This window comes from Streptomyces tirandamycinicus (genome assembly GCF_003097515.1).
Classification (GTDB): Bacteria; Actinomycetota; Actinomycetes; order Streptomycetales; family Streptomycetaceae; genus Streptomyces; species Streptomyces tirandamycinicus.
In genome coordinates this window covers 5,806,898-5,864,274 of the sequence record NZ_CP029188.1, presented here as the reverse complement: position 1 = coordinate 5,864,274, position 57,377 = coordinate 5,806,898, and the positions used below count along the sequence as shown (strand labels likewise).

Below are 57,377 nucleotides of genomic sequence, written 5' to 3'. Positions count from 1 at the left end.
CAGACGGTCTTCGAGGACTCGCCGAGCCTCTGCGAGCTGTGACTCGGCACGTTCCAGAGCAGCGATCGGGAGTGTTCAATGATCGGCGGATCCGATGCTCAAGGAGACGCCAGATGAGCGACACCACCATCGGCCGGCTCACCCCGGCTGCCAACTGACCCACTACAGAAACTGGATCAGCCGTCTACTGGGACACCCCCCGGTTGCGTCCTGGGAAGTGGTGTACGGGTTCGACCTGATCCGGGGGTTTGCTCCGGCATCGGGATGGTGCCCGCATAGACGAACGGCCACCGGCTGATCTTCGAAGTGTCGAAGCCTCGAAGGAGATCAGCACGATGACCGCACCAGACAGTCTGCCCCTGCACACCCTTGCCGAGAACAACCTCGCCGCGGCGAGTCCCGATCTGCTGCGCGCGATGGTCAAGACGTTCGCCGACGCGCTGATGTCCGCGGAGGCCGACGCCCTCTGCAACGTCTCTGCGGGAGAAGTGACGCGAGGGATCTCTCCTACCGGCCTCCGGCAAGCGGAGGCCGAGGGACCGGTTGGGCATTCTTCCCGGTCCGGATACCGACCCCGCCGGTCGGTATCCGGACCGTCGGGGCGGCTCAGCCCTTGGGCAGGGGGTAGGTCTTCGCCTCGGGCACCTCGTGGGCCGGTTCGACGTTCGCCAGGCCGCCGGGGGCCGCCTTCGCCGGCTTGTGGATGAAGGACTGGTACGTCGCCGGCTTGGCGCGGTCGGAGAAGTTCAGCGACACGCCGAGCACCGTGAGCTTGGACTGCTTGCGGTGAGCCGCCGCTATGCCCTCTCGGGTCAGGTCCTTCGCCCGGCAGGCCGCCTTCAGGTCCTCGCCGAGGACACTGATCGCGTTCCAGCCGCTGACGACACCGGTGTCGAGCAGGTCCTTCGGGTACTTCGCCCGGTAGTCGTCGGCGAGCTTCTTCATCGCCGGGTTGTCGGCGCCGAACGCCGGGCCGGGGCTCACCACCTGGAGCATCTTCTCCAGGGCGGGGCCGACCGGGGTCGCCAGCAGCTGCGGGGCGAAGCCCGGCGAGCTGGTGAGGACCGGGACGGCGAAGCCCGCGGCGGCCGCGGTACCGACCAGGGCGGCCGTCTGGCGCGGGCCGACGCTGATCAGGATGGCCTTGACACCGGCCTGCTTGAGGGCGGTGACCTGGGCGGTCAGGTCCTGGTCGGTGGGCTTGATCTTCTGCCCGACGATGGTCAGCTTCCGGTTCTTGGCCGCGTAGGTGGCGCCGGCGAGTGCGTTCTCGCCGTACTCGCCCTCGAAGTAGACGTGGCCGATCTTGTCGCCCGCCTTCAGCTTGGCCGTGCGGACCACGAAGTCGACGCCGTTGATCATGTCGATGTCGTACGTGGAGCCGACCACCTGTACGTACTCGCGGCCCAGCAGGGTGGAGGCCCACGCCATCGGGAACGTGAGCAGGTGCTTCGACTCCAGCTCCTGTTGGAGCGAGGACACCACGGGAGAGCCGACCATCTGGGAGACGGCGGCCACGTTCGGCTCGGTCTCGGTGAACGCGGACACGGCCTTCTGCACGTCGTATCCGTGGTCCTTGACCGTGATCTTGACGGTCCGGCCGCAGATGCCGCCGGAGGCGTTGAGCTGGTCGACGTACAGCTGCTGGGCGTTGACGATGCTCTTGCCGAGCGAGGCGTACGGGCCGGTGAGGTCGGTCAGCGCGCCCAGGGTGATGGTCTTCTCCGTCACTCCGGGGCCGGTCTTGACGCCGTCGCCGCCGGCGCTGTTCGCGTCGGTTCCGCTCTTGGTGCTGCAGGCCGTGGCGCTCAGGGCGAGGGCGGCGACGACGGCCGCGGCCGGGGCAAGTCGGGTGTGTCTCACGGAGTGTGCTCCTTCGGGGTGGTGCGGTTGCGGAGAGGGAAACGCCGGGTGCGGGGGGAGTCGTCGCCCTTGCCGCGCGGCCGTCTGCGGGCCAGTCCGGCCAGGCCGCCGGGGGCGAAGATCAGGACGAGGACGATCGCGGTGCCGTAGAGGTAGCGGGCCGCGTCGCCCGGGGACACACCCGATCCGGTGGTGCCGGGGGCGGTGAGCAGGGGCAGGTCGTCGGCGTACTTGGTGAGCAGGTGCGGGATCAGGGCGACGAAGACCGCGCCGCAGGCCGCGCCGCCGACCGAGCCGAGGCCGCCGATGACGATCATCGCGAGGTAGTCGATGGACAGCAGGAGCCCGAAGTGGTCGGGGACGACGCGCTTGAACACCAGGGCCAGCAGGGCACCCGCGGCGCCCGCGTACATCGAGGAGATGATGAACGCCGAGGCGCGGTAGCGGGTGAGATGTACTCCCATGACGGCCGCGGCGACCTCGCTGTCGCGTACGGCGCCGAGTGCGCGGCCGGGGCGTCCGCGCAGGAGGTTGTGCGCGGCGAGCCAGGCCACGGCGACCAGGGCCAGGCCGACGTACCACAGGCGCTCCAGCCCGCCGAAGGGGACGCCGATGACGGTGAGACCGTCGGGTGAGGTGTCGGTGAAGGAGAAGCCGAGGATGTCCAGCGGCGGTACGGAGCGGCCGTTGAACCCGCCGGTGACCTGCGGGGCGTTGAGCATCATGTGGTGGCCCAGGAAGACCAGGGCGAGGGTCGCGATACCCAGGTACATGCCGCGCAGCCGGCCGGAGATGGGGCTGAAGAGGCCGCCAGCCGCACCAGCGAGGACGATGGCCAGCACGAAGGCGAGCACGGGCGGGAGCCCGAGGCCGTACCGGCTGCCGTAGCCGGTGCCGGACGGCTCGGACGCCAGCCACACATAGCCGTACGCGCCGACGGCGAGGAAGAAGGCGTGGCCGAGGGAGAGTTGTCCGGTCGTCCCGGAGAGCAGGTTCAGCCCGATGGCGCCGATGACGGCGGCCATGGCGAACAGGCCCGTCTGGAGCCAGAAGGAACTGACGTAGAAGGGCAGGGCCAGGAGGACCAGCACGCCTGCGGCGAGGGTCGCCGCACGCCGCCCGCGCGGGGAGACCTTGCCGGACCGCCGGCCGGGGGCGGACGGGGAGTGAGGGGCGGCGGTGGGAGCCGTCACGGTGCCCGCGGGTTCGGCGGGTTCGGTGATCCCGGTGGTCTCAGTGGGTTCGGTGGTCTCAGCGGGTTCAGTGGGTTCGGCAGTGGCGCGGGTGTCAGACACGGGTCAGCTCCTTCGATCCGAAGAGACCGGTGGGCCTGACCAGGAGCACGAGCACCATCACGAGGTAGGGGGCCACATCGGGGAATCCGGCGCCCAGGACGCTCAGTTCGTTCTGATAGCCGGCGGCCATCGCCGCCGTGAGGCCGATCACCAGGCTTCCGACGAGCGCGCCGACGGCCGAGTCCATGCCGCCGAGGATCGCCGCGGGGAAGGCACTCAGGGCGATCTGACCGGTCGTACGGTCGAGTCCCGGTGCGGGAAAGGCGGCGAGGAACACGGCGGCGACGGCGGCCAGCGCCCCGGCGACGCACCAGGCGATGAGGCGTACGCGGTCCAGCCGTATCCCCATCAGCGCCGCGGCTTCCGGGTCGGCGGCCGCGGACCGCATGGACAGGCCCCAGCGGGACCAGCGGAAGGCGGCGAAGAAGGCGCCGATGACGACGACCGCGACGACGATGCTCGCCACCCGCGCATCGGCGACGGTGATGCTGCCGAGCCGGGTCACATCGGCGCCCCAGGGGTCGCCCATGGTGAGGTAGTCGGCGCCGATCTGCCGGTTGAGTTCGGTGCTGAGCAGGACGTCAACGCCGATGGTGAGGATGGTCAGCGTGTGGATCTCCGCGCCGCGCAGACCGCGGGTGGCCAGGAGCTGTACGAGGCCGGCCAGTGCTGCGGCGAGCGCGGCGCCGACCAGGACGGCGGGGATGAAGCCGATGGCGTCGTGGAGGCGGGCCGTGACATAGCCGCCGAAGAGGAGCAGGGAGCCGTGCGCGAAGTTCATGACGCCGGACGCCTTGAAGATCACGACGAAGCCCAGGGCTATCAGCGCGTAGACGGAGCCGAGCGCGAATCCGTTGAGGACGGTTTCGGCGAACTTGATCATGATTGCTCCTTCGAGTCGCGCCCGGTGTCCTTGGCGGGGTCCGAGGCGGCGGCCGTGGCGCGTTCCGGGTCCGGCCCGCTGTCCGGTTCTGTCCCGTCCACCGCTTCGAGTGCCGGGGCGGACTCCGGCTCGGGTACCGGGCCGGACTCCGGCTCGCGTGCCGTCCCGGACTCCGGACCCGGTTCTGCTTCCTGGACCGGGGTGCCGAGGTACGCGCTGATGACCACCGGGTCGTTCTGGATGCGCTCGGGCGGTCCGTCCGCGATGAGCCGGCCGAAGTCGAGCACCGTCACCGACTCGGCGATCCGCATGATCAGGCCCATGTCGTGCTCGACGATGAGGATCGAGATCTTCAGGGAGTCGCGGACCCGGGCGATCGTCTCGGCCATCGCCGAGCGCTCGGTGGGATGCATGCCGGCGACCGGCTCGTCGAGCAGCAGCAACTGCGGCTCCATGCACAGCGCGCGCGCCATTTCCACCCGCTTGCGGTCACCGTAGGCGAGCCCGGCGACCGGCTTGTCGAACGCGGGGCCGAGACCCAGGAAGTCGGCGATCTCGGCCGCCCGCTCCCGGTGGCGGCGCTGCTCGCGCACCGTGTGCGGCAGTCGCAGCGCGCTCGCCGTGAAGCCCGCCCGGGTCAGCCGGTGGCGGCCGAGCATGAGGTTGTCGGCGACGGTCCCGTGGGTGAGCACGATGTTCTGGAAGGTGCGGGCGACGCCGAGCCGCGCGATGCGGTGGGGTGCGAGGCGGGTGAGGTCCTCGTCCCCGTACCGGACGGTTCCGGCGGTGGCCCGGTAGACGCCGGAGATGACGTTGAAGCAGGTGGACTTGCCCGCGCCGTTGGGGCCGATGAGGGCGTGGATCGTACCGGGCGGGACCGTGAAGGACAGGTCGTCGAGGGCGACCAGGCCGGAGAAGCGTACGGTCAGGTTCTCGACCGTGAGGGCCGGGACCGGGTCGGGCCCCGCGTCCGGTCCGGGGGCCGTGGCGGCCTCGGGGGTGGTGGCCGTCGCATCGACGCTCATCCGTTCCACCTGCCAAGCTCGGTCAGTCCAGGTCCGGTCACGGCCGGCGTGCTCGCGGACGTCGCGTACTGCGTGTCGGCGTCGGGCGCGCCGCGGCCGGTCTCGTGGCTCTCGCCCAGATACAGCCGCCGCACCTCGTCCGCCGCGGCGAGATCGGCCGAGGCCCCCTCCAGCCGCACCTGGCCCACGTCCAGCACCGAAGCGCGGTCGGACAGTTCCAGCGCCATGGCGGCGTTCTGCTCGACGAGCAGGATCGAGGTCCCCTGGGCGTTGATCTCGCGGATGATCTCCGCGATGCGCCGGACCATCAGCGGTGCGAGGCCCAGCGAGGGCTCGTCGAGGAGGAGCAGGCGCGGCCCGGCCATCAGCGCGCGGCCCATCGCGAGCATCTGCTGCTCTCCGCCGGACATCAGCCCGGCGGCCTGCCGTCGGCGTTCGGCCAGTACCGGGAACTGCGTGAAGACTCGGTCGCGGCCGGCGCGCAGCTCGGCGCGCGAGCGGCGGGCCGACCCGAGGAACCCGGCCTTGAGGTTGTCCTCCACGGACAGGGCGCCGAAGATCCGCCGGCCCTCGGGCACCTGCACCACCCCCGCGGCGACGGACCGCGCGGCGTCGCCGCGCAGCCGTACGCCGTCGAAGTGCACGGTGCCGCCGTCGACCGTGCCGCGATGCAGGGCGAGGGTCCCGGAGACTGCCCGGAGCAGTGTGGACTTGCCCGCGCCGTTGGAGCCGAGCACGGCGACGATCCGGCCCTGCGGGACGGTCAGCGACACCCCGTGGAGCGCCTGCACGGATCGTCCGTAGCTGACGTGCAGATCGCTGACCCGGAGGGTCCCGGCCTCGGTCTCTGGTGGGCTCATCAGGGCGGTCTCCTTGCTTCTCGGCGAGCGGGCGCCGGACTGGAGCGCCACGGGATCACGGCGGGGGCAGGGCGTCCATGGACCGGGAACGAGCCGCTGTCAGCTCCCAGCAGGGGCGCGCCGCGCTTGTGAGGGGGCACAATCCGTACCTCCTGCTGTGCGTGGGTCATCACGATTTGGCGGAGGTCTCGCCCCAATGCGTGACCGACTGCTTAGCATGTGGATTCCTTGAAGGTGCGCCGCCGCCACACGCCGATCGCCGACCGGTGGAGCACCCGCATCTGCGACCCACGCAGCACAAGACATGGCGACCCGCCGTGGTGTCCCAGCACGCCCCGTCCGTCAGGAGGGTCCATGCACACCGGTTACGTCCGTGGCTCGGTCCGCCCCCGCGTCTCCACCGTCGGCCCGCCGCCCCAAGCCGCCGCCCGGCCCTTGCCGCTCCAACTGCTCGACCACGCCTGCCGGCGCCTTCTCACGCGGGGCGCCTCCTTCACCGACTCCGTGGTGGACCAGATCCGCACCGAGGTGCCGTACTACGCCGACCCGGTGCTCTCGCCGCCCGACCTCAGGCAGTCCACGGACACCGGCATCCGCTTCGCGCTGGAGGCCGCCCTCGACCCCGGGCGCATCGTGGACATCGAGCGCTACACCCGTGAGCTCGGCATACGCCGTGCCGAGGAGGGCCGCCCCCTCGACGAGGTGATCCACGCCTTCCGGGTGGCCGGCTCGGAGGTCTGGAGCGGGATCGTCGGCGTCGTGGAGCGGGACGGGCTCGGCGAGCAGCGTCATCTCGTGCACGTGGCGGAGCTGGTGTGGAAGATGAACGACCGGGACGCCGTCCTGGTCGCCGACGCCTACCGGCAGGTCGCCAAGGGCGTGGCCAGCCGGCACGACGAGCGGGTGCGCCTGATCCTCGCCGCCGTCCTGGAGAACCGCAACGACCCGGCGTTCATCCAGGACGCCGCGTCGATCCTCGATCTGCCGCCCGACGGACGCTTCGCGGTGGCGGAGCTGCGGGCCACGCCGCCCTTCGGCCGGACACCCGACGCCGTTCCGGAGATCCGTGGCATGCGCGTCCTGCGCCACGTCGGCGCACAGCGCGATGTGCTCGTCGCCCACCTCGGCGACCGCCCACTCGACGCGCTCGCCTCCGCCGTCGACGCCGGACCCGGCATGCGCATCGGCATCAGCCCCGTCGTCCACGGCCTGAAGAACCTGCCCCGGGCGCGGGACATGGCCGGACTCGCCCTGCGCACCTGCCGCGCGGACGGGGAGGTAGCCCGACTCGACGCCCGCCTACCCGACGGTCTGCTGGTCTCACGGCCCGACCTGTCCGCCGAGCTGGCCCTGCGAGTGCTCCGGCCGCTGTACGAACTGGAGCCCGCCGACCGCGAAACGCTGATCGACACGCTCGGAGTGTGGATCGAGAAGGGCGGCTCCGCTGTCCAGGCGGCCCGGCACATGCTGTGCCACCGCAACACGGTTTTGAACCGGCTGCGCCGCTTCGAGCAGATCACGGGTCTCGAACTGTCCCGCCCCCGCGACCTCGTACGGCTCACGCTCGCCTTCGACACGCTCCAACTGCTCGGGCCGGCCGCCGTCCTCGGCTGCGGGGACGCCTGGGACGGCGACCCGGAGAGCTGAAGCCGCACGGCGGTTACGCCCGCCCGGCACGAGTGGTGCGCACGGGGGTGCGGCCTCGGCCGCCCGGCACGCGTACGGCTCCACCACGGTGGTCAACTCCCTGAACGCGTACGGCCGGTCCGCGGTGGTCGACTCCCGGCACGCGTACGGCTCCACCACGGTGGTCAACTTGCTGGACGCGTACGGCTGCACCGCGGTACGCCCCTCGGCACGCGTGCGGCCGCACCGCGGCACGCCCCTCCCGGCACGTACGACCGCATGACGGTGGGCTCTTCCGGCCCGCGCATCGCCATGGCCGGATTGCTTGCCGCGGATGGCCGAATGGGCATCAGCACAGTCGCACGTACGAGGAGTTGGGAGCGGACAACGGGGTGCCGGAACCGCATGGACTGACCGTTCGGTACGTGCTCTGGTGAGCCCTCGTCAAGGGGCGATGCCCGGCCAGGCATCGCCCGAGCGAAGCGATGCGCGCGCATCCCCGCCCGCCAGGAGAGCTCCATGGCCCATCAGCACGCCCCTCCGCACACCCCCCGGTTCCATCAGAGAACCCGGCCCCACCGGCCGAGCAGATCCTTCGCGCTCGTCAACGGACTGACCTTCGTGGTCCATCTCCTGCTGGCCTGCGCCGCAGAGGACCTGCTGGCCACCCGGGTCGCCGGACAGATCAACCTCGGCGTCGTCGCCGTCCTCGCGCAGGGCTCGCTCCTGTTGTGGACGGCGGCGCGTTACGACCGCGCCGCCCACGAGGAGGCCGCGTACGAGTCGGCGGAGGAGCGCTGATGCATCCTCGGATCCTGCTCGCCGCGGGAGGTCCCGGCACCCTCGACCTGGACACGGACACCCGCGCCTGGGTTCTCGTCGGCTTCCTCACCTTCATCGTCCCGATCCTGCTCATCTGCGTGCTCAACGGGCCCGAGCGGGACCGGGTCGACGACTTCTACACGGCGGGCCGCGGGCTGCGCCCCGTCCAGGGCGCCCTCGTCCTCACCGGCGTCTACCTCTCCGCCGCGACCGTGCTCGGCACGACCGGAACCGTCGCGGTCTTCGGCTTCGACGGCCTGTTCATCGCCCTGTGCACCGTGCTGTCGCTCGGCGTCCTGCTCCTGCTGTCCGGCCCGCTCCGGGAACGCGGCAGCTACACCCTCGGCGACACGTTCGCTCTGCGCGCCCCGGGGCCCTCGGCCAGGATCGCGGTCGCCGTCGTCACACTGAGCGCGTGCGTCCCGTACCTGATCGTCCAGCTCTCCGGCGCGGGCAAGACCACCGCCATGCTGCTCGGCCTGTCCGGTCCCGGCGCCGAGCAGACCGCCATCGTCATGATCGGCGCCCTCGTCGTCTGCGCCACGGCCTTCGGCGGGATGCGCGGCATGATCGCGATTCAGGTGATCAAGACGGTGATCCTGCTCGCCATGGCCGTGGCCGTGGCGGCGGTGCTGCTCCACCGCTTCCACTGGAGCCCCGACTCCCTCATCGAGGCCGCCGGGCGGGGCAGCGGCCGTCCCGAGGGCTATATGCGTCCGGGCCTGCGGTTCACTGCCGGCGGCCCGGTCGCGGGGACCCTCGACTTCATCGGTCTGATGGTCACCATCGTGCTGGGAGTCGCATGCATGCCCCATGTCGCCACCCAGCTCAACACCGCGCCCGACACCGCCGCGGCACGCCGTACGGTCCGCCACACCACCGCCCTCGTCGGTGCCGTCTGCCTGCTCACCACCGTGCTGGGTTTCGGGGCCTCGGCGCTGATCGGCGCCCGTAAGATCCTCGCCGCCGACCCCGGGGCCACCAGCAGCCTGCTGATGCTCACCGGCGATCTGGCGGGCGGCTCGTCGGCGCAGACGGGCGGGGCATGGCTCGTCGTGCTGGTCTCCTGCGCGGTGTTCCTCACCACGCTGGCGGTCGTCGCGAGCGTGACGCTGGCGGCCGCGGCCTCGGTCGCCCACGACCTCCTCACCAACGTCGTCCGCCGCGGGCGCACGACCGAGGGCCGGGAAGTGGCCGCGGCCCGTATCGCGTCCGCCGTGGTCGGAGGCTTGAGCATCTGCCTCGCGGTGTGGGTGCAGGGCTGGAACACGGGCTTCCTCTCCACGATCTCCCTGGCGGTGGCGTGCTCCTGCCTGCTCCCGGCGCTGGTGTACTCGCTGTTCTGGCGCGGCTTCACGCACGGGGGGCTGCTGTGGACGCTGTACGGAGGCCTCGGCTGCGCGCTCGGACTCCAGGTCGTGAGCCCCGTCTTCTCCGGCAGCCCGACGGCACTGTTCCCCGAATGGGACATCGCCTGGTTCCCGCTGCAGACGGTCGCCCTGGTGTCGCTGCCCGTCGCGTTCCTGCTCGGCTGGCTGGGGAGCGTCACGGGACGGCGGCGTGCGGCCGCGTTGCCGGAGCAGCCCGTCAGGGCGTGACACACGAATGCGGCGGCCGGTGGAGCATCCCCACGCGCTCCACCGGCCGCCGCACCGTGCCGCGTTCAGCCTGCGGCGACATCGCCGCTACGTCGGCGCAGGCGCCGCAACCCGCGCAGCCGCCGGTCGGTGTCGTTGTCGTCGTCGTTGTCCCGGGCTTGCTCCCGGAACTGGTCGTGACCGGGGGCCCTCATGCGTGATGTCGCTTCCCGGAGCGGTGCGCCTGACGTCGTCCTCCGTCCTCAGCTGACGTCGTCCTCCGTCCTCAGGCTGCGGGACCGGTCGCAGCCGATCGGACGAGAGCCCGGGGCCCGGTCCCTCCGGCCACGGCGGGACCGGGCCGCCTCAGGGGCCGATCTCGAACGCCGGGGGCTCGAGGTCCTTGAGGCAGCCGGTGTCCGGTGCCGTGGGGGTGTCGAAGAAGGAGAGCGTGATCGCCTGGGCGCACTTCGACGTGGCGAACACCACGTGGGGTTCGTAGGGGACCGTGACGACGGTGGCCCGGGGCAGGGTGCGGGCCACGTACGGTCCGTTGCCGGCGCCGGTCTGGGAGTCGAAGCCGCCCGAGAGGGCGAGGGTGGGGATGTCGCTGCGGGTGACGTCCCGGACCGACGGCGGGGCCGCGGGGATGTCCCAGACGGCGCAGTCCGGGCGGAGGAAGGGGAGTTGGGGGGCCTGGGCCAGCACCGAGCGGGGGTACGTCGGGAATGCCTCCCGGCCGCCCCGGACGGCTTCGGCCTCGGTCTCGTACGGCACCCACGCGCTGCAGAAGACGCCGTAGGCGAGGCCGTGGGCCACCCGCCCGACGGCCTTGGGGCTGAGCTTCCCGCCCGCCCACTGCTCGGCGATCCGCTGCGGTTTTCCGTGGGCCAGTTCGTCGAGGGAGCGGGGCACGCCGGGGGCCACGTGGGTGGCGGAGGTCAGCCAGTTCACCAGGGCCCCGCCGTCCAGGACGACCTTGACCGGCTTCCGGCTGCCGGGGACCGTGACGGTGGTGGTGACGGGCTTGGCCTCGAGCTGCCGGACCAGGCGGTCGAAGGTGGCGGGCAGATCCGGGTAGCGGCGGTTGCAGGCGGGCTGCTCGGCGCAGGCCTTGAACAGGCCGTCGAAGCCCTGCCGGGCACTGCTCCAGGTCAGCGCCGAACCCGCCTTGGAGGGCGGGAGGATGCCGTCGATGCCGACCGAGCGGATTCCCTCCGGGTGCTCGCGCATGTAGTTGAGTGCCAGGTGGGTGCCGTAGGAGATGCCGAACACGTTCCATTGCGGGATGTCCAGTGCCCGCCGCAGGTCGGCGTAGTCGGCGGCGCTCTCGATGTCGTTGTAGGCGCCCAGCTCGGCCCCGCGGGCCGCCAGCTGCTCGCGGCAGGTCCGGGTCGCCTCGACGTGCAGGCGCCCGGTGGACGGGGCGTCGAAGTCGAGGCCGACCGCGCGTGCGCCGAACTCGTCGATGGTGGGGCAGGTGAGCGCCGGGTCGGCGGAGTACGTGCCCCGCTGGGACATGAAGATGACGTCGCGGTCCCGGTTCAGGCCGCCGTCGATCGCCATCTGCGCCTCTCCGACGGCGTCGTCGCCCGGGCCGCCGGCGAGCCACACGATCGGGTCGGGCTTCGGCGTGCCCGCGGCCGCCGGCACGATCGCCACGCCCAGGGTGATCTTCCGGCCGTCCGCCCGGGCGCGGTTCTCGGGCACGGTGAGCGTTCCGCAGCGCGCCCCTTCGAGCGCCGCCGTCGGCTCGGGGGTCTTCGGGCAGGGGCCGGGCTCGTAGCGGGCGTCGCCCACGGTGCGGGCGACCGTTCCGCCGGCTCCCGCGGGCGTCTCCTCCTGCCCGCTCGCGGGCGACGCGAGCAGGCCGGCGACGAGGATCCCGGCCGCCGCCGCGGCCGGCCTCGTGTGCGACCGTCGTACATGTGAGCGTGCCATCTCTGCTCTCCCGGTCACCTCGGGGCGATCGTGAACGGTTCCCACCGGAGGCCCGCCACGCAGCCGGTGTCGGGCGCGGTCGGACGGCTGAGGAACGACGCCAGCACCTTCTGGGCGCAGGGCGACTGCGGGACCGCCCAGTGCCCGATGCCGGGGATCTGCACGGCGGTCGAGTGGGGCAGCGTACGGGCGGTCTTCTGCGCCCAGCTCGCCCCGGTCTTCATGTCGAACGTCCCGTTGAGGAAGAGCGTCGGCACCGAGCCGACCGGGGCCACCCGCTGGGTGGCGGTGCGGTCCGGGACGTTCCAGACCCGGCACACCTCGTCCTGGAAGGCCAGTTGGGGCGCCTGCGCCAGGACCGCGTCCGGCAGGCCGGGGAAGGCCCTGCGGCCGGCCTCCAGCACATCGGGCGCCGAGTGGCCCGGCACCCACTCGCTGCACACCACCGAATGCGTCAGGCCGTGGGCGGTCCGGCCGACGGCCTGGACCGAACCGGCGGCGCGGGCCCGGGCGAAGCGCTCCGGACGTCCGCGGGCGAGTTCGTCGATCGCCGCCGGGACGTCGACGAACGGAATCCCCTTGGCGACCAGCACGTTCAGCAGCGCGCCGCCGTCGAGGACGACCTTCACCGGCTCTCCGCCCTGCGGCGGCCGGACGTTCAGCGTCAGCGGCCGGGCTTCCAGCTTGCGCACCTGGTCGTTCAGGGTGCGCTCGAGGTCCGGGTAGCGGCTCTTGCAGCGGGTCTCCGCCTCGCAGGCCCGGTAGAGGTAGTCGAGGCCCTCCCGGGCGCCGGCCCAGGCGAACGGCAGGGAGACGGACTGCGGAGGGGTGAAGGAGTCGAGGGCCACCGCACGGATCCCCTGGGGGTGCAGGCGCAGATAGGTCATGGCCAGGTTGCTGCCGTAGGAGTGGCCGTAGACGTTCCACTGCTCGATGCCGAGCGCCGTGCGCAGATCGGCGAAGTCGGCGGCGTTCTCGGTGCTGTTGTAGGCACCGAGGTCGACTCCGTCGGCCCTCAGGCGGTCTCGGCACTGCGTCACCGCGTCGAGCATGAGCCGCTGCGTCCGCGGTGCGTAGGAAGGGAGCCCTACGGACGCGGCGTGGAAGCGGTCCAGCTCCGGGCAGGCGAGATCGGGCTTGCTGTGGAGATTGCCGCGCTGGGCCATGACGATCAGTTCGCGGTCCCGGTTCAGGCCGGAGGAGACCAGGAACGGGATGTCGTCGAAGGTGTCGCCACCCGGGCCACCCGACATGAACACGACGGGATCCTGGGCGGGCTTCGCCGAGGTGGCCGGGATGACCGCCACGGCCAGCCGGATGGTCCGGCCGCCGGGACGGGCGCGGTTCTCGGGGACCTCCAGGAATCCGCACCGGGCGGTGGCCAGCGCTGCGACCGGCTCGGCGGTCCCGGGGCAGGGGCCCGGCACGAAACCGGACACGGCGGCCGAGCCGGGTCCGGCGGCCGCGGCGATACCGGTACCCGCGGCGGGTCCGGTGGCCGCGGCAGTAGCGGCGTTCCGCGGTGCGGCGCCCGCCGGTGCCGGGCCGAGTGCCGCCAGGAGGGCCAGAACGGCCCCGGCGGCCGCCGCCCCGTCGCGGAAGCCGTGCTCTGCCATATGATCCCGTTCCTCCGCCGACCGACGGCCGCCCTGCCGGGCGACGCCGCGGCAGTATGGACGGAATGCACGTGCCATCGACGTTACCGAGTGGTCCGCGTACGTGCACACGGACGGCCCAGCCGGAGGGCGGCCGCGGCTCAGGATCCGGTGAGGGAGACGGCCAGGTCGGTGATGTTCAGCGGGAACTGGCCGATGGATGTGGCCTGGCCGGTGAGGATGTCGACGCTGTACAGCGAGGGGGTGCCGGCGCCGTACGGGGTGAGGCAGGCGAAGGCGGCGTTGTCGGCCGTCTTCCCGCCGGACAGGGTGCTGAAGATGTCCATGCCCGCGTTGATCCCGGCGTCGATGCCGAGGCTGCCGGTAGCGGCGAGGGTGCCGTTGTTCGCCGGGGACTGGAGGACGACCTGGTCGCCGGTCGTGTTGATGTCCACCAGCGTGGTCCCGGTGGCCGCGCTGAGGTCGTTGTTGGTGTATGCGGCGGCCGAGACCCCCTTGGTCGTGCCCTCGGTGGGCGGGGTGGTGAGGTTCAGGTCCTGGACGGTGCTGTGGTCGTTGACGTTGTGCCGCAGGTTCTGGCCGTTGTCGCTGATCACGCGGAGGCGGTCGGCCGCCGGGTTGAAGTCGACGCCGAAGTTGGCGCCGTTCAGCGCGTACTGGAGCTGGGACACCTTGGTGACCACGACGTCCGCGGTGACCGGCGGGGTCTTGATCGTGTAGATGCCGCCCTTGTTGCCGACGCCGTACATCAGGCCGTTCTGTACCCGGAAGTCGATCCCGATCAGGCTTGTGTCGCCGCTGAGGCCGGTGACGACCCGGACCCAGTCGAGGACCTGGGGCCGGTCGGTCGTGAACGTGGCCATCAGGGTGCCGTCGCCGCTGATCCCGAACGCGCGGAGGCTGGGCGCGGCGGCGGAGGCCCGGGGGGAGGCGGCTTGGGGGGTGGAGACTCCGGGCGTGGAGGCTTCGGGGGCGAGGGCGGGGGCTTCGGGGGCGGGGGCGGCCGAGCCGGTACCCGCCGTGCCGAGGGCTAGCGCCGTCGATGTGGCCACGGCCGCGACCGACACCATGACGCGCTTTCCCGCGCCTGTTTTCATGGGAAATTCCCTCCCGTTGGGGCGGGTGCCGTTCGAGGCACCCGGCCGGCGATTCCGCTGCCCACTGCGCGCACCGATCACGGCAGTCGTTTCGCAGCCGTTTCGCAGTCACTTCGCAGTCGTTCCGAAGTCGTTCCGTGCTCGTTCCGCATTCGCTGCGGAGTCGCTCGGGAATGGCTTCGCAGGCGTTCCTCATAATGCGTTCAGGTGCGTTCCCATTAAGAGGGCCCGGCGTCCCCGTCACAAGCGCATGGGTTGCCGAGAGCGCCCGGAGCCGGGAATTTTGCGCACAGTGACAAGAGCTCCGCCGGGATATGCGCCACCGTTTGCGCGGAGTGATGAACGCCGTCCGGATCCCACCTGTCGGGCGCCGGGCCCGCCTGACATGCTTGCGCCCATGGGGAGCCTCTTCGCCGAGCTGGCCCGGCAGGCGACGGCCAGCGCCCGTCGTGAGGTCGAGACGTACACACGTGAGATCCCGGAGTTCCGGCTGCTGCACAAGGACCCCCGGGCACGGGCCAGGACACTGGAGCACGCACTCTGGCTCCGCCGCCGCACCGTCGAACTGTCGCCCCACAACAGCGAGTTGAGCGGCGGCGATCTCAGCTGCATCGCATCGATGGGAGAGCTGCGAGGGAGCGCCGGGATGTCGCTCGACGCGCGCCGGCGGGTGCTGGACGTGCACACCGCACTCATGCTGCGTGAGATCAGCGAGGCGACCGAGGCCGAGCGCGGCGGAGGTGCCGACGAACTCATGCGCATGATGACCTGGTTCGCCGCGCAGGGCGAACGCGGTATCGGCGCCTACCGGCGGGGATTCGTACGCGCACTGCGCCGCCGCCTGCCGTACGCCGAGCAGGTCGCCCTTCTTGCCCGGTCACTGCTGAACGGGGAACCGATTGCGGCGGAACTCGCCGCGGCCGTGGGCATGGAACTGCCCGACCGCTGCGCGGTGACGGTGTTCCGGCTCCCGGACCGGCCCATCGTCGATCATTTCCTGGAGAACGAGATCGGGATTCTGGTGAAAAGCCACCGGGTACCTGTCATGTGGGGGCCGGAAAGCGGCGACGGGAGCGGCGAGCTGATCGCCCTGCTTCCCCTGTTCTCCGGAGCCACGGCCGCGGACGACGCACCACCGCACTCGGTGCCCGACCTCTTGCCCGACCTCACCCCCCACCACCTGCCGGATCTCGTACAGGACTTCGCCCGCGCCCTCGGCCGCCCCTGCGCCGTCGGCACGGCCACCGCACCACTGCCGGAACTGGCCGGCGCTCTGCACCGCGCGCGGCGGATCAGCCGGGCAGCCCCGCTGCACCGGGCGCCCGCCCGGCTGCGGCCGCACACACTGGCCGACGTGTTCGTCGAACTCGCCGTCGCGGACGTGCCGTTCGTCGACGACTGGATCCGCACGGTGGCCCGTCGCCTGGAGACCGGCCCGGATCTCCTCGCCACCCTCGACGCGTACTACCGCCACGACATGCACCGCGGTTCCACGGCGAGCGCGCTCAACGTCCACAGCCGCACCCTGGACTACCGCCTGCGCCGGGTCCGCGAGCTCACCGGTATCGACCCCGGCTCGACACGGGGCGTGCGCACGTTCAGCGCCGTCGTCACCCGGCGCGTGTCGGGAGCGTGGCACTGAACGCCCGTGGCGTGCCGCTTCAGCCCGCGGCGACGTCGTCGATGCGCCGGCGCAGCCGCCGCATCCCGCGCAGCCAGCGGTCGGTGTCGGTCGCCCGGTACGCGTAGTGCTCGCGTACCTCGGCGTGGGGAAGGATCAGAAAGTGCCCGTCCGCGAGACCCTTCATCACCGCGTCGGCGACGTCCTCCGGGTCGAGCACCGAGGCGCCGAGCACCTCCTTCGCGGCGGCGTCCGACCGCTCGTACATCTCGGTCCGCACACCCAGCGGGCACACCACCTGGACCGTGACGCCCCTGTCGCCGTAGTTGGCCGACAGCCACTCGGCGAAGGCCAGCGCGCCGTGCTTGGACACCGAGTAGGGCGCCGACTCGAGGTGGGTGAGCAGGCCGGCCGCGGAAACGGTGGCGATCAGCCGGCCGCGACCGCGCTCCAGCCACGGTCCGATCAGATGGCGGGAGGCTCGGACATGGCCCATGACGTTGACCTGCCAGACGCTGTCCCACACCTCCTCCGGGGAGTGCTCCGAGCCGCCGGGCTCGATCCCGGCGTTGGCGCAGTACAGGTCGATCTCGCCGAGGTGGGCCCGGGCCGCGGTGATGAGGGAGGCGACGCTCTCCTCGGCTCCCGCGTCCCCCGGCACGGCGAACCCGCCGACCTCCTCGGCGACCCGGGCCGCCGCACCGGCGTCCAGGTCGTTGATCACGAGCCGGGCGCCCTCGGCGGCGAAGCGGCGGGCGAGCGCCGCTCCGATGCCCGACCCCGCTCCGGTGACCACGACGCCCGCGTCCTTGAGTTCCATGGCCGCCATCGGGCTCACCCGCCCGCGACGGCGAGCACGAGCTTGCCGTGGTTCTCGCCCCGGAAGAGCCTGAGCAGCGTGTCCGGGAACGCGCTCACCCCTCCGTCCACCACGTCCTCCACCGAGACGAGCCTGCCCTCGGCACGCCATTCGGCCAGTTGCCGGACGGCCTCGGCGTAGCGGTCGGCGTAGTCGAAGACGACCATGCCGGTCATGGTCGCGCGGTTCACGAGCAGCGACAGGTAGTTGCTCGGGCCCTTGACCGGTTCGGTGTTGTTGTACTGGGAGATCGCGCCGCAGACGACGATCCGGGCGCCGCGGGCGAGGCGGGTGAGCACCGCGTCAAGGATGTCGCCGCCGACGTTGTCGAAGTAGACGTCCACCCCGTCGGGGGCGTGCTCGCGCAGGGCCTTGCGCACATCCTGCGACTGGTAGTCGATCGCCGCGTCGAAGCCGAGGTCGTCGACGAGCGCACGGCACTTGCGCTCGCCGCCCGCGATGCCGATGACCCGGCAGCCCTTGATCCTGGCGATCTGGCCGACCACGCTGCCGACCGCGCCCGCAGCGCCGGAGACCACGACGGTCTGCCCGGCCTCGGGACGGCCGATGTCGAGCAGGCCGAAGTACGCCGTCATCCCGGACATGCCGAGGGTGCCGAGGTGCACCGGCAGGGGGGCGAGCTCCGGGTCGGCGGGAGCGACGCCGCGCCCGTCGGACAGGCAGTACTCCTGGACGCCGAAGGCGCCGGAGACATGGTCGCCGACCGCGAACCGGGGGTGCCGGGAGGCGATGACCTCCCCGACCGCGCCCGCGCGCATGACCTCTCCGATGCCGACCGGCTCGATGTACGACTTGGCGTCGTTCATCCAGCCGCGCATCGCCGGGTCGATCGACAGGTACTTCACCCGGACCAGGATCTCGCCCTCTCCGGGCTCGCCGACCGGCTCCTCGGTGTGCTCCCAGTCGCCGGGACGGGGCTGTCCGACGGGACGTGCGGCAAGGCGCACTTGACGGTTGACGGGGCTCATGTCCGCGGCTCCTCGGGTGGTGGGCGTCGGCGGGTGGTCGTGGGCAGGCGGCCGCGAGCCGACGCCGGGGCATACCAACTGGTCGGTAGGGCACTCGCGAGAGTATGAGCTCGCCGGGCGGGAGGGCAAGTGCCGAGGGTGTACGACAGTGCGTTCCGGCCGCCGGCGAGGCAGCCGAATCGTCCGCATCCGGGGCGGTGAGCGCGGGCACCCCGCCGGCCGGTGACGCGTTCGGGCGTGTGCGCCGCATCCGCGGTCCGCGTTTCGCGAGAACATCGAAGAAGACCTGCCGAGACCTGCCGAGACCTGCCGAGACCTGCCGACACCTGCCGACACCGACGAAGACCTGCCGACAGCGACGAAGGCCTGCCAAGACCTGCGCAGACCGACGAAGACCTGCCAGGACCGACGACGGCTGAAGGAAGCCCGAGGTCGGTCGACGACGATCGGGGAAGGACCCTGTGGTCGGCGGAAGGATGATCGCCAGTGCAAGCCGTCTCCCCGACCCGCTCCGCCCGCCGAGCCGTCCCGTGGCGGGCGGTGATGCTGGTGCTGGCGGTCGGGCAGGTGGTGAGTTCCGTTCTCAGCCGGCTCTACGGCGGCGAGTTCACGGCTGCCGACCGGGCCGGTGAGCCGCCCATCGTCCCCGTCGGCTGGGCGTTCTCGATCTGGACCCTGGTGGAGTTGCTGTGTCTCGCGTACGCCGTCTGGGCTCTGCCCGGACGCCGCCCGGATCCGGACCTGCGTGATCGGCTGGCCGTGCCGCTGTCCGTGGTCTTCGCCGGGTTCAGCTGCTGGCTGGTCGCGGCGGAGGTGGCCCCGGTGTGGGGGACGGTGGCGGTGTTCGCCGTCATGATCGCCGGCCTGCTCCGGGCGATGTCCGTCGCTCTGGAGCAGCAGGGCGCGATCGCGGGCTGGGGGCCTCTGCCACGGGGGCTTCTGTGGTGGATGCTCGGTGTCTACACGGGATGGTCGAGCATCGCGGTCTGGGTGAACCTCACCACCGCCCTGGCCGGATCGGGCGCCCCCGTCGAGGGAGCGGTGGGTGTGGCCGGTCAGTGCGCGGTGCTCGCCGGCGCCACGGCCACGGCGGTCGCCGTCGTCGTGTGGACACGAGGGCTGGTGCCCTACGCCCTCGCCGCGGGCTGGGGTCTGCTGACGGCCGCGCTGGGGGCGCTGGGTGCCGGGCAGCCCGTGCTGGCCGGCACCGCCGCCGCGGGCCTCGCCGTCGTGGCCGCGACGGCGGTGTGGGCTCGTGGCCGACGGGCTCCCGTGCGCGTGTGATCCGGCGCGTGTGATCCGGCGCGTGTGATCCGGCGCGTGTGATCCGGCGGGAGACGCGCCGGGAGCCTGCCGCCGGCGACCGTGCACGGCATTTCTCCCGGGGTCGTCTCAGGGAGCGGCGGGCCCCACCGGGTAGGGGACGAAGGTGCTGCTGTTGTGGTCGATCCGCAGCGGGTGGCCGAGCGGCGGCGCCGCGCGCTGAGGACAGTCGAGCCGTTCGCAGACACGGCAGCCCATGCCGATCGGGGTGGCGGCGGACGCGCTGTCGAGGTCCAGCCCGTCCGAGTAGACGAGCCGGTGGGCGTGCCGGATCTCGCAGCCGAGGCCGATGGCGAAGGTCTTCCCGGGTTCGCCCCACCCTCCCCTGTGCCGGGTGATCGCGCGGGCGGTCCACAGGTACCGCTGCCCGTCGGGCATCTCGGCAATCTGCACATGGATGCGGCCCGGCGCGGCGAACGCCTCGTACACGTTCCACAGCGGGCAGGTGCCGCCGGCCCGGGAGAAGTGGAAGCCGGTCGCGGACTGGCGTTTGGACATGTTGCCGGCGCGGTCGACGCGCACGAACGAGAACGGCACCCCGCGCAGCCGGGGCCGCTGGAGCGTGCTCAGACGGTGGCAGACCGTCTCGTAGCCGAGGCCGTAGCGGTCGGTGAGGCGCTCGATGTCGTAACGCACCTCCTCGGCCGCGGTGTGGAAGGCGCGGTACGGCAGGATGAGCGCGGCGGCGAAGTAGTTGGCGATGCCGATGCGGGCCAGGGCGTGCGTGGGCGAACCGGCGGGGAAGTCCTCGGCCGCCTGCCGGTCCAGTTCGTCGCCGTACTCCAGCAGGGCGAGCTGGGTGGCCAGGCGGAACGCCCGCTGCCCCGGCCGCAGCCGCGGGGAGAGGTGGAGGGCGCGGGCCTCCTCGTCGTAGTGGTGCAGGCGGTCCCCGCTCTCGGCGGTGAGGCGCACCCGGTGGGCCTCGACCAGACGGGCCGTGAGGGCGCGGACGATCTCGCCGGGCCGTATGCCGATCTCCTCGGCCAGCCGTTCCGCGGCGAGGTCGGTGTCGTGCAGGTAGTTCCGGCGGCGGTAGAAGTACTCCCGGATCTCCTCGTGGGGCGTGCGGGGTTCCGCCGGCCGGGCTCCCCTGCCGTCGGCGGCGGTGGCGAGCCGCTCGGACAGGGCCTGGTTGCGGCGGCCGAGGTCCACCAGCACCTTGGCGACGGCGGGCATGCGTGAGGCGAGCTCGCCGAGGTCCGACGCGGACACCCGCGCCTCGGCGATCTCCGGTGCCAGCGCCTCGCGCAGGTCGGCCACGAGCCTGGTGGTGTCGCGTTCGGAAAAGAAGCCCGGGTCGACGCCGAAGCTCTCCGTCAGTCTCAGCAGCACGGGCACGGTCAGCGGACGGGAGTCGTGCTCCATCTGGTTGAGGTAGCTCGGGGAGATGCCCAGGACACGTGCGAGTTCGGCCTGCGTCATCCGGCGCTCCTCGCGCAGCCGCCGCAGCCGCGCCCCCGCGTACGTCCTGCTCACCGTTCACTCCCTGGTGGTCCGGGTCGGGGTCAGCGTACGCGAAGCAGCAGCCGTCTCCACCTTGGCAAAGTTGGCAAAAGCCGTCGGGAAGATTGGCAGAAGTTGGCATGGATCCTCGCTTGATGGCACCCAGTGCCAGTGCCACAGTTCAGAGAGCGGCCCGCCGGTCCTGTGGCAGAGGGCGCGATCACCGGGCGCGATTCATGCCCTGACGTCGGAGATCCCGGCAGAGTCGCCCTACTGACCGGCAGCATTGCTCAGCTCCACCCAGCGCCGGCCCGGCGGGTCGCTACCACAACCAAGACACAGATGAGACACAGAGTGCCATCCCGCATCGAGCGGACATCGCCCAATGGCGGGATTGGCAGTTCGGACTACCGAGGGAGACGGTGAAGGCCATGACAGAGGCGCGGACGCAGGCGGCCGAGGAGCTCGCCCGCCGATGGGCGACGGACCCCCGCTGGAAGGGCATCGAGCGCACCTACGGCGCGCAGGACGTGCTCCGGCTCTCCGGGAGCGTCCGCGAGGAGCACACCCTGGCCCGGCGCGGCGCCGAGCGGCTGTGGAAGCAACTGCACGAGCGCGACTACATCCACGCCCTCGGCGCCCTCACCGGCGGCCAGGCCGTCCAGCAGGTCAGGGCCGGTCTCCAGGCGATCTACCTGTCGGGCTGGCAGGTCGCCGCCGACGCGAACCAGGCGGGCCACACCTACCCCGACCAGAGCCTCTACCCCGCGAACTCGGTCCCGCAGGTGGTGCGCAGGATCAACAACGCGCTGCTGCGCGCGGACCAGATCGCCACCGCCGAGGGCGGCGCGGACACCACGGACTGGCTGGCGCCGATCGTCGCCGACGCCGAGGCCGGGTTCGGCGGCCCGCTCAACGCCTTCGAGCTGACCAAGGCCATGATCGCCGCCGGTGCGGCGGGCATCCACTACGAGGACCAGCTCGCCTCCGAGAAGAAGTGCGGCCACCTCGGCGGCAAGGTCCTGGTGCCCACCGCCCAGCACATCCGCACCCTCAACGCGGCCCGGCTCGCCGCCGACATCGCCGACGTCCCGACCCTGATCATCGCCCGCACCGACGCGCTGGCCGCCAACCTGCTCACCAGCGACGTCGACGAGCGCGACGCGCGGTTCGTGACGGGCGAGCGCACGGCCGAGGGCTTCTACCGGGTGCGCAACGGCATGGAGCCGGTCATCGCCCGCGGTCTGGCCTACGCCCCGTACGCCGACCTCATCTGGGTCGAGACCGGCACCCCCGACCTGGCCCAGGCCCGGGAGTTCGCCGAGGCCGTCCACGCCCGGCACCCGGACCAGATGCTGGCCTACAACTGCTCGCCGTCGTTCAACTGGAAGGCCGCGCTGGACGACGACCAGATCGCCAAGTTCCAGCGCGAACTCGGCGCGATGGGCTACCGCTTCCAGTTCATCACCCTGGCCGGCTTCCACTCCCTGAACCACGGCATGTTCGACCTGGCCCGCGGCTACGCCGAACAGGGCATGACCGCGTACGTCGACCTCCAGGAGCGGGAGTTCGCCGCCCAGCAGCACGGCTTCACCGCGGTCAAGCACCAGCGCGAGGTCGGCACCGGCTACTTCGACCTGGTCTCCACGGCGATCAACCCCGCCTCCTCCACCACGGCGCTCGCCGGCTCCACCGAGGAGGAGCAGTTCCACTGAGCCGCGACGTCCGGCCCCGCGGCCCGGTCCGCCGACCCGCACGGGCAGACCGCCCCGCGGCCCGAACCCTGAGCCGCACCGGCACACCGCCCCGCGGCCCGGCCCGCCGACCCGCACCGGTGGTCCGGCCCATCCGGTCCGGACCACCGGCCGAGCGGGGGCCGGACGACCGTCTCCGTCCGCCCCCGCTCCCCTCCCCGCCGCCGCCCGCCGCCCGCCGCCAGGCACCCCGGCCTGCCCCGCACTGCCCCGCACTGCCCTGCCCTGTTCTGCCCCGCCCGCCGTCCGCTCCAGGAGAACCGATGCCCACCAGCGCTCCGCCCCGCCAGGTCCGCGTCCTCGCCGCGCCGGGCCCCCGTCACGACGAGATCCTCACCCCCGCCGCCCTGGACTTCATCGGGCGCCTGGCTGACGCCTTCGGCGAGCGCCGGCGGGAACTGCTGAAGGAGCGCCGCCGCCAGGCCATACGCCTGTCCGCCGGTTCCCCCCTCGAGTTCCCCCTGGTCACCTCCGCCGTCCGGGCCGACCCGTCGTGGCGTGTCGCCCCACCCGCGCCCGGCCTGACCGACCGCCGCGTCGAGATCACCGGACCGCCCGACCGGCGGATGGCCGTCAACGCCCTCAACTCCGGCGCCCAGGTCTGGATGGCGGACTTCGAGGACGCCACCGCCCCCACCTGGAACAACATCGTCGGCGGCCAGCTCACCCTGCTCGACGCCGTCGAGCGCCGCATCGACTTCACCACCCCGGAGGGCAGGGAGTACCGGCTCCGCGGCGACGGCCGGATCACCACCGTCGTCGTCCGCCCGCGCGGCTGGCACCTCACCGAGGACCACCTCGAGCACGAAGGGCGCCCCGTGCCCGCCTCGCTCGTCGACTTCGGCCTGTACTTCTTCCACTGCGCGCGGCGCCAGATCGACGCCGGCCTCGGCCCGTACTTCTACCTGCCGAAGCTGGAGAACCGGTACGAGGCCCGGCTGTGGAACGACGTCTTCGTCCTCGCCCAGGAACTCCTCGGCATCCCCCGGGGCACGATCCGGGCCACGGTCCTCATCGAGACCATCACCGCCGCCGTGGAGATGGAGGAGATCCTCTACGAGCTCCGGGAGCACAGCTCGGGTCTCAACGCCGGCCGCTGGGACTACCTCTTCAGCCTCATCAAGACCTTCGGCCACCGCACCGACTTCCTGCTCCCCGACCGGGCGAAGGTCACCATGACGGCGCCGTTCATGCGCGCCTACACCGAGCTGCTCGTCCGCACCTGCCACCGGCGCGGCGCGCACGCCATCGGGGGCATGGCCGCCCAGGTCCCCGCCGGGCAACCGGAAGCCCACGAGGCGGCTCTCGCCACGGTCAGACTCGACAAGGAACGGGAGGCGGAGGACGGCTTCGACGGGTCCTGGGTCGCCCACCCCGGCCTCGTCCCGCTGTGCCGCGAGGTGTTCGACGGCGTCCTCGGGGACCGCCCGCACCAGCTCGACCGGACCCGGGACGACGTCGAGGTCACCGTCGCCGACCTGCTGTCCGTGCGCCGTGCCGGCGGTCCGCCCACGGCCGAGGGAATCCGCTCCAACATCGCCGTCGCCCTGCGCTACTTCGACGCCTGGCTCCGCGGGCAGGGCGCGGTCGCGCTGCACGGGCTCATGGAGGACGCCGCCACCGCCGAGATCGCCCGGGTGCAGATCTGGCAGTGGCTGCGGCACCGCGTCGTCGACCGCGAGACCGTGCTGCGCCTCCTCGACAACGAACTCGACGCGCTGGCGGCCGAGTTCCCCTGGGCGGCCGTCGACGAGGTCCGCGCCCTCTTCGAACGCACCGCCCTGGCCGCCGAACTGCCGCTGTTCTTCACCCCGGACGCCTACTCCCGTCACCTCGTCCAGCGCGCGGGGGCCGGATCATGAGCGCGGGCATCCGGCGCGTCGGCGTCGTCGGCGGCGGCCAGATGGGGGCAGGTATCGCCGAGGTCTGCGCGCGGTCCGGACTGGACACCGTGGTGTGCGAGGTGGACTCCGTGGCCGCCTGCGCCGCACGGGAGCGGGTCGTCGCCTCCCTGGACCGGGCGGTCGGGCGCGGGAAGCTGGAGCGGGACACGGCGCGGGACGCCCTGTCCAGGCTGGTCTTCACCGGGAACCTCGAGGACCTGGCCGACCGGCAGCTGGTCGTCGAGGCCGTCGTGGAGAACCCCGACGCCAAGACCGGGGTCTTCGCCGCCCTCGACAAGATCGTCGAAGACCCGGAGGCGATCCTCGCCAGCAACACCTCCTCCCTGCCCGTGATGCGCCTCGGTATGGCCACCGGCCGCGCCGACCGGGTGGTGGGACTGCACTTCTTCAACCCGGTGCCCGTGCTGCCGCTGGTGGAGGTCGTCACCTCGCTGCACACGTCGGCGGAAACCGCCGCGGCGGTCGAGGACTTCGCCGCGCGCCTGCTGGGCAAGACCGTGATCCGGTCGCAGGACCGGGCCGGCTTCGTGGTCAACGCCCTGCTCGTGCCGTACCTCCTGTCCGCGATCCGGATGGCGGAGTCGGGATTCGCCTCCGCCGCCGGCATCGACGCCGGCATGGAACTGGGCTGCGCCCACCCCATGGGCCCGCTGAAGCTCGCGGACCTGATCGGCCTGGACACCGTGGCCTCCATCGCGGAGTCCCTGTACGACGAGTTCAAGGAGCCGCTGTACGCCCCGCCGCCGCTGCTGCAGCGGATGGTCGAGGCCGGGCTGCTGGGCCGGAAGACCGGCCGCGGATTCCACACGTACGACCGCGGCTGAGGGGCCGCGACGGCGGCGGGAACCGAACCACCGGGCCGAGGAGCCCGGTCGGCCCGGGCTGAGGGGCCCGGGCCCCACCCCACCGGACGAGGGAGCCGGGGGGAGCAACAGGGGAGGGGGCGGGGAGCGCGATGCGCGCTCCCCGCCCTTCGGCCGCTCCGAGCACCGCGGACCGCGTCCCGCCTCACCACCGACCTCACCATCCGAAGGACGGACGGTGCTGTCCGCGGGGCCGGTGCGCGCCGTAGGCTGGCCCGTGCAGCTGGTTCGCCCCGCCCGCCAGGCGGGCTGCGTCGTAAGAGGGAACCCGGTGGGAATCCGGGACTGCCCCGCAGCGGTGAGCGGGAACGACCGCCGTCACACGCACTGGACCCGCCCGGGTCCGGGAAGCGACGGCCAGTAGGTGCCCTCCTTCGTGGAGTGGCGTGCCCGTGAGTCCGAAGACCTGCCCGTTGCCCGTGCGCGGACCACCGTGCGCGGACATCCCGGTGACCTCGAGGGCGGGTCGGCGGCGCCCTCGGACGTGGTCCGGGGGAGTTCAGACCAGACGGACGACCGCGCCCGCCACGCGGGGCCGCTCCGCCCGGTCCGCCACCTTCGCGCGCTCGTCCCCTTCTCCGGGACCTCAGGGAATCATCTCGCGAAGGAGATCTCCGTGACCGACAAGTCCGCAGCCGCGGCAGCACGGGCCACCGTGTTCGGCTACCCCCGTCAGGGCCCGAACCGGGAGCTGAAGAAGGCGATCGAGGGGTACTGGAAGGGCCGCGTCACCGCCGGCGCCCTTCGGACCACGGCCGCCGGCCTGCGCCGTGCGAACTGGCGGCTGCTCGCCGACGCCGGCGTGCACGAGGTGCCCACCGGGGACTTCTCGTACTACGACCACGTCCTCGACACCACGGTCATGGTCGGCGCGATCCCCGCCCGCCACCGGGCGGCCGTCGACGCCGACGCCCTCGACGGCTACTTCGCCATGGCGCGGGGCACCCGGGACGTGGCGCCGCTGGAGATGACGAAGTGGTTCGACACCAACTACCACTACCTGGTGCCCGAGCTGGGACCGGACACCATGTTCGCGGCAGACTCCGGCAAGCAGGTCGGCGAGCTGGGTGAGGCGCTCGCGCTCGGCCTCAGCGCCCGGCCCGTCCTGGTCGGCCCGGTCACCTACCTGCTCCTGGCCAAGCCCGCCCCGGGCGTGGCCGCCGGCTTCGACCCGCTCACCCTGCTGGACCGCCTGCTGCCCGTGTACGGGGAGATTCTGGCCGACCTGAGGGCGGCGGGAGCCGAGTGGGTGCAGCTCGACGAACCGGCCCTGGTGCAGGACCGCACCCCAGCCGAACTCGACGCGGCCGCCCGCGCCTACGCGTACCTCGGCGGGCTCCGCGACCGGCCGAAGCTGCTCGTCGCCTCCTACTTCGACCGGCTCGGCGACGCCCTGCCGGTGCTCGCCAAGGCCCCCGTCGACGGGCTCGCCCTCGACTTCACCGAGGCCGCCGCCGCCAACCTCGAAGCACTCGCGGCCGCCGGGGGCCTGCCCGGCAGGCGCCTGGTCGCCGGGGTGGTCAACGGCCGCAACATCTGGGTGAACGACCTGGAGAAGTCCCTGGCCACGCTGGGCACCCTGCTCGGGCTCGCCGGCCGGGTCGACGTCGCCGCCTCCTGCTCCCTCCTCCATGTGCCCCTCGACGCGGCGGCCGAGCGGGACATCGACGCGCAGATCCTGCGCTGGCTGGCCTTCGCCGGGCAGAAGACGGACGAGATCGTCACCCTCGCCAGGGGCCTCTCCGAGGGCACCGGCGCGATCACCGCCGAGCTGGCCGCCAACCGGGCCGACCTGGCCTCCCGGGCCGGCTCCCCGATCACCCACGACCCGGCGGTACGGGCCCGGAGCGCGGCGATCACCGACTCAGACGCCCGCCGCTCCCAGCCGTACGCCCGGCGCGCCGAGGCCCAGCGCGCCCACCTCGGCCTGCCCCTGCTGCCGACCACCACCATCGGCTCGTTCCCCCAGACCGACGAGCTGCGCACCGCCCGCGCCGACCTCCGGGCCGGCCGCATCGGCACCGCGGGCTACGAGGAGCGCATCAGGGCCGAGATCCAGGAGGTCGTCTCCTTCCAGGAGAAGACCGGCATCGACGTACTGGTGCACGGCGAGGCCGAACGCAACGACATGGTCCAGTACTTCGCCGAGCAGCTCACCGGCTACCTGGCCACCCAGCACGGCTGGGTGCAGTCGTACGGCACACGCTACGTCCGGCCGCCGATCCTCGCCGGCGACATCTCCCGCCCCGAGCCGATGACGGTGCGCTGGACGACGTACGCCCAGTCCCTCACGACCCGCCCGGTCAAGGGCATGCTCACGGGCCCGGTCACCATGCTCGCCTGGTCCTTCGTCCGCGACGACCAGTCCCTCGCCGACACCGCCCGGCAGGTCGCCCTCGCCCTCCGCGACGAGGTGGACGACCTCGAAGCGGCCGGGACCTCGGTGATCCAGGTCGACGAGCCGGCACTGCGCGAGACCCTGCCGCTGCGCGCGGCGGACCGTCCCGCCTACCTGGACTGGGCGACGGAGGCGTTCCGGCTCACCACGAGCGGGGTACGCCCGGACACGCAGATCCACACGCATATGTGCTACGCGGAGTTCGGCGACATCGTCCAGGCCATCGACGACCTCGACGCCGACGTCATCAGCCTGGAAGCCGCCCGCTCCCATATGCAGGTCGCCCGGGAACTGGCCGCCCACGGCTACCCGCGCGAGGCGGGCCCGGGCGTGTACGACATCCACTCCCCCCGGGTGCCGGGCCCTGACGAGGCCGCCGGACTGCTGCGCAGGGGGCTGGAGGCCATCCCGGCCGAACGGCTGTGGGTCAACCCGGACTGCGGGCTGAAGACCCGCGGCTGGCCGGAGACGCGCGCGTCGCTGGAGAACATGGTCGCGGCGGCCCGCACAGTACGCGCGGAACTCGGCGCGCCCTAGTGTTCACGCCGGCCGGGAGGGGCTGCGGGCACCGCACCACCAGCGCCTCTCCCGGCCGTATCGGCTCCCGCGGGCCGCTCGCGCTGATGGCGGCCGCCCTCTCCGCACTGCCGGTCCTCTTCGGACTGCCCGCCGACGTGGCCGCCGCCGTTCACAACGCGGCCGGCCATCTGGGCCTGGCCGGCATCAGCGCACGGTTGTTCGGCAACGGACTGGCCTGGCTGCTGCCGCTGGGCACCTTCGGTCCCACCCTGCCGACGACGCGGCACCACACCGCGGCCTCCACCGAGTGGATCACCACGCGGGGCATCGCCGACGAGATCACCACAACCGCGCCCGGGGCGCCTCACTCCAGCGGTGTGCCCACCCGCAGCCGGTTGCCGTCGGGGTCGTGGAGCTCCACCTCGCGCGCCCAGGGGGCGGTGGTCACCGGTACCCCGAACTCGCGTGCGACGGCGTCGACGTCACCCACCCGCAGATACACCAGCGTGTCGGGGCGGGCGTCGCCCGTGTGCTCGGACAGGAACAGCTTCACGGAACCCCTCGCGATCTCCGTGAAGGCCGGGAGTCCCGGCTCGAACCGGTGCTCCCACCGCTTGACGAACCCGAGGCGCCCGTACCAGGAGACCGCCGCGGCGGTATCGGCGACCCGGAGGACGGGAACCGCCTCCGCGTCCCCCGGGTCCCCCGTCTCCCCGGCCGGGGCGGGCCGGGAAGGCGTCCCGGCGGGGTCCTGCGCCGACGGCGCCCGTCCGGCCACGCCGTCGGCACCGGCGGCGCCGTCGGCAACCGGACCGTCGGCGGTGCGCAGCAGGTATGTGTCCATGATCCAGCCGTGGCGGGCACGTGCCTCGGCGCGCAGCCGGCTGATGCGGTCGGCGACGTCCGGCAGCGGGCCGGAGACCAGGATCTCGTCGGGGGTGCCGATATAGGCGCCCCAGTAGATCCACACGCCGTCGCCCGCGACCTCGGTGAAGGATTCCCCGGCGTCCAGCATCACGACGACGTCGGCGTCGTCGAGGCCCTCCTCGCGGAGCCTGCGCGCCGGGGTGATGCGGACGGGGCGCCCGACCTGGTTCAGGGTGATGCGGTGCCGTGCCGCCAGCGCGGACACGCTGCTGACGCCCGGGACGACCTCGGTGTCGAACGCGACGGTGCCCCGTGCCTCGATCTCGGCCAGGATGCCCAACGTGCTGTCGTACAGGGCCGGGTCACCCCACACCAGAAACGCGCCGGTCCGCCCCGGCTCCAACTCGTCCCGGATCAGGCGCTCGTAGAGGTCGGCACGCCGGCTGCGCCAGTCGTGGACCGCGGCCGCGTAGCCGCTGCGGCCTTCCTGCGCCCGGTCGCGCCAGGGGTCCTCGGCCTCGACGACGCGGTAGGGCGGGCGGGCGTGCTCGTCGAGCATGCGGTGCCGCAGGTCCGTGAGCGCGGACTTCTCCGGGCCCTTGCCGAGGACGAAGAAGACGTCGGCGCGGCTGATGGCCTTCACCGCGGCGAGCGTCAGATGGTCCGGGTCGCCGGCGCCGATGCCGATGACGAGGAGGCGGCGGCGGGGGTCCGTGTTCATTCGGGGTTGCCTTCTGGACGGGGAGACCGGATGCGGACGGCCGGGACCCGCCCGCGCCGTCCGCGGCGGCGGGCCCCGGCCGCGACGCACTCGGTCAGCGGTGGGTGGACTTCGGTGGCCGCTTCTCCGTGCACGCGGTCGTGCCTTCCCTCGCTCGTCTTCCTTCTGATCGTCTTCCTCGTGGTCGGCGTCGCTCTGGTCGGCGTCGCTTTGGTCGGCGTCGCTCTGGTCGGCGTCGCTCTGGTCGGCGTCGCTTTGGTCGGCGTCGTTCTGGTGGGCGTCGTTCTGGTGGGCGGTGGTGAACACGGCGCGGAAGAGTCGGCGCTCGAAGCGTACGCCCTGGGTGAGGGCGGTCTCGAAGGCGGTTCGGCGCCTCCGTCGTACGGCGGGACGACGCGGCTGCGATCCGGGTTCGTCCCGTGACCGTACGCGGCACCGACGCGCCACGAGCGGGAGTCCGCTGCCGCCGAACCCCGCTCCGCCCGCCGCGGTACGCGGGTGTGCGGTGTGCGGGGGTGTGCGCCCCGCCTTCCGCCGCCGTCCGTCTCTGCCGCCTGCCTGCCGGCAGTCCACCGCGGTCTCAGACGAGCAGGACGAACATCTCCGCCATGCCCAGCGCCATCGCCGCGTGACAGGCGTGGGCCAGCGCGCCCTCGCCGCCTCCCGCCGGGGCTCGGGCGCCGTGCGGGACGGTCGGAGCCCGTTCGAAGGCCCGGGCGAGCCGGCGCAGCCCGATCGCCACGAGCAGGACGGCCAGCAGGACCGCCGTCAGTCTCGGCCCTGCGTCCGCCAGCCGCATGAGAGTGGCACCGGAGACACCCGGGACGTGCGCCCCGGCATGGGCGTGGGTCCCTCCTGCGTGCCCCGAGGCCGCGGCGCCCATGACCGCGACCATCCATGTCATGGCCGCCATCATCACGACATGCGGCAGGGCCGCGGTCGACGCCGCGACCCGGGCGCCCGTGGTGGCACGAAGCGGCGCGGAGCCCAGGAACCACGCCGCGCCCGCCACCAGCACGATGAACTGGGGGCCGGTCGGCAGCTCCGTGCCCCACGGCCAGACCATGGCGATCATCAGTGCTCCCGCCACGACGTGGAACACCTGGTCGACCCGGTCACCGGCGGCGGTACGCGGGGCGCAGGCCCGCCACATCCCGTACGTCACCGGCACGGCGAACACCGCGGTCAGGATCCAGCGCAGTCCGTTCCCGGCGATCACGCGGCGACCCCGTCGGGGTGCCGCCGCCCGGCACCCGCGTCTGCCGTAGCCGGCGCGGTCGGGCGTTCGGGTACGGCGGCCCCTCGTGGTGTCCCGACCGGCCGGCCCGGGGCCGTGGTGGCGCGGGCCCGTCCCCACCGGCGCCCGTCCGCGCCGGGAGGTAACGGCCGCCGTCTCACGCGCGTCGGGGATTCCGGCCGGGGCACGACCGGCTGGGCCTCACGCGGCTCCGCCCCGGCGGCTCCTGAACCACCACCACGCCCCGCCGCCGAGCGCGAGCACGGCCACGGCGACACCGACCGTCGCGGCGACGGGCATGCCCCCGCCGTCCCCCGTGGGGGTTTCCGCGGCTTCCGCGGCTTCGGCCGGCGGTCCGCCCGCGGCCTCGGCCGGGCCGGGGCCGGTGGTGGCCGGGGCCGTCGTCGCCGTCTGCACGGGTGTGGGGCCCACCGGCTTCGCGCCGGGTGCGGCGGGCTCCAGTGCCAGCCGGGGAGCCGGGTGGCTGTGGCCGTGCGCCTCGCCGCCCTTCTCCTCCTCCAGTTCGATCCAGCGGTCGACCTTCCCGTCGTCGTAGGTCTGGAGGGTCTTGAAGTACAGGGCCCTGACGTCGGGCAACTGCCGTGCCGTCACGACGTACTCGGCGTCCTCCCCCACCGCGAGCTTCGGCCCGGACACCGTGTAACCCCGGTCGGTGGCGGCGAACTTCCAGCCCTCGGGCCCCTCCTGGTAGGTGATGTCCGTCGGGGCGATGCCCTCGGGGAGAATCACCTCCAGCTTGCTGATCCCGGCGGAGTCGGACTCCGAGGCGGCGGTGAAGGCGAGCGCGACGTTCTGGTCGAGGGCCCGGGCGCCGGGCGCCTCGACCTCGGTATGGGCCGTGGCCGGCCCCGCTCCGGCCATGACCGCCGCGAACACTGCGGTGGCGAGGACGCCGGTACGGCACAGTCCGCGCGCCGGGGTGGAACGGGGCATCGGTGACTCCCTTGGTCCGCTGGTACTCATGTCTGGTGGTGCTTCCACAGGATCGTGCTCTGGTGGGTTGGTGCGCTGCCGGCCGGGCCCGGACCGCCGTGGGACTCCGGCCTCGGCAGTGGGTGGACGCAGCCGCGACCAGCCGCAGCCGCATTCAACAGCAGGGAACGGCGCGGCGGCAGTAGGCGCACGAGCCTCGGCCCGCCGGTACGGACGGAGGTCGCGAGGCGGTGCCGGGCCCGGGCCCGGGGGCCGGGAGCCCGTCGGTCCGTCATGCGAGTCGGTCCGTCATGTCCATGGGTCCGTCATACGAATCGGTCCGTCATGTCCATGGGTCCGTCATACGAATCGGTCCGTCATACGAATCGGTCCGTCACTCGAAGTGGCTCGGTCTGCCGTCGTGGTGCACCAGCCGCCCGAGTCGCTCGGCCCTGGCCCGGGGCAGCAGGCTCCATGTGCCGTCGGGCCGGTGCAGCGCCGCGGAGTGCCAGGGAGTGGTCCATACGTCGGGGGCGTCCAGGAGGCGGATCCCGAACTTGGGCGCCCCGACGGCCTGGGGGTGGATGGACAGTCGTACCGAACCCGGGTGGTGCTCGGCGATCAGCTCGCCCCAGGCGCGGCTGCGCTGGATGACCCCGTACGCCCGGCGGCGGCATTCGCGCTGAAGCGCGGAGCGGGTCCCGGCGAAGTCGGCGGTGTCGTCCAGGAGGAAGCGGGTGATGCCGCGGTACAGCGCCAGGGTGTGCCCGTCGGCGCGGACCTCGGCCCGCAGTTCGTCGAGGCCGGGGGCATAGCGGTCGTGGACGTAGGCGCGCTTCGCCGAGTGGGGCAGGTCGCCGAGGACGTCCCTGAGGTCGAAGACGGACAGATGGTCCAGGCCGAGTTCGTCGATCAGCCGGCTGAGCTCGTCCGAGTAGGCGTCTATGTGCTCGTCGGGCACGCGGATGAGGTCGCCGAAGACATGGCCGTCGGAGCAGATGACGACCCGGGCCCCGGGGGCGTGGATCTCCCCGATGCGGGCGCACAGGGAGTTGAGGAAGGCCAGGGAGAGCCGTTCCCCCTGATCGGGGAGGTGGCCGAGGACCTTGGCCGGGTTCGGCGACTTGCAGGGGAAGCCGGGCAGGGTGAGGACGATGGGCTCGTTCCGGCGCACGAACGCGCCGATCTGGCGGAGCTGGTGGGGAAAGGCGTCGGTGGGCGCTGCCCGGTCGTCGGCCGTGCGGTGGTGGGGCAGGAGCAGGTTCAGGACCGCGGTGCCGACGGTCCCGGCGGCCTCGACAGTCTCGATGGTCCCGGCGGTCTCGATGGTCCCGATGGAATCGACACTCTCAACGGTCCCGACACTCTCAGCGGTCCCGACACTCTCGGCGGTCTCGGCGGTCTCGGCGGTCTCGGCGGTACGGGCGTCGGCTGCTGTCGTCAGCGGCATGTGGGGTCTCCGTGGGGTCGGGCATGGCGGCATGGGCGCACAGCGGCATAGCGGCATGGCGCCTCGGCTGACGGCCGGGCGCGGACGTTCGGCCGGGCGGCGGATCGGTACCGCCGCGGACCGGGCCCCGCCCGGTTCGGCCGGGCCCGGTGGTGGTGTCAGGGGTCAGACGCGCCGGCCGTAGCCGACGGGCAGGTGGTTGGTGCCGCGGCCGAGGACGGCCGGGATCCACTGGATGTCCTCGTCCGGGACGGCGAGGTGCAGGCCCGGCAGCCGGGTGAGGAGGGTGCCCAGGGCGATGCGGAGTTCGGCGCGGGCCAGTGCGGCGCCGGGGCAGAAGTGGATGCCGTGGCCGAAGGCCAGATGCGGGTTGGGGCTGCGTTCCAGGTCGAGTTCGTCGGGCTCGTCGAAGCGCCGGGGGTCGCGGTTGGCGGCGCACAGCGAGACGATCACGGAGTCCCCGGCCGGGACCTCGGTGCCGTGCAGATCGCTGTCCTCGGCGAAGAAGCGCCAGGTGGTGAGTTCGAAGGCGCTGTCGTAGCGCAGGAGTTCCTCCACTGCCTGGGGCAGCAGACCGGGATCGTCGCGCAGCCGGTCGAGCTGGTGGGGGTGGCGGAAGAGGGCGATGAGGGCGGTGGTGATCTGGTTGGTGACCGGTTCCTGGCCGGCGACGAGGAGCTGGAAGATCATGGAGTCCAGTTCCTCCTGGGTCAGCTCATGGCCGTCGCGGGCGGCGACCAGACGGCTGAGCAGGTCGTCGTCCGGGTGCTCGCGCTTGTGGGCGACGACCTCGGCGATATAGCTCTGCAGGCCGTGCAGCCGGGCCTCGTACGCGGGCCGGCCCGCGTCGGTGGGGCCGACCGGCTGGACGACCTTGCCCCAGTCGCGGTCGAACCGGGCGGCCAGTTCGGCGGGCAGCCCGATGACTTCGGCGAGGACCTGGAAGGGGAAGTGCGCGGCGAAGCCGGCGACGAGGTCGGCGGGACCGGTCTCGGGCAGTTCGTCGACGAGGGCGTCGGCGAGTTCCTGGAAGCGCGGCAGCAGGCTCTCGACGCGGCGCGGGGTGAAGGAGTCGGTGACGTGGCGCCGCATCCGGGTGTGCTTGGGCGGGTCCTGGTGCAGCAGGTGCACCTGCAACTGCGAGTGCTGGGGCTCGGGCATGATCGACGCTCGGGCCCGCCAGCGGTCGTTTCCGCGGTCGTGGTTCTTGCCGAGGCGTTCGTCGTTGAGGGCCCGGTGGGCTGCCTCGTAGCCGGTGACGAGCCAGGCGTGCACCCCGCTGGGGAAGACCACCCGGTGGACCGGGCCGGCCTCGCGCATCCGCCCGTAGAGCGGGTAGGGGTTGCTCTTGTACGGGCAGCCGGTCAGCGGCACCGGCTCGGGGAGGGCGTCGACGTCGTCCAGGGCGGGAGGCGTCTCGTGAAGGGTCATGATGCGCTCCTCAGAGGGCGAGTTCGGGACGGTGGTGGTCCAGCCACAGGGCGAGGTCCACGACGCGTTCGAGACGGAGCCGGTGGCCCCACTGCAGCCGGTCGGGCGGGGTGTCCAGGCAGGGCTTGATGACGGATTCGTCCGACAGGGCGCGGACCCGCGGGTCGGACAGCGCGTCCCGGGCCAGGTCCTGGAGCCCGCGGTTGTAGTCGGGGTGGTGAGTGGCCGGGTAGTGGTTCTTGGGGCGGTGCAGCACCGAGTCCGGGGCGAGGCCGGTTCCCGAGGCGCGCAGCAGGCTCTTCTCCCGGCCGTCGAAGCTCTTCAGCGCCCATGTCGTGTTGAAGGCGTACTCGACCAGGCGGTGGTCGCAGTACGGGACCCGGACCTCCAGCCCCCGCGCCATGCTGAGGCGGTCCTTGCGGTGCAGGAGCTGGCGCAGCCAGCGGGTCAGGGACAGGTGCTGCATCTCGCGCTGCCGGTGCTCGGCCGCGGTCTCGCCGTCGGTGTGCGGCACCGCCGCCAGGGCGTCGGCGTAGGTGTCGTCACGGAACTCGGCTATGCGCAGGTCGAGTTCGGGGTTGAGCGGCATCGCGGCCTCGTCGCCGGTGACCAGCAGCCAGGGGAAGGTCGCGGCGGCCAGGGCCTTGGGGTTGTGGAACCAGGGGTATCCGCCGAACACCTCGTCCGCCGCCTCGCCGGACAGGGCGACGGTCGAGTGCTCGCGGATCCTCCCGAACAGCAGGTACAGCGAGGTGTCCATGTCCCCGACGCCGATCGGCGAGTCCCGGGCCGCGACGACCGCCCTGCGGTGGTCGAGGTCGAGCAGGGAGCGCGGGTCGAGGACGACGGTGCTGTGGTCGGTGCCGATGTACGCCCCGGCCTCGGTGGCGAACGGGGTGTCGTGGCCGGTGCGCAGGACGTCGCCGGTGAACTGCTCGGCCTGGTCGCTGTAGTCGACGGCGTACGAGCGGATGCGCGCGTCCGGGCCCTCCCGCCTGCGGAGTTCACCGGCGAGCAGCGCGGTGAGCACGGTGGAGTCGATCCCGCCGGACAGCAGGCTGCACAGCGGGACGTCGGCCTCCAGCTGGCTGTGCGCGGCGGTGGCGACGAGGTCGCGGACGTGTTCGACGGTGGTGTCGCGGTCGTCGCCGTGGGGGCGGGCCTCCAGCTGCCAGTAGCGGCGTTCGCGGATGCCGGCGCGGTCCAGGACGAGGACGCCGCCCGGCTCGACCTCGCGCACGCCCGACCACACCGTGGGGCCGGTGTTGAAGAGCAGGCTGTACGCCTCGCGCAGTCCGTCCGCGTCCACGCGGGGGCGGACCTCGGGGTGCGCGAACAGCGCCTTGGGCTCCGAGGCGAAAGCCAGTCCGCCGTCGACGGCGGCCCAGAAGAGCGGCTTCACGCCGAGGCGGTCGCGGACCAGGAGGAGGCGCCGGGCGCGCTCGTCCCAGACCGCGAAGGCGAACATGCCGTCCAGGTGCTCCGCGACGTCCTCGCCCCACTGCAGGTAGGCCCGCAGTACCACCTCGGTGTCGCTGCGGGTGCGGAAGTCGTGTCCGAGGCTCCTCAGTTCCGCACGCAGTTCGTGGTGGTTGTAGACCTCGCCGCTGTAGCTGAGGACGGCGGCCGGCTCGTCGGGCCGGTCGGTCATCGGCTGGACTCCGCCGACCGGGTCGATGACGGCGAGGCGGCGGTGTCCGATCGCGGCGTGCCCGCCCAGCCAGACGCCGCCCGCGTCGGGGCCGCGGGGGGTGAGGGTGGCCGTCATGGCCTCGATGACGGGGGCGTGGCGGCGGGCGTCCTGGTGGAAGGACACCCAGCCGGTGATTCCGCACAAGGGCAGTCTCCTCGGTCGGTTGCGGGCGGCGGTGGCCGCCTCCTCGGTCAGTTGGGGGCGGCGGTGGCCGCGTTCGTCGTGGCCGCCACGTCGGCACGGCGGCGTGCGGGCAGCAGGAGCAGGGGTACGGAGAGGCAGGCGGCCGCCGTGGCCAGGCCCAGTCCGGCCCGGGCGCCGTGGTCCGGCCCGGCGAGGCCCCAGGCGGCGGTGGCGAGGGCGGGGCCGAGCGTGAAGCCGAGGCTGCGGGCGAGCTGGACCGTCGAGCCGACGGTCGCGATCCGCTCCGGTGGCGCCGCCCCCATCACCAGGGCCTGGGTGGGGCCGCCGTTGAGTCCCATGCCGGCCCCGGCGAGGGCCAGCCGCCAGGCCACGTCCACCGGCGACCATTCCCCGCCGGCCGGGACCAGCAGAAGCAACCCGCAGGCGGTGACCGCGGCTCCGGCGACCGCGACCGGCCTGGCGCCGTAGCGGTCCGCGAGGCGTCCCCCGAGCGGCCCGGCCAGCCCCATGCCGAGCGGGAAGGCGAGCACCGTCAGGCCGGTGGCGGTGGCGCTGACGCCGTTGTCGCGCTGCAGGTGGAGGGCGATGACATAGGCCATCGCGGCGAAGCCGGTCGCCAGTGCCAGCACCGCCCCGTGCGCGCCCGGCAGTCCGGGCACCCGCAGCACTCCGCTCACCGGCCGGCCGCCCTCTCCGCGCAGCCACAGCCACAGCGCGGGCACCGCGGCGGCGGTGAGCACCAGCCACCGGGAGTCGCCGGCCGCCAGGGTCAGCGCCACCAGCAGGATCGTTACGCCGGTGGCGACGAGCGACGCGTCCAGCAGTGATCGGGCACGGGGCAGCCGCAGCCCCCGGTCGGCCGGCATCGCCCTCCAGGCCACGACCAGCGCCAGCAGGCAGAAGGGAATCTTGACCAGGAAGACCGAACGCCAGCCCAGGCCGTCCAGCAGCAGTCCGCCGACCGCGGGCCCGGTCACCGCGCCCAGCGGACCGAGCGTCGCCGGCACGCTCATCGCCCGGCCGCGCAGCTCGGGCCGTACCGAGCCGAGGGCGAGGACGGGCATCAGCACGAACAGGACCGCCCCGAAGACGCCCTGGGCCAGCCGGGCCGTGACGAGGAGACCGGCCCAGGGGGCGGCCGCCGCCAGCGCGCTGCACAGGGCGAACCCGGCGGTGGCGGCGAGCACCGCGGAGCGCGGACCGGCGCCGTCCAGCCACCGGCCGACGGGGAGCAGCAGCGCCACGACGGGAAGCTGGTAGCCGAGGACCACCCACTGGGCCGTCGCGGCGGACACCTGAAGGTCCCGGGAGATCTCCGCCAGCGCCACGTTGACGATGCTCATGTCGAGCATGGCCACGAACGACAGCAGTCCCGCCACGGCCACCAGGAGCCAGCGGTCGCCGCCGCCGGGTATGCGTCCGGGCTCCGCCGAGCCCCCGCTGTGGTCCGTCACCCTCTCCGCCCTTCCCCTGTGGGACGGCCGCCGGACGGCGGCCTCGTCCCACATGTCGGCGACACCGCGGGATGAGTTCCCGGCCATTTCCGGGAACCGTGTCCGGAGGTACGGATGTTGCGGCCGGGAGAAGGGGGGCCCACGCGTCACACCCGGGGCCGGGAACCCGGCGGTGCTCCCGGCCGACGACTGGGGTGACAGCCGAAGACGGGTGGTGTGCCCGTGCCGGGTGAGGGCCTCTCTCACCGGGGCGCTGAACATCCGTCCCCGTGTATCCGTACGCCGGTGAGAGCGTTCACCGGCATTCGAGGAGTGGTCCCATGACCCGGAAGCACTACAACGTCACCGGTATGAGCTGCGGGCACTGCGTGGCGAGCATCACCGAGGAGATCCGCGAAGTGGACGGTGTGAGCGAGGTCGTGGTCGATCTGGCCGCGAACACCGTCACCGTGCACGGCACCGGCCTCGACGACGAGCGGCTGCGGGCCGCCATCGTCGAGGCCGGATACGAGATCGGTGATCCGGTGCCCGCCTGATCCCCGCACCCGGCCCACGGGGCAGGGGCGGGACGGCCGGGCGTTCCCCGGCCGTCCCGCCCCTGCCGTGCGGCCCGTCCCGTGCGTCCCGCTCCCTGCCGTGCGACCCGGCTCGCGCCGCACCGCGTCCGGCCCCGGGGCCCCGGTCGCCCCTCCCCCTCCCCCGCCGCCCCGCTCGCCGTCATCCGGCCGTGTTGGCCTCCAGTGCGGGGGCCGTGCCGTCGCCGGCGGGTGCCCGGTGGTCGAAGGCGATGAGCGGGTCGCCGGTCAGGGGGTGGTCGACCACGGCGGCCCGGACGCCGAACACCTCCGCCATCAGCCCGGGTGTGATCACCTCGCGCGGCGGCCCCGACGCGACGACGGTCCCGGCGTGCAGCACGTGCAGCCGGTCGCACACGGAGGCGGCGGCGTTGAGGTCGTGCAGCGACACCAGGGTGGTGCGGCGCTGCGCCCGGAGGAGGGCGAGCAGTTCCACCTGGTGCCGGACGTCGAGGTGGTTGGTCGGCTCGTCGAGCACCAGGACGTCCGGGTCCTGGGCGAACGCCCGTGCCAGCAGCACCCGTTGCCGCTCGCCCCCGGACAGGGCGGTGAAGCGCCGTCCGGCCGCGTCCGCCATGCCGACGTCCGCCAGGGCGCGGGCGACGATGTCCCGGTCGGCGGCGTCGTCCCCGGTGAACGCCCGCTTGTACGGTGTACGCCCCATCGCCACCACCTCCCGTACCGTCAGCTCGAACTCGCTGCCGCGCTCCTGCGGCAGCGCCGCGACATGGCGTGCCGAGCGGGCCGGGGACAGCTCACGGATGTCGGACCCGGCCAGCAGGACGCGGCCCGCGACGGGGCGCAGATGCCGGTAGACGGTGCGCAGGAGGGTGGACTTCCCGCTGCCGTTCGGGCCGACCAGGCCGGTGATCTCCCCCTCGGCCGCGACCAGCCGGGCGCCGGAGACGACCGTACGGCCCGCGTAGGCGACGTGCAGGTCCTCGATGTCGATCCTCAACTGCCGCTCCCCAGCCGCCGGTCCAGCAGATACAGCAGTGCGGGCGCCCCGATCAGCGAGGTCACCACACCGACCGGCAGCTCCTGGGTGTCCATCGCCGTCCGGCACACGATGTCCACCACCACCAGCAGCAGCGCACCGAAGAGGGCGGAGACCGGCAGCAGCCGGCGGTGGTCGCCGCCGACGACCAGACGGCAGGCGTGCGGCACCATCAGGGCGACGAAGGCGATGGCGCCGGACACGGCGACCAGCACCCCGGTCAGCACGCTCGTCACCGTGAACAGCTCGCGGCGCAGTCTGGTGACGTCGACGCCGAGTCCGGCGGCCGTCTCGTCGCCCATCAGCAGGGCGTTGAGTCCGCGGCCGCGCGCGTGGAGCCAGAGCAGCGCGGCGGGCACCGCGGCGGCGGGCACCGCGAGCACCGGCCAGCTCGCGCCGCTCAGGCTGCCCATGAGCCAGAACAGCACGCTGTGGGTCTGCTGTTCGTCGCCGGTCTGCAGCACCAGGTAGCTGGTGAAGCCGGACAGGAACTGCCCGATCGCCACACCGGCCAGCACCAGCCGCAGCGGCGCGAACCCGCCGCCTCGCCGGGCCACCGTCCACACCAGGGCGAACGTGCCCAGTGCGCCGAGGAACGCGGCACCGGACAGCCCGAGTCCCAGCGCGCCGCCGGCGCCGAGGCCCAGCACGATCGCGGCGACGGCGCCCAGCGAGGCCCCGTTGGAGATGCCCAGCAGGTACGGGTCGGCCAGCGGGTTGCGGACGAGCGCCTGCACGGCCGTCCCGACGAGGCCGAGTCCGGCGCCGACGAGCGCGGCGAGCAGCGCCCGGGGTACCCGCAGCTGCCACACGATCAGGTCGTCGGTGCCGGGCCGCGGCGGCTCGCCGGTCAGCCGTCTGCCCACCACGCTCCACACCTCCGCGGGCGGGATGGACGTGGAGCCCCAGGAGACCGCCGCCGTCAGGGCGGCCAGCAGTGCCGCGCCGAGGACGAGGGCGATCATCCCGGCGGGTACGGTCCGCGCCTCGCCGGGCGTCTTCGCCTTCTCGCGGCGGGGCGCGGACAGCGTGTCCAGCACGGCTACTTGACCTTGTCGGGGTGGACGGCCCGGGCGATGTCCTGGACCGTGGTGGCGTTCTCCACGCCCGCGATGGTGGTGCGCTCGGAGCCGATGCGCAGGAACCTGCCGTCCTTCACGGCCTTCAGGCCCTTGGTGGCGGGGTTGCCCTCGAGCCACTTCTGCGCCTCGTCGAACGCCTTCTCGTCGGCGGCCTCGCTGCCCCGGTCGCGTACGCCGAGCTGGATCCAGTCCGGGTTCCTGGACACCACGTCCTCCCAGCTGACCTGCTTGAAGTCGCCGTCGCAGTCGGCGAACACGTTGCGGGCGCCCGCCAGGGTGATCACCGCGTTGGCGACCTGGCGGTTGCACACGGCGATCGGCTGCTTGGTGCCCGCGTCGAAGTCGAAGAAGAAGTACGTCGGCCGGGCGTCCTCCGCGGTCCCTCCGATCGCCTTCTGTACGCCGTCGACCTTCTCCTTCATCCCGGCGACGAGTTCCCGGGCCTTCGCGCTCGTGCCGGTGACGGCTCCGAGGGAGGTGATGTCGTCCTGGACCGCGGACAGGTCCTTCGACGGGCCCTTGCTCATCGGGGCGCACGCCGTGGACTTGAGGTAGACGTGCTTGATCCCGGCGGCCTTGAACTCCTCCTCGGTCGGCGCGTCGCCCATGCCGCCGCCCATGCCGGCCATCGAGGCGAAGGTGTCGATGTACAGGTCGGCGCCGGAGCCGAGGAGCTTCTCCTTCGGTATGACCGTCTGGCTGAGCACCTCGACCTTCTGTGCCCGGGCGTCCAGTTCGGCGGGCAGCGCGCCCTCGGCGGGCGGGAACCCGGTGCCGATCACCTTGTCGCCCGCGCCCAGGCGGAGCAGGATCTCCAGGCTGGAGGCGTTGCTGGTGACGATCTTCTGCGGGGCCTCGGTGAAGGCGGTTTCGGCGCCCATGCAGTCGGTGACGGTCACCGGGAAGCCGCCGGAGGCCGCGGACTTCTCCGTGCCCTTGTCCTCGGAGTCCTTCCCGCCACCGCAACCGGCCGCGAGCAGGCCGAGCACCGCGACCGTCGTACCACACCACACACGAGCACGCATGAAAGTCTCCAGAGTTCACTTGACACAGGGGATGAAGCTCCGTCACCCGGTCCACTAGTCGCGGCGGGTGCCGGGTGAGTTCCCGGCACCCTGAATCGGCGTCGCCGCTCGTACGCGGCACACGCCGGGGAGCCGCGTCCCACGCGCGCTCAGCCGCGCTCAGCCGCGCTCAGCCGCGCTCAGCAGGGTTCACTCGCGGTCCCCCGCGGGGGGGTGCGGCGCGCGCCGGGCCCGGCGCCGGTCGGGAACGGGTGCCGGCACGCCCCGCCGAGGGCCCGGGTCGGGAACGGGGTGCCGGCACGCCCCGCCGGGGGCCCGGGCCGGCACCCGGCCGGTTCAGGCCGCCAGTACCGGCGCGGCCTGGTCCTCCGCTTCGGTCAGCAGCTCCATGAGCGTCGCCCGGGCGCGGGCCACACGGGAACGCACCGTTCCGACCGGGCAGTCGCTGAGTTCGGCCGCCTCCGCGTAGGGCAGCCCGAGCATCTGGGTGAGGACGAACGCCTCCCGCCGCTCCCGCGGCAGGCCCGCCAGCAGTTCGAGCAGCGCGACGCCCTCGTCGAAGCCGGGCAGGTCGCCCGGCTGGGCGAGTTCGACCGCGAGTTGCCAGTCCGGTACGTCGTGCAGTCTGGGCCGCGCGGCCGCGTACCGGTAGCTGTCGATCACCGCGCGGCGGGCGATGGACAGGAGCCAGGCGCGGGCCGAGGACCGCCCCTCGAAGCGGTGGAGGCTGCCGAGCGCGCGCAGGAAGGTGTCCTGTGCGAGGTCGTCGGCGGACTGGGGATCGCCGCACAGATGGGCGACATAGCGCAGGACGTCGCGGTGCAGGGCGCGGACGAAGCGCTCCACCGCGTCGGCGTCACCGGCACGGGCGGCAAGCGCCCAGGACGTGATCGACTCGTCGGCCGACGGCGTCCTTGCCGTGGCGTCACCGTCGGCGGGCAGGGCGGAAGAGATCACCTGGTGTCCTTCTCGGGTCGTCCGGGACCGGGACCGGGGCCCGAGGCCGCACGGTCCGCCACCCGGTGTGTGGGGGTCCGGCCGTCCGGCGCCGGCGGGAGGTGCCCCGCACGGACCGGTGTACGGCCGTGCCCGAGGGGCGACTCGGGCCGCCTCGGGATTCCGGCTGCCGTCAGGCGGCAGCGGACCCCACGGGCGGCCCTCGGGAGACGATCGCGTAGACCAGGGCGAGGAGCCGCGACATGCGGGAAGGGCGGCGGCGTCCGCGCAGCCGCGGACGGTGCGGCGGAGCCGGCAGCGCGAGCAGCAGCCGCAGCGGCGCGGTCAGCCAGCCGGCGACCGCGCGGAGGATGCGGAACGCGGCCCGCTCGCCGTGGGCGAGCCACAGGCCCGTGAGCAGTGCTGCCAGCAGATGGGCGGCGAACATGCCCAACGAGGAGGAGTCCCCGGACAGCACATCCAGATGGTGCAGGGGGACGGTGTGGGCCGTATCGGCCAGTTGGCCCGCGGACGGCAGACCCACGGACGGCATACCCGTCGACGCCATATGCCCCGCGGTCTCGACATATGCGCCGTGCCCATGGCTCGTCGCCATACCGTCGAGGGCGCCCGGAGGGGCCTGCCCCATACCGCCGGAGCCCATGTGGTGGTGACCGCGCGCGGCGGACGCGGCCGCCTGCGCGACATGGCCGGCGGCGGCCGTCCCGGACTGCGCGAGGGAGAACACGGTGTGCAGCGCGGTCTGCACGGCGACCACCACGGCCACGACCGGCAGCAGTCCCCGCTCACGCCCCGCCAGGCCCCAGCCCAGCCCGGCGGTTGCGACGAGCCCGCCGGCCAGCGTCCACGACGGTACGGACTCCCCGGACATGACGACGTGACCGAGGGCGGCGAGCAGCACGCACACGGCCGCGAACACCGCGGCCCGTACCGTACGAGAACACCACCCGGCAGTCATGGCGCCTCATCCTCGCATCCTGACGATCGTCGTCCTGCATGGGTACGCACCTGACCCCGGTCACCGACTCAAACCGGACCATGTGATCCACGACACAGTCGAGGTCGGGAGGCGGTGGCCGTCCACAACGACGAATACCACGGGGAGTTGGCGTCCGGGCAGACCGCCGCGCCTGCGCATCGACCCACCCGCCGTACGGCCCACCACGCGAGCGCGGGTCCCCCGGACGGCGCGATGGACCGGCGCGCGCCCGCGCGGAAGACCCCGGCCGGAGCGAACGCTCCCGCCGGGAACGGGTCTCGGAGGTCAGAAGGAGGAGGTGGGGCGTACCACCACGGCGACGGTCCTGATCGGCCCACCGTGCTCGAACCGCAGCGTGAACGGCACGATGTCGCCGGGCCGCAGCCGCTCCTTCGGCAGGAGGGTGAGGCTCACACCGTGCGGCGACATGGACAGTTCACCGCCGGCCGGAACGGCCGTCGACGCCACCTCGTCCCGGTACGCCCCGCCGGCCCCGGTGACGCGATGACGGGTCAGTGTGACCTCCCCCAGGGCGGAGGGTGAGGTGGCTCCGGTCAACCGGTCCCCGGATCCGCCGGAGTTGGCGATGTCGAAGAACGCCGCCGTCTCCCGGCCGTCCCCGTACGGCAGGTACACCCGGCCTGGCACCACGTCGATCCGGGCCGGGGTGCCCGCGTGGCCGGTGCCGACCCAGGTGGTCAGGCCGCCCAGGGCGACGGCGCACGCGGCGAGCGGCGCCAGCACGACCGGCAGCGCATCGGCGAGCCGACGGTTCCGCTTCCCCGTCTTCGCCTCGCGCACCGGCCCCTCGGCCTGCACCGCATTCTCTGCCTGCACCGCCTTCTCCGTCCTCCGCGCCTTCACCGTCTCGTTCGCCGTCTCGTTCGCCGTCTCGTTCGCCGTCTCGTTCGCGGTGACGGTGGCCTCGTTCGCCGTGTTCGCCGTGTTCGCCGTCTCCGTCATCGCCGGCGGCCCTTCGCGGTCGACGGCTGCCAGGCGCGCAGACGCAGGCTGTTGCCGACGACGAGGAGCGAGCTCACGGACATGGCCACCGCCGCGAGCATCGGGTTGAGCAGCCCCACCAGGGCGAGCGGCACGGTCACGACGTTGTAGCCGAACGCCCACACCAGATTGGCCCGGACCGTTCGCAGGGTGCGCCCGGCCAGCCGCACGGCGTCCGCGAGGGCCTCGATGTCACCCCGTACCAGGGTCACGTCGGCCGCCCCGATCGCCACATCGGTGCCGCTTCCCATGGCGATCCCTAGGTCCGCCCCGGCCAGCGCGGCGGCGTCGTTGATGCCGTCGCCGACCACCGCGACGCGTCTGCCGTCCTCCCGCAGCCGCCGCACGAGCGCGGCCTTGTCCTCGGGGGTGCACCGGGCGTGCACGGTCCCGATGCCCAGGTCCGCCGCGACGCTGTGCGCGGGCGCCTCGCGGTCACCGGTGGCGAGCACCGGTTCCACGCCCAGCCGCCGCAGCCTCTCCACGGCGCGGAAGCTGCCGGCCCGCACCACGTCACCGACCTCGACAAGCGCCGCGGGCACTCCGTCCACGCGGACCAGGACGGGGGTGTGCGGGGTGTTCTCCGCCGCCCGCAGCGCCGCGGCCAGCGGCTCGGGCAGTTCCCCGTCGGGCGCGACGACTTCGACCAGGCGGCCGTCGACCCGGCCCCGGACCCCCCGCCCGGCGACGGCGGTGAAGTCGCTCACCTCCGGGAGCGGCCGGTCGGGCGCCGCCCTGCGTGCGTACGAGACGACCGCCCGGCCCAGTGGATGCTCCGAGCCCTGTTCGACGGCACCGGCCAGCCGGAGCACCTCCTCCCGCCCCGGCCCGTCCGGGGCGGCCGTGAGGCGGGCGACGGTCATGTGCCCGGTGGTGAGGGTGCCGGTCTTGTCCAGGACGACGGTGTCCACGTGCCGCAGGCCCTCCAGCGCGCGGGGCCCGCCGACCAGGACACCCAGCTGTGCTCCGCGGCCGGTCGCCGCCATCAGCGCGGTCGGGGTCGCGAGCCCGAGCGCACAGGGGCAGGCCACGACGAGGACGGCCACGCTCGCGGTGACCGCGGCCTGCGGGTCGGCGCCCGCGCCGAGCCAGAAGCCGAGGGCGGTGACGGCGAGGGAGAGCACGACCGGCACGAACACGCCCGACACCGAGTCCGCCAGCCGCTGCGCCCTGGCCTTTCCGGCCTGGGCGTCGGTGACCATGCGGGTGATCCTGGCGAGCCGGGTGTCGGCGCCGACCGCGGTGGCCCGTACCAGCAGCAGGCCGCCCGCGTTGACCGCGCCGCCGACCACGGGCGATCCCGGTCCGATCTCGACCGGCTCGCCCTCCCCCGTGACGAGGGCCAGGTCGACCGCCGAACTGCCCTCGACCACTTCGCCGTCGGTGGCGACGCGCTCCCCGGGACGCACCACGAAGACCTGTCCGGCCCGCAACTCCTCGATGGGGACCAGCCGTTCCCCCTCGTCGTCGCGTACCGCGACCTCCTTGACGGCGAGCCGGGCCAGGGACCGCAGTGCCGCACCGGTTCCGTGCCGGGCCCGCGCCTCGAGGAACCGCCCCGCCATCACGAAGAGCGGCACCCCGACGGCCGCTTCGAGGTACAGGTGCGCCGCGCCGTCCGGGGCCGCGGCCAGCAGGGTGAACGGCATGGTCATGCCCGGTTCCCCCGCGCCGCCCAGGAAGAGCGCGTACACCGACCACGAGAACGACGCCACCACTCCCAGCGACACCAGGGTGTCCATGGTGGCGGCGGAGTGCCGCAGCCCGCGCAGCGCCCGTACGTGGAAAGGCCAGGCGCCCCACAGGGCGACCGGCGCCGCGAGAGCGAAGCACAGCCACTGCCAGTTGCGGAACTGCCAGGCCGGCACCATCGACAGGGCGAGCACCGGCACCGAGAGGAGCGCGGTGATCACCAGGCGGTCGCGTTCCTGCCGCGTGCCCTCGCTCCCGTCGTCCGGTTCCCCCCGCTCCGCCTCCTTCTGCCGCTCGGGCGGTTCGGGGAGTGCGGCCGTGTAGCCGGCGCCCTCGACCGCGGCGACCAGTTCGGCGGGCTCGATCCCGCGCGGATGGCTCACCCGGGCGCTGCCGGTGGCCAGGTTGACGGTCGCCGTGACGCCGTCGAGCCTGCCGAGGCGCTTCTCGACGCGCCGCACACAGGCCGCGCAGGTCATGCCGCCCACGGTCAGATCGGTGGTGACGAGGGCCTCGGCCGCGGTACCCATCAGTGGCCCGCCCCGTCGCCGTGCCCCGCCCCGTCGCCGTGCCCCGCGCCGTCCCCGTGCCCCGCGCCACCGGGTGCGCCGTCCTCGTCCGCGCTGCCCCCGGACGGGGTGGCGTGCATGCCCGGCGCCACCGGGCCCACGAGTTCCCCGACCGCGTAGGAGCCCGTGAAGACCAGGGCCAGCAGCAGCAGGAAGCCGCACAGTGCGGGCGGCGGCACGGCCTTCCGGAGCGCCGCCTGCGCCCCGGGCGCTGCCTCTCGGGAGTCGTCCATCACCGGGTCCCTCTGTCGACGTGCGAACGGCCTGATCGGGTGGGTACGACGCCGGTTCGGTCCGCCGTACGATCCAGGTGTCGTACCCAGGGGGGGTAGGGTTCCCGGACAGGCGTTGTGACGTGTGTCACACATCAACCGGTCCGCCGAACCCGCCGTGCTGACGGAGCGACAGGACCCGGCCCCGGGCGGTCGCCTCCGCGCGTGCCCGTGGATCGGCACATCACAGGACGGCCCCCTCCCACCAGTCGGATTCCGGCCGTTCAGGGTTCCCGGACCCGGCCACCGGGCGGGGGCAGCGGTGGCGACGACCGGGGCACGGGCGCACACGAACCGGGCACCGTGCACCGACCGCCCGCGCGAACAGGCTTCACCGGGCACCGCAAGGGGTATTCCGGGGGGAGTCCCTGCGGCCGCCGGCGGGAGACCGGCCGGTGCACCGCCCCCCTGGAGGTGGAAAGCATGACCGACATCAGCGGGCTGGAGCCCATGGCGACGTTCTGCGGGAAGTGCGACTGCGGCTGCCCCCAGCTGTTCGTCGACCCAGGCGCCCCGGTGGAGCGCCGCGTCGTGCTGACCGACGACTTCGGCCAGCGCGTGCAGATGAGCGCCGACCAGTTCTCGTCACTGGTCGACGACGCCAAGAACGGCAAGCTCGACGGGATCGCCCTGTCCTGACAGCCGCGGCCCACGGGCAGGAGCCCGGGGCGGGCAGCGGCCCGCCCCGGGCTCCTGCCGCGCCGTCCGGGAGCGGCCCACGGGCGGCCGGGCCGGCCGGGCCGACCGGGCCGTGCGACCCGGCGGCCGACGTCGCCTGGCCCGGCCTCCGGACGTCCGTCCTGTGATTCGGCCCACGTCCCCGCGGCCGCCGCCGAGCGCCGGGCACCGGAGGCCGCACGGCAGGCCGCCGGCAACGGGCCTCGCGCGAACCGTAGATGACCCCCGTCCCGGCCGCGAAGAGATCGGGCAACCCCGTTCCGCACACGCGTACGGTGCCGATACCTTGTGCGGGTGCGCGAACCGGGAAGCTGGCTGAGGCGGACCGGGAGCGGTCTGCTCTGCGCCTGCGCCTCCCTGCTGCTGGGGACCGCCGCGCACGCGGCGGCCGGTGGCCGGCTTCCGGGCGCGGGCGCCCTGCTGGCGGTCCTCGGAGTCCTGACGGTCCTGGGCACCGCTCTCGGCGGACCCCGGCGCAGGTTCGACGTCGCCGTCCTGTCCCTCGGCGCGGTCCAGTTCGCCCTTCACATCGCCCTGCACCTGCTGTCCTCGGGACCCGCCCCGCACGGCCGGGCCGCCGGCCCGGGCCACGGAGCATCCGGGATGCCGCACGGCCACCCGGCCGGCGGCGGACCGATGGCGGGAACGAACCCGCACCACGCGGCGCTCGGCGGCGACGGTCTCGCGTCCGCCGCCGGTGCGGCCGGTCACTCCCTGACCACCGCGATGACCGCGGGCCACGCACTGGCGACCCTCGGCACGGCGCTGTGCCTGGTGTTCGGGGAGCGCGTCCTCCGGCGGCTCGGGGCGCTCCTGCGGTCCGGGCTCCGCCGCCACCTCGCCGGAGCCTCCCCGCTGCCGGCGCATCCCGACTCCCCGGTCCCGGCGACGGGCGAGCGCCGCCTCTCGGCGGGGCTGCTCACCCGCTGCCATCCCCGGCGCGGCCCTCCCCTCCCCGCTCCGGCCTGACCGCCGTCGTCCTCGGTGGTCACGGCACGCCGCCCCGGGGCGGGTTCGCAGCCCTCGGTTCACGACCCTGGGTTCACGACCTGGGTTCACAGACCTGGGTTGACAGACCTCGGTTCGCAGACCTCGGTTCGCACCCTCCCCGTTCGCCACCGGACGCGCCGTACCCCGGCGCGCAGCACTTGGGGATCCCACACATGACATCGACCGTCCACAGACAGCCGCAGGACGACGACCAGCAGCCCGCCGCACCGGAGCCGGGCGCCACCGGGCGCTCCTGGCAAGGCGTTCGCGCCCTGCTGGTCCGTATGCACTTCTACGCCGGGGTCTTCGTCGCCCCGTTCCTCTTCGTGGCCGCGCTGACCGGCCTGCTCTACACCATCACCCCCCAGCTCGACCAGCTCGTGTACGGCGACAAGCTGACCGTCGAGCAGGTCGGCGAGGCCCAGCGGCCGCTCGCCGAGCAGATCGCGGCCGCCCGGTCCGCGCACCCCGAGGGCGCGCTGGCCTCGGTGACCACCCCGGCCGGGCCGGAGGACACCACCCGCGTGGTGCTGTCCATACCCGAGCTGGGCGAGAAGCAGCGCACCGTCTTCGTGGACCCCTACACCGCGGAGGTGCAGGGCGAGCTGACCACATGGTGGGGTTCGACTCCGCTCACGACCTGGCTCGACGACCTGCACCGCAACCTCCACCTCGGTGAGACCGGCCGCCTGTACTCGGAGATCGCGGCCAGCTGGCTGTGGGTGGTCGTCGCCGGCGGTCTCGTCCTGTGGCTGGGCCGCAGCCGGGGCCAGCGCGCCGGGTCGGCCCGCGGGGTGCTGCTGCCCGACCGGACGGCCCGGGGCGTGCGGCGCACCCGCAGCCGGCACGCGGCGACCGGTGTGTGGCTGGCGATCGCCCTGTTCTTCCTCAGCGCCACCGGGCTGACCTGGTCGCACTACGCGGGCGAGCGCTTCGGGCAGCTCCTCGACGCGGCGAAGGGACGCGCACCGGCACTCGACACCCTCCTGCCGGGCGCCACCCCGCCCGCGGAGGACGAGCACGCCGGCCACGCGGGTCACGGCGGAGCCGCGGCCGGCTCGGAGGAGGCCGACGCCGACCCGGCGGGCTTCGACGCCGCGCTCAGGGTGGCGCGTCAGGCCGGGCTGGGCGGCACCGTCGACGTCACACCGCCCGCGGACGCGTCCAGTGCCTGGGTGGTGGCCCAGGGCGACAACGTCTGGCCGGTCCACTACGACCAGGTCGCGGTCGACGTCGAGAAGGGCGAGGTCACCTCGCAGGCCCGGTGGGCGGACTACCCGCTCCTCGCGAAGCTCAGCAAGCTGGGCGTCCAGGGACACATGGGCGTCCTGTTCGGCATCCTCAACCAGATCGTGCTCGCCGCCGTCGCGATCGGCCTGATGCTGATGATCGTCTGGGGGTACCGCATGTGGTGGCAGCGGCGCCCCACCCGGTCGGACCGCACCGCGGCGTTCGGGAAGGCGCCCGCCCGCGGCGCCTGGCGCCGGCTCCCCCTTCCGGTGCTCATCGTCGGCGTCCCGGCCGTCGTGGCCCTCGGATGGGCGCTGCCCCTGCTGGGTGTGACGCTGCTCGGCTTCGTCGTCGTGGACATCGCGGTGGGTCTCGTCAGACGGCGCCGGACGGCGTGAACGCCGAGGGAGGGCACAGCGGGTGTGCCCTCCCTCGACGGGTCCGGGGCGCAACACCCCGGGTGGCACAAACCTTCCGCCCGCCACCCGGCCCTCTTTGAACCGGCCCTCTTTGAACCGGCCCTCTTTGAACCGGCGCTCTTCGAACCGACCCACCTCGAACCGGCCCACCTCATCAGGCACGACGCCCGGGCCATGGCCTGGGCGCCGTGGCGAGGCCCGGGCGCCGTGGCGGGGCCTGGACGCCGGCCCGGCGCTACGGGCCGAGCGCGGAGAACGCCCCGTCGACGAGGGCCGGCAGGTGCTCCTCGCCGTCGCCGTCCACCCAGAGTTCGAGCGCGGCGGTGACCGCGGCGAGCGCCGCGGCGGCGATCACCCTCAGCCGCAGACCGGGCTCCTCCCCCGTCCGGGCGGCAAGGGCGGTGGCGAGCATCCGCTCGGTGGCGTGCTGGTTCTCCCAGAGTCGGGCACGCAGGGCGGGCGTCCGCAGGACGAGCCGGGTGCGGACGAGGAGGGCGTCCCGGTCGGTGGCGTACACGGCGGACAGCCCTTCCCCGAGGGCGTGCCGGAGAGCGGCGAGCGGCTCCTCCGTGGGCGGCCGCTGCTCGATGAGCCGGACGATCAGCGGATCGTAGTCGTCGGACTCCACCACCGACTCCTTGGTGGGGAAGTGGCGGAAGAACGTCATGCTCGACACACCGGCGGCGCGGGCGATCTGGTCGACCGTGGTTCCGTCGTAGCCCTGGGCGAGGAACAGCCTGAGCGCGTGCTCCTGAATGGCCTGCCGGGTCCGGGCCTTCTTGCGCTCCCGCAGGCTTGTCGGCGGCGGGTACGCCGGATCGCTCATGCCTCCGCCTTTCCGGGCAGGTGCCCTGACGACGTGCCGAACCGGAGCCGGAGCCGGCTGCCGAGAGCAGCCGCCGAGTCGCCCCGCCAGGCCAGGTGCCCGTCGGGCCTCACCAGCATGACGCCTGCGTGCCGGGACCCGGACGTCAGGAGGTGCACGACGGGGACGGCGGGGCCGAGGTGGCGCCGGGCCTCCGCGAGGTACGCCTCTCCGTCGTGCGGCGTGGGGCTCAGGAGTGCCCAGCGGGAACCGAGTTCGGCGTGCAGCCGGGTGGGCGCTCCCCCGGCGTCCCGGCACGCCAGGTCGGGCATGCGGTCACCGGCTCGGGGGCCCCGGGCGGACCACCGGGCGAGCGTCCGGGTGCCGAGGGGGCCGCCACGGTAGTGGATCTTCAGCTGTGACGACTGCTCCCAGATGAGCCGCTGCACGAACGGGCGGTTCATCAAGGGCACGAAGACATGGTCGCGCAGCGCCCGGGCCGCCGGGCTGGTGCCGACGGCGACGCGGGTGAGGGAGCTGGTGGACGCGAGCACCTCGCGGGCTATCGGCCGGCGCTCGGCTTCGTAGGTGTCCAGCAGCCGGGGGGCGGCGGCGCCGTGGGCGACCAGGGCCAGCTTCCAGGCGAGGTTCTCCGCGTCGCCGAGGCCGGTGTTCATGCCCTGGCCGCCGAACGGGCTGTGGATGTGTGCGGCGTCGCCCGCGAGCAGGATGCGGCCCTGCCGGTAGGTGGACGCCAGGCGGCGATGGATGCGGAACGTCGAGGACCACAACACCTGCGCCACGGCTGAGCCGTGGACTCCCGTGTGCTCACGCAGCTGCCTCGCCAGTTCCTCCACCACCCCGTCCACGCCCGGGGCCGGGTGCGCCGCTCCGCCCGGTGCCATCAGCCGCCACACGCGGTCGCCGGGGAGGGGGAAGGCTCCCAGCATGGCGTCCCCGCGGAGCCACACGGACACGGCGTCGGAAGCGAACGGCAGCTCGGCCCGCACGTCGGCCAGCAGGAAGCTCTCGATGACGGAGACCCCCGGGAAGCCGATACCCGCCGACGTGCGCACCCGGCTGTGCGCACCGTCGCACCCGACCAGCCAGTCCGCCCGGATCCGCTCCCCCTCGCAGCACACCGTCACTCCGGACGCGTCCTGGGCGGCGGAGAGCAGTTCCCTTCCCCACTCCACCTCGACACCGAGCGAGTTCAGCCGGCGGCGCAGGGCCGCCTCGACCTCCGTCTGGGACATGAGCAGGCCGGGCTTCCTCACCAGCTTCGTGGGCCGGCCGACCTCGAGACTGGCCATGGGTTCACCGTCGACGTGGGTGACCACCCGGGCGATGCGCACCGATCGCCCGGGGAGATCCCCCAGCGCTCCGAGGCGGTCGAGCACCTCCGCGCCCCGCGGCTGCAGTCCGAGCGCCCGGGACGTCGTCGCGGGCTCCGCACGCTTGTCCAGGACGCGGACGGCGGCACCGGCGGCCGCGAGCCCGCAGGCCAGGGCGAGTCCCGTCGGTCCGGCCCCGGCGATCACCACAGCGGACACTCCGGCCTCCATGTGTTAGCGACTAACATTAGTGAGAGACTAACGCGAACCGGGCCGGGAGGGAACCCGTGTGCGGGGGCCGGGAAATGACATGAGGCCGGACCTGGGCGCGAGGCCGCTGCGTGGGCGCACGGCCCGGCGCGCCGCACCCGTCGGGGCATTCCGGCCGCGGACGGGAAACCCGGCGGGCCCCGCTCCCCGCCTCGCGCGAGGCTTCACGGCGAGGCTCCGCGGAGAGGCTGCGGGAGGAGGAACCGTACGGAGGAACCGGGAGGACGAACCGCACGGAGGAACCGCGAGGAGGGACCGTGCGGACGACGGTCGGGCCCGCGCCGCCACCCGCGCGCAACCCCATGAGCGACGGCCCGGGAGGTGCCTCAGGGCCGGTAGACGAGTTCGATGCCCACGGCCGCGATCACCGCCCACACTCCGGCGCCGACCATCCACATGGCCCCGGCGGCGGCCCCCACGGCGACCAGAAGCACCGCCACGCCGCCGAGGACGAGAGTGGCCGTGCGCATCGCGCGGTCCGGGGGCCAGGTGGGCATCACGCAAGCAGGATGCAGCGGATCGGGTGCCCCGTCACGTGCCCTCGCGAGTCACTGACGCTTCCTTGACACCCCACCCCACCCCACCGAACCCGGCCCGCGCGACACCGCACACCGCCCGGCCCACCCCACCGCACCCGGCCCGGCGCGACCCTGACGCAGCGGCCGGAGCGCGAGGCCGAAACCGCGGCGGCCGGGACCCCTGCCGCGGGAGGGCAGGCGTAAGGGAGTCGTCAATCCCCTGCCCGGGGCCGTAAGAGCCACGTCAACGACACAGGTGTCGAGTCGAGAACAAGCTTTCCTCGGATGGTCCGAGAAAGCACGCCTCATCTAGGAGCTCACGATGGCCGACCTGGCCTTCGTCGTCACCACCGTCGCGGTGTTCGCACTCGTGGTCCTCGCCGCCAAGGGGGTGGCGAAGCTGTGACCGCGGAGAACGTGGTCGGCCTGATCGTGGCCCTCGCCCTCCTGGGCTATCTGGTCCTCGCCCTCGTCAAGCCCGAGAGGTTCTGAGCCCGGACATGAACCCGATACTTGCCGACGCGCTCCAGGTCGGCGCGCTGATCGCCGCGCTGGCCCTGGTGCACCGCCCGCTCGGCGACTACATGGCCGGCGTCTTCTCCTCCGGCAGGCATCTGCGGGCGGAGAAGTGGATCTACCGGCTGGTGGGTGCGAACCCGGACGCGGAGATGCGCTGGACCGCGTACCTCCGCGCGGTGCTCGCGTTCTCCGCCGTCGGTGTGCTGCTCCTCTATGTGCTGCAGCGCGTCCAGGACACGCTTCCGCTGTCGCTCGGCTTCGCCCCGATCACCCCGGACCAGGCGTTCAACACGGCCGCGTCCTTCGCCTCGAACACCAACTGGCAGTCGTACTCGGGTGAGGCGGCCATGGGCCATCTCGCCCAGACCGCCGGGCTGGCCGTGCAGAACTTCGTCTCCGCCGCCGTCGGCATCGCCGTCGCGGTGGCCCTGGTCCGCGGGTTCGCCCGGTCGCGCACCGGTGAACTGGGCAACTTCTGGGCCGACCTGGTCCGCGGCACCGTCCGGATCCTGGTCCCGATCTCGGTGATCGCCGCGATCCTGTTCGTCGCCGCCGGCGCCGTCCAGAACTTCGGCGGCATTCACCAGATCACGACGGTCACCGGCGAGACCCAGTCGATCAGCCCCGGTGCCGTCGCCTCGCAGGAGGCGATCAAGAATCTCGGGACCAACGGCGGCGGCTACTACAACGCCAACTCCTCCCACCCGTTCGAGAACCCCAACGGCTTCTCCAACCTGCTGACGATCTTCCTGCTGCTGGTCATCCCGTTCTCGCTGCCGCGGACCTTCGGGAGGATGGTCGGCTCGGTACGGCAGGGGTACGCGATCGTCGCCGCGATGGGCCTCATCTGGTTCGCCGGAGTGGTCCTGGTGACCTGGATCGAGTACGCGCACCCGGGGACCGCGTCCCAGATCGCCGGCGGTGCGATGGAGGGCAAGGAGCAGCGCTTCGGAGAGGGAGCCTCGTCGCTCTTCGCCGTCTCGACGACCATGACCTCCACCGGGTCGGTCAACTCGTTCCACGACTCGTTCCAGGGCCTCTCGGGCGGGGTGCTGCTGCTGGGCATGATGCTGGGCGAGATCGCGCCCGGCGGTGCGGGATCCGGCCTCTACGGCATGCTGGTCATGGCCGTCGTGGCCGTGTTCATCGCCGGGCTGATGGTCGGCCGCACGCCGGAGTACCTGGGCAAGAGGATCGGCACGCGTGAGATCACGCTGGCCGCCCTGTACATCCTGGTCACCCCGGCGCTCGTGCTGACCGGCACCGCCGTGGCGATGGCCACGGGCAACGGCGAGTCCTCCATGACCAATGTCGGCGCGCACGGCTTCTCGGAGGTCCTGTACGCCTACACCTCCGCGTCGAACAACAACGGCTCGGCGTTCGCCGGGTTCTCCGCCGACACGGTGTTCCACAACACCGCGCTGGGTCTGTGCATGCTCCTGGGCCGGTTCCTGCCGATGGTGTTCGTCCTGGCGCTGGCCGGTTCTCTCGCGGAGCAGAAGCCGGTCCCCGCCACGGCGGGCACGCTGCGGACCGAGAAGCCGCTGTTCACGGGACTTCTGGTCGGCGCCATCCTGATCGTCACCGGCCTGACCTTCTTCCCGGCGCTCGCGCTGGGACCGCTCGCCGAGGGGCTCGCGGCATGACCACGGACCTGGGGAAGACCACGGACCTGCGGAAGAGCAGGGACCCGGGGAAGAGCAGGGACCCGGGGAAGAGCACGGGCCCGAGGAGGGCCACGGACCTGGGGAAGACCACGGGCCTGAGAGAGGCCACGGATCCGAGAAAGTACGAGGACGGCATGTCCGTTGCCACTCCCGCCCGGACGCCGCACAGCGATGTGCCGACCGGCCGCAAGCCCGTGACCGGCCATGTCGGCGCGGGTCTCTTCGACCCGAAGCAGCTGCTGCGGTCCTTCCCGGACGCGGTGCACAAGCTCGACCCGAGGGCGATGGTCAGGTCGCCCGTGATGTTCGTGGTCCTGGTCGGCTCGGTGCTCACCACGGTCTTCGCGGTCCTCGACCCGACCGACTGGTTCGGCTGGGCGATCGCGGCCTGGCTGTGGCTCACCACGATCTTCGCCAACCTCGCCGAGGCCGTGGCGGAGGGCCGCGGGAAGGCGCAGGCCGACACCCTGCGCAAGGCCAGGACCGACACCGTCGCCCGCCGGCTCGACCCGGCCGGCGCCGAGGAGCGCGTTGCGGGGACGGATCTGCGCATCGGCGACCTCGTCGTCTGCGAGGCGGGCGATGTCATCCCCGGCGACGGCGACGTCGTCGAGGGCGTGGCGTCGGTGGACGAGTCCGCGATCACCGGTGAATCGGCCCCGGTCATCCGGGAGTCCGGCGGCGACCGCTCGGCCGTCACCGGCGGTACGAAGGTCCTCTCCGACCGGATCGTCGTGAGGATCACGACGAAGCCGGGCGAGACGTTCATCGACCGGATGATCAGCCTCGTGGAGGGCGCCGCACGCCAGAAGACGCCCAACGAGATCGCGTTGAACATCCTGCTCGCCTCGCTGACCATCGTCTTCCTGCTCGCGGTCGTCACGCTGCAGCCGTTCGCGACCTACGCCGGCGCCCCGCAGTCGATGATCGTTCTCATCGCGCTGCTGGTCTGCCTCATCCCGACGACGATCGGCGCGCTGCTGTCGGCGATCGGCATAGCCGGCATGGACCGGCTGGTCCAGCGCAATGTGCTGGCCATGTCCGGGCGGGCCGTCGAGGCCGCCGGCGACGTGTCGACACTGCTGCTCGACAAGACCGGCACGATCACCCTCGGCAACCGCCGGGCCGCGGAGTTCGTCCCGGTCCGCGGCGTGACCGCGGCCGAACTCGCCGACGCCGCCCAGCTGTCCTCGCTCGCCGACGAGACGCCCGAGGGCCGCTCGGTGGTCGTCCTGGCCAAGGAGAGGTACGGTCTGCGCGAGCGCCACCAGGGCGAGCTGTCCCACGCCGGCTGGGTACCCTTCACCGCGCAGACGCGTATGTCGGGCGTCGACGTGGACGGCCGCAAGGTCCGCAAGGGCGCGGCCGGTTCGGTCGCCGCCTGGGTGCGGGAGCAGGGCGGCACCGTCGCCGGCGACGCGGACGGCATCGCCGACGGCATCGCCGCTGCGGGCGGTACCCCGCTGCTCGTCGCCGTCCACGACGCCGGAGGCGCCCGGGTCCTGGGGGTCGTCCACCTCAAGGACGTGGTGAAGGACGGCATGCGGGAACGGTTCGCGGAACTGCGCCGTATGGGCATCAGGACCGTC

The 57,377-nt window shown here is 73.1% G+C and carries 48 protein-coding genes, 2 pseudogenes and 1 riboswitch (1 of these 51 cut by a window edge); of the genes and pseudogenes, 19 read left to right on the top strand and 31 right to left on the bottom strand.

Annotation, left to right across the window (positions count from 1 at the left end; genetic code table 11):
* Positions 1–335: 335 nt before the first annotated feature.
* Positions 336–578, top strand: a pseudogene (locus DDW44_RS33590) (hypothetical protein); the annotation flags it as partial.
* A 28-nt stretch (positions 579–606) separates the two neighbouring features.
* Here DDW44_RS33590 and DDW44_RS25570 read toward each other — a convergent pair.
* The 5 genes from DDW44_RS25570 to DDW44_RS25550 are packed head-to-tail and all read right to left on the bottom strand — an operon-like array spanning position 607 to position 5,926.
* Positions 607–1,863: an ABC transporter substrate-binding protein gene (locus tag DDW44_RS25570; RefSeq protein ID WP_108907903.1), complete on the bottom strand. Its 1,257-nt coding sequence runs from the start codon at positions 1,861–1,863 to the stop codon at positions 607–609.
* Positions 1,860–3,158: a branched-chain amino acid ABC transporter permease gene (locus DDW44_RS25565; RefSeq protein WP_108907902.1), complete on the bottom strand. Its 1,299-nt coding sequence runs from the start codon at positions 3,156–3,158 to the stop codon at positions 1,860–1,862. Before DDW44_RS25565 ends, DDW44_RS25570 begins: the two co-directional genes overlap by 4 nt.
* The gene (locus DDW44_RS25560; protein WP_017944540.1) at positions 3,151–4,041 is read right to left on the bottom strand and encodes a branched-chain amino acid ABC transporter permease; all 891 of its coding nucleotides are present in this window, start codon (positions 4,039–4,041) and stop codon (positions 3,151–3,153) included. The genes DDW44_RS25565 and DDW44_RS25560 overlap by 8 nt, the downstream gene beginning before the upstream one ends.
* Positions 4,038–5,066, bottom strand: a complete 1,029-nt coding sequence (locus DDW44_RS25555; RefSeq protein WP_108907901.1) for an ABC transporter ATP-binding protein — start codon at positions 5,064–5,066, stop codon at positions 4,038–4,040. Before DDW44_RS25555 ends, DDW44_RS25560 begins: the two co-directional genes overlap by 4 nt.
* Positions 5,063–5,926 carry an ABC transporter ATP-binding protein gene (locus DDW44_RS25550; RefSeq protein WP_018888719.1) on the bottom strand — a complete coding sequence of 288 codons (864 nt, stop codon included), beginning with the start codon at positions 5,924–5,926 and terminating at the stop codon, positions 5,063–5,065. Before DDW44_RS25550 ends, DDW44_RS25555 begins: the two co-directional genes overlap by 4 nt.
* Positions 5,927–6,280: 354 nt before the next feature.
* Between DDW44_RS25550 and DDW44_RS25545 the strand changes: the two genes are divergently transcribed.
* From DDW44_RS25545 to DDW44_RS25535, 4 genes are all read left to right on the top strand, one after another.
* Positions 6,281–7,573, top strand: coding sequence for a PucR family transcriptional regulator (locus DDW44_RS25545; RefSeq protein ID WP_108907900.1), 1,293 nt, complete (start codon positions 6,281–6,283; stop codon positions 7,571–7,573).
* Between the two features lie 88 nt (positions 7,574–7,661).
* Positions 7,662–7,835, top strand: a complete 174-nt coding sequence (locus DDW44_RS32195; protein WP_167455533.1) for a hypothetical protein — start codon at positions 7,662–7,664, stop codon at positions 7,833–7,835.
* Positions 7,836–8,071: 236 nt separating this feature from the next.
* Positions 8,072–8,353, top strand: coding sequence for a DUF485 domain-containing protein (locus DDW44_RS25540; protein ID WP_108907899.1), 282 nt, complete (start codon positions 8,072–8,074; stop codon positions 8,351–8,353).
* Entirely contained in the window at positions 8,353–9,972 is a 1,620-nt protein-coding gene (locus tag DDW44_RS25535; RefSeq protein ID WP_108907898.1) for a sodium/solute symporter, read from the top strand. Before DDW44_RS25540 ends, DDW44_RS25535 begins: the two co-directional genes overlap by 1 nt.
* Positions 9,973–10,037: 65 nt before the next feature.
* Here DDW44_RS25535 and DDW44_RS33250 read toward each other — a convergent pair whose 3' ends face one another.
* The 4 genes from DDW44_RS33250 to DDW44_RS25520 all read right to left on the bottom strand — a co-directional run bounded on the left by DDW44_RS33250 (position 10,038) and on the right by DDW44_RS25520 (position 14,578).
* Entirely contained in the window at positions 10,038–10,166 is a 129-nt protein-coding gene (locus DDW44_RS33250; protein ID WP_279634816.1) for a hypothetical protein, read from the bottom strand.
* A 151-nt stretch (positions 10,167–10,317) separates the two neighbouring features.
* A complete protein-coding gene (locus DDW44_RS25530) occupies positions 10,318–11,892 on the bottom strand; it encodes an alpha/beta fold hydrolase (RefSeq protein ID WP_108907897.1) in 1,575 nt (524 codons plus the stop codon).
* Between the two features lie 14 nt (positions 11,893–11,906).
* Positions 11,907–13,508, bottom strand: a complete 1,602-nt coding sequence (locus DDW44_RS25525) for an alpha/beta fold hydrolase (RefSeq protein WP_108907896.1) — start codon at positions 13,506–13,508, stop codon at positions 11,907–11,909.
* Between the two features lie 140 nt (positions 13,509–13,648).
* Entirely contained in the window at positions 13,649–14,578 is a 930-nt protein-coding gene (locus DDW44_RS25520) for a DUF4394 domain-containing protein (RefSeq protein ID WP_108907895.1), read from the bottom strand.
* 424 nt (positions 14,579–15,002) lie between these two features.
* Here DDW44_RS25520 and DDW44_RS25515 point away from each other — a divergent pair, with 424 nt between their 5' ends.
* Positions 15,003–16,247 (top strand): PucR family transcriptional regulator, encoded by a 1,245-nt coding sequence (locus tag DDW44_RS25515; RefSeq protein ID WP_206307265.1) that lies wholly within the window; start codon positions 15,003–15,005, stop codon positions 16,245–16,247.
* 19 nt (positions 16,248–16,266) lie between these two features.
* On the opposite strand, the gene DDW44_RS25510 is transcribed toward DDW44_RS25515, so the two are convergent.
* Positions 16,267–17,055, bottom strand: coding sequence for an SDR family oxidoreductase (locus tag DDW44_RS25510; protein ID WP_108907893.1), 789 nt, complete (start codon positions 17,053–17,055; stop codon positions 16,267–16,269).
* Between the two features lie 5 nt (positions 17,056–17,060).
* Positions 17,061–18,074, bottom strand: a complete 1,014-nt coding sequence (locus DDW44_RS25505) for an NADP-dependent oxidoreductase (protein WP_206307266.1) — start codon at positions 18,072–18,074, stop codon at positions 17,061–17,063.
* Between the two features lie 486 nt (positions 18,075–18,560).
* On the opposite strand from DDW44_RS25505, the gene DDW44_RS25500 reads away from it, so the two are divergent.
* Positions 18,561–19,358, top strand: coding sequence for a hypothetical protein (locus DDW44_RS25500; RefSeq protein ID WP_108907891.1), 798 nt, complete (start codon positions 18,561–18,563; stop codon positions 19,356–19,358).
* Between the two features lie 108 nt (positions 19,359–19,466).
* Here the strand turns inward: DDW44_RS25500 and DDW44_RS25495 are convergent, their stop codons facing one another.
* The gene (locus DDW44_RS25495) at positions 19,467–20,873 is read right to left on the bottom strand and encodes a short-chain fatty acyl-CoA regulator family protein (RefSeq protein WP_108907890.1); all 1,407 of its coding nucleotides are present in this window, start codon (positions 20,871–20,873) and stop codon (positions 19,467–19,469) included.
* Positions 20,874–21,271: 398 nt separating this feature from the next.
* Between DDW44_RS25495 and aceA the strand changes: the two genes are divergently transcribed.
* From aceA to metE, 4 genes are all read left to right on the top strand, one after another.
* The gene (gene aceA, locus DDW44_RS25490) at positions 21,272–22,555 is read left to right on the top strand and encodes an isocitrate lyase (protein WP_017944554.1); all 1,284 of its coding nucleotides are present in this window, start codon (positions 21,272–21,274) and stop codon (positions 22,553–22,555) included.
* Between the two features lie 302 nt (positions 22,556–22,857).
* Entirely contained in the window at positions 22,858–24,456 is a 1,599-nt protein-coding gene (aceB, locus tag DDW44_RS25485) for a malate synthase A (RefSeq protein WP_108907889.1), read from the top strand.
* The gene (locus tag DDW44_RS25480) at positions 24,453–25,322 is read left to right on the top strand and encodes a 3-hydroxybutyryl-CoA dehydrogenase (RefSeq protein WP_108907888.1); all 870 of its coding nucleotides are present in this window, start codon (positions 24,453–24,455) and stop codon (positions 25,320–25,322) included. The genes aceB and DDW44_RS25480 overlap by 4 nt, the downstream gene beginning before the upstream one ends.
* A 246-nt stretch (positions 25,323–25,568) precedes the next feature.
* A riboswitch (cobalamin riboswitch) is annotated at positions 25,569–25,789 on the top strand.
* 188 nt (positions 25,790–25,977) lie between these two features.
* Positions 25,978–28,296, top strand: coding sequence for a 5-methyltetrahydropteroyltriglutamate--homocysteine S-methyltransferase (gene metE / locus DDW44_RS25475; RefSeq protein WP_108907887.1), 2,319 nt, complete (start codon positions 25,978–25,980; stop codon positions 28,294–28,296).
* Between the two features lie 346 nt (positions 28,297–28,642).
* Here metE and DDW44_RS32990 read toward each other — a convergent pair whose 3' ends face one another.
* Entirely contained in the window at positions 28,643–29,056 is a 414-nt protein-coding gene (locus tag DDW44_RS32990) for a glyoxalase superfamily protein (RefSeq protein WP_411354563.1), read from the bottom strand.
* Positions 29,057–29,077: 21 nt separating this feature from the next.
* A pseudogene (cobF, locus tag DDW44_RS25470) lies at positions 29,078–29,866 on the bottom strand (precorrin-6A synthase (deacetylating)); the annotation flags it as partial.
* A gap of 180 nt (positions 29,867–30,046) precedes the next feature.
* On the opposite strand from cobF, the gene DDW44_RS32985 reads away from it, so the two are divergent.
* Positions 30,047–30,289, top strand: coding sequence for a hypothetical protein (locus DDW44_RS32985; RefSeq protein ID WP_167455532.1), 243 nt, complete (start codon positions 30,047–30,049; stop codon positions 30,287–30,289).
* Between the two features lie 157 nt (positions 30,290–30,446).
* Here DDW44_RS32985 and DDW44_RS25460 read toward each other — a convergent pair whose 3' ends face one another.
* The 6 genes from DDW44_RS25460 to DDW44_RS25435 form a co-directional block, all read right to left on the bottom strand.
* Positions 30,447–31,085, bottom strand: a complete 639-nt coding sequence (locus DDW44_RS25460; RefSeq protein WP_108907885.1) for a DUF5134 domain-containing protein — start codon at positions 31,083–31,085, stop codon at positions 30,447–30,449.
* 219 nt (positions 31,086–31,304) lie between these two features.
* Complete coding sequence (locus DDW44_RS25455) at positions 31,305–32,057, bottom strand: DUF1775 domain-containing protein (protein WP_108907884.1); 753 nt, start codon at positions 32,055–32,057, stop codon at positions 31,305–31,307.
* 373 nt (positions 32,058–32,430) lie between these two features.
* Complete coding sequence (locus DDW44_RS25450; RefSeq protein ID WP_208648008.1) at positions 32,431–33,486, bottom strand: L-tyrosine/L-tryptophan isonitrile synthase family protein; 1,056 nt, start codon at positions 33,484–33,486, stop codon at positions 32,431–32,433.
* A 165-nt stretch (positions 33,487–33,651) separates the two neighbouring features.
* Positions 33,652–34,917 carry a cytochrome P450 family protein gene (locus DDW44_RS25445; RefSeq protein ID WP_108907883.1) on the bottom strand — a complete coding sequence of 422 codons (1,266 nt, stop codon included), beginning with the start codon at positions 34,915–34,917 and terminating at the stop codon, positions 33,652–33,654.
* A gap of 10 nt (positions 34,918–34,927) precedes the next feature.
* The gene (gene asnB / locus DDW44_RS25440; protein ID WP_108907882.1) at positions 34,928–36,754 is read right to left on the bottom strand and encodes an asparagine synthase (glutamine-hydrolyzing); all 1,827 of its coding nucleotides are present in this window, start codon (positions 36,752–36,754) and stop codon (positions 34,928–34,930) included.
* 47 nt (positions 36,755–36,801) lie between these two features.
* Positions 36,802–38,295, bottom strand: coding sequence for an MFS transporter (locus DDW44_RS25435; protein ID WP_108907881.1), 1,494 nt, complete (start codon positions 38,293–38,295; stop codon positions 36,802–36,804).
* A 233-nt stretch (positions 38,296–38,528) separates the two neighbouring features.
* Here DDW44_RS25435 and DDW44_RS25430 point away from each other — a divergent pair, with 233 nt between their 5' ends.
* The gene (locus tag DDW44_RS25430; protein ID WP_108907880.1) at positions 38,529–38,744 is read left to right on the top strand and encodes a heavy-metal-associated domain-containing protein; all 216 of its coding nucleotides are present in this window, start codon (positions 38,529–38,531) and stop codon (positions 38,742–38,744) included.
* A 181-nt stretch (positions 38,745–38,925) separates the two neighbouring features.
* Here the strand turns inward: DDW44_RS25430 and DDW44_RS25425 are convergent, their stop codons facing one another.
* The 8 genes from DDW44_RS25425 to DDW44_RS25390 form a co-directional block, all read right to left on the bottom strand.
* On the bottom strand, positions 38,926–39,741 hold the full coding sequence (locus DDW44_RS25425; RefSeq protein ID WP_018888696.1) for an ABC transporter ATP-binding protein: 816 nt from the start codon (positions 39,739–39,741) through the stop codon (positions 38,926–38,928).
* A complete protein-coding gene (locus DDW44_RS25420) occupies positions 39,738–40,820 on the bottom strand; it encodes a FecCD family ABC transporter permease (protein WP_018888695.1) in 1,083 nt (360 codons plus the stop codon). Before DDW44_RS25420 ends, DDW44_RS25425 begins: the two co-directional genes overlap by 4 nt.
* 2 nt (positions 40,821–40,822) lie before the next feature.
* Positions 40,823–41,887 carry an ABC transporter substrate-binding protein gene (locus DDW44_RS25415; protein WP_170812991.1) on the bottom strand — a complete coding sequence of 355 codons (1,065 nt, stop codon included), beginning with the start codon at positions 41,885–41,887 and terminating at the stop codon, positions 40,823–40,825.
* Positions 41,888–42,223: 336 nt separating this feature from the next.
* Positions 42,224–42,844 (bottom strand): sigma-70 family RNA polymerase sigma factor, encoded by a 621-nt coding sequence (locus tag DDW44_RS25410; protein WP_017944570.1) that lies wholly within the window; start codon positions 42,842–42,844, stop codon positions 42,224–42,226.
* A gap of 172 nt (positions 42,845–43,016) precedes the next feature.
* Positions 43,017–43,802, bottom strand: coding sequence for a hypothetical protein (locus DDW44_RS25405; protein WP_208648007.1), 786 nt, complete (start codon positions 43,800–43,802; stop codon positions 43,017–43,019).
* Between the two features lie 306 nt (positions 43,803–44,108).
* Complete coding sequence (locus tag DDW44_RS25400; protein WP_108907878.1) at positions 44,109–44,786, bottom strand: copper chaperone PCu(A)C; 678 nt, start codon at positions 44,784–44,786, stop codon at positions 44,109–44,111.
* Positions 44,783–47,047 carry a heavy metal translocating P-type ATPase gene (locus DDW44_RS25395; RefSeq protein WP_108907877.1) on the bottom strand — a complete coding sequence of 755 codons (2,265 nt, stop codon included), beginning with the start codon at positions 47,045–47,047 and terminating at the stop codon, positions 44,783–44,785. The genes DDW44_RS25400 and DDW44_RS25395 overlap by 4 nt, the downstream gene beginning before the upstream one ends.
* Positions 47,047–47,319, bottom strand: coding sequence for a hypothetical protein (locus DDW44_RS25390; protein ID WP_108907876.1), 273 nt, complete (start codon positions 47,317–47,319; stop codon positions 47,047–47,049). Before DDW44_RS25390 ends, DDW44_RS25395 begins: the two co-directional genes overlap by 1 nt.
* 462 nt (positions 47,320–47,781) lie before the next feature.
* On the opposite strand from DDW44_RS25390, the gene DDW44_RS25385 reads away from it, so the two are divergent.
* The 3 genes from DDW44_RS25385 to DDW44_RS25375 all read left to right on the top strand — a co-directional run bounded on the left by DDW44_RS25385 (position 47,782) and on the right by DDW44_RS25375 (position 50,654).
* A complete protein-coding gene (locus DDW44_RS25385) occupies positions 47,782–47,997 on the top strand; it encodes a hypothetical protein (RefSeq protein WP_018888689.1) in 216 nt (71 codons plus the stop codon).
* Between the two features lie 333 nt (positions 47,998–48,330).
* Positions 48,331–49,005: a hypothetical protein gene (locus DDW44_RS25380; protein WP_240800472.1), complete on the top strand. Its 675-nt coding sequence runs from the start codon at positions 48,331–48,333 to the stop codon at positions 49,003–49,005.
* A gap of 194 nt (positions 49,006–49,199) precedes the next feature.
* Positions 49,200–50,654 (top strand): PepSY-associated TM helix domain-containing protein, encoded by a 1,455-nt coding sequence (locus DDW44_RS25375; protein WP_108907874.1) that lies wholly within the window; start codon positions 49,200–49,202, stop codon positions 50,652–50,654.
* 256 nt (positions 50,655–50,910) lie between these two features.
* Here DDW44_RS25375 and DDW44_RS25370 read toward each other — a convergent pair whose 3' ends face one another.
* The 3 genes from DDW44_RS25370 to DDW44_RS32180 all read right to left on the bottom strand — a co-directional run bounded on the left by DDW44_RS25370 (position 50,911) and on the right by DDW44_RS32180 (position 53,584).
* Positions 50,911–51,501: a TetR/AcrR family transcriptional regulator gene (locus DDW44_RS25370; RefSeq protein ID WP_108907873.1), complete on the bottom strand. Its 591-nt coding sequence runs from the start codon at positions 51,499–51,501 to the stop codon at positions 50,911–50,913.
* Complete coding sequence (locus tag DDW44_RS25365; protein WP_244224110.1) at positions 51,498–53,033, bottom strand: FAD-dependent monooxygenase; 1,536 nt, start codon at positions 53,031–53,033, stop codon at positions 51,498–51,500. Before DDW44_RS25365 ends, DDW44_RS25370 begins: the two co-directional genes overlap by 4 nt.
* A 377-nt stretch (positions 53,034–53,410) precedes the next feature.
* Positions 53,411–53,584: a hypothetical protein gene (locus DDW44_RS32180; protein WP_167455455.1), complete on the bottom strand. Its 174-nt coding sequence runs from the start codon at positions 53,582–53,584 to the stop codon at positions 53,411–53,413.
* A gap of 420 nt (positions 53,585–54,004) precedes the next feature.
* Here DDW44_RS32180 and kdpF point away from each other — a divergent pair, with 420 nt between their 5' ends.
* The 3 genes from kdpF to kdpB all read left to right on the top strand — a co-directional run.
* Positions 54,005–54,094, top strand: coding sequence for a K(+)-transporting ATPase subunit F (gene kdpF / locus DDW44_RS25360; RefSeq protein WP_017944582.1), 90 nt, complete (start codon positions 54,005–54,007; stop codon positions 54,092–54,094).
* Between the two features lie 8 nt (positions 54,095–54,102).
* Positions 54,103–55,767 (top strand): potassium-transporting ATPase subunit KdpA, encoded by a 1,665-nt coding sequence (kdpA, locus tag DDW44_RS25355; protein WP_108907871.1) that lies wholly within the window; start codon positions 54,103–54,105, stop codon positions 55,765–55,767.
* A 155-nt stretch (positions 55,768–55,922) separates the two neighbouring features.
* On the top strand, positions 55,923–57,377 hold the 5' portion of the coding sequence (gene kdpB / locus DDW44_RS25350) for a potassium-transporting ATPase subunit KdpB (protein WP_108908944.1). Its footprint extends 648 nt past the window's final position; 1,455 of the gene's 2,103 nt are visible here — the first part of the coding sequence; it begins with the start codon at positions 55,923–55,925; its stop codon lies beyond the right edge, outside the window.

Excerpts from the sequence above, each read along its gene's own strand:
- DDW44_RS25560 (WP_017944540.1), bottom strand. The coding sequence starts at position 4,041 with ATGATCAAGTTCGCCGAAACCGTCCTCAACGGATTCGCGCTCGGCTCC.
- DDW44_RS25555 (WP_108907901.1), bottom strand. The coding sequence starts at position 5,066 with ATGAGCGTCGATGCGACGGCCACCACCCCCGAGGCCGCCACGGCCCCC.
- DDW44_RS25550 (WP_018888719.1), bottom strand. The coding sequence starts at position 5,926 with ATGAGCCCACCAGAGACCGAGGCCGGGACCCTCCGGGTCAGCGATCTG.
- DDW44_RS25545 (WP_108907900.1), top strand. The coding sequence starts at position 6,281 with ATGCACACCGGTTACGTCCGTGGCTCGGTCCGCCCCCGCGTCTCCACC.
- DDW44_RS25540 (WP_108907899.1), top strand. The coding sequence starts at position 8,072 with ATGGCCCATCAGCACGCCCCTCCGCACACCCCCCGGTTCCATCAGAGA.
- DDW44_RS25535 (WP_108907898.1), top strand. The coding sequence starts at position 8,353 with ATGCATCCTCGGATCCTGCTCGCCGCGGGAGGTCCCGGCACCCTCGAC.
- DDW44_RS33250 (WP_279634816.1), bottom strand. The coding sequence starts at position 10,166 with ATGAGGGCCCCCGGTCACGACCAGTTCCGGGAGCAAGCCCGGGACAAC.
- DDW44_RS25530 (WP_108907897.1), bottom strand. The coding sequence starts at position 11,892 with ATGGCACGCTCACATGTACGACGGTCGCACACGAGGCCGGCCGCGGCG.
- DDW44_RS25525 (WP_108907896.1), bottom strand. The coding sequence starts at position 13,508 with ATGGCAGAGCACGGCTTCCGCGACGGGGCGGCGGCCGCCGGGGCCGTT.
- DDW44_RS25520 (WP_108907895.1), bottom strand. The coding sequence starts at position 14,578 with ATGGTGTCGGTCGCGGCCGTGGCCACATCGACGGCGCTAGCCCTCGGC.
- DDW44_RS25515 (WP_206307265.1), top strand. The coding sequence starts at position 15,003 with ATGGGGAGCCTCTTCGCCGAGCTGGCCCGGCAGGCGACGGCCAGCGCC.
- DDW44_RS25510 (WP_108907893.1), bottom strand. The coding sequence starts at position 17,055 with ATGGCGGCCATGGAACTCAAGGACGCGGGCGTCGTGGTCACCGGAGCG.
- DDW44_RS25505 (WP_206307266.1), bottom strand. The coding sequence starts at position 18,074 with ATGAGCCCCGTCAACCGTCAAGTGCGCCTTGCCGCACGTCCCGTCGGA.
- aceA (WP_017944554.1), top strand. The coding sequence starts at position 21,272 with ATGACAGAGGCGCGGACGCAGGCGGCCGAGGAGCTCGCCCGCCGATGG.
- aceB (WP_108907889.1), top strand. The coding sequence starts at position 22,858 with ATGCCCACCAGCGCTCCGCCCCGCCAGGTCCGCGTCCTCGCCGCGCCG.
- DDW44_RS25480 (WP_108907888.1), top strand. The coding sequence starts at position 24,453 with ATGAGCGCGGGCATCCGGCGCGTCGGCGTCGTCGGCGGCGGCCAGATG.
- DDW44_RS25455 (WP_108907884.1), bottom strand. The coding sequence starts at position 32,057 with ATGCCCCGTTCCACCCCGGCGCGCGGACTGTGCCGTACCGGCGTCCTC.
- DDW44_RS25450 (WP_208648008.1), bottom strand. The coding sequence starts at position 33,486 with ATGCCGCTGACGACAGCAGCCGACGCCCGTACCGCCGAGACCGCCGAG.
- DDW44_RS25445 (WP_108907883.1), bottom strand. The coding sequence starts at position 34,917 with ATGACCCTTCACGAGACGCCTCCCGCCCTGGACGACGTCGACGCCCTC.
- DDW44_RS25435 (WP_108907881.1), bottom strand. The coding sequence starts at position 38,295 with ATGGCCGGGAACTCATCCCGCGGTGTCGCCGACATGTGGGACGAGGCC.
- DDW44_RS25430 (WP_108907880.1), top strand. The coding sequence starts at position 38,529 with ATGACCCGGAAGCACTACAACGTCACCGGTATGAGCTGCGGGCACTGC.
- DDW44_RS25415 (WP_170812991.1), bottom strand. The coding sequence starts at position 41,887 with ATGCGTGCTCGTGTGTGGTGTGGTACGACGGTCGCGGTGCTCGGCCTG.
- DDW44_RS25405 (WP_208648007.1), bottom strand. The coding sequence starts at position 43,802 with ATGACTGCCGGGTGGTGTTCTCGTACGGTACGGGCCGCGGTGTTCGCG.
- DDW44_RS25400 (WP_108907878.1), bottom strand. The coding sequence starts at position 44,786 with ATGACGGAGACGGCGAACACGGCGAACACGGCGAACGAGGCCACCGTC.
- DDW44_RS25395 (WP_108907877.1), bottom strand. The coding sequence starts at position 47,047 with ATGGGTACCGCGGCCGAGGCCCTCGTCACCACCGATCTGACCGTGGGC.
- DDW44_RS25390 (WP_108907876.1), bottom strand. The coding sequence starts at position 47,319 with ATGGACGACTCCCGAGAGGCAGCGCCCGGGGCGCAGGCGGCGCTCCGG.
- DDW44_RS25385 (WP_018888689.1), top strand. The coding sequence starts at position 47,782 with ATGACCGACATCAGCGGGCTGGAGCCCATGGCGACGTTCTGCGGGAAG.
- DDW44_RS25375 (WP_108907874.1), top strand. The coding sequence starts at position 49,200 with ATGACATCGACCGTCCACAGACAGCCGCAGGACGACGACCAGCAGCCC.
- DDW44_RS25370 (WP_108907873.1), bottom strand. The coding sequence starts at position 51,501 with ATGAGCGATCCGGCGTACCCGCCGCCGACAAGCCTGCGGGAGCGCAAG.
- kdpA (WP_108907871.1), top strand. The coding sequence starts at position 54,103 with ATGAACCCGATACTTGCCGACGCGCTCCAGGTCGGCGCGCTGATCGCC.